Annotated in this window: 55 protein-coding genes, 4 tRNA genes and 1 riboswitch (2 of these 60 running past the window's edge); of the genes, 27 read left to right on the top strand and 32 right to left on the bottom strand. The window is 64.1% G+C overall.

Annotated features, from left to right (window positions below):
• Positions 1-2,453, top strand: the 3' portion of a protein-coding gene (locus L9O85_RS14570) for a cation-translocating P-type ATPase (protein ID WP_301579043.1). Its footprint begins 208 nt before the window's first position; only the last 2,453 of its 2,661 coding nucleotides appear in the window; its start codon lies off the left edge, out of view; its stop codon occupies positions 2,451-2,453.
• Positions 2,454-2,771: 318 nt separating this feature from the next.
• On the opposite strand, the gene L9O85_RS14565 is transcribed toward L9O85_RS14570, so the two are convergent.
• The 8 genes from L9O85_RS14565 to L9O85_RS14530 all read right to left on the bottom strand — a co-directional run bounded on the left by L9O85_RS14565 (position 2,772) and on the right by L9O85_RS14530 (position 10,611).
• Positions 2,772-3,065, bottom strand: a complete 294-nt coding sequence (locus tag L9O85_RS14565) for a hypothetical protein (protein ID WP_050623145.1) — start codon at positions 3,063-3,065, stop codon at positions 2,772-2,774.
• Positions 3,055-3,267: a hypothetical protein gene (locus L9O85_RS14560; protein WP_050623146.1), complete on the bottom strand. Its 213-nt coding sequence runs from the start codon at positions 3,265-3,267 to the stop codon at positions 3,055-3,057. Before L9O85_RS14560 ends, L9O85_RS14565 begins: the two co-directional genes overlap by 11 nt.
• A gap of 740 nt (positions 3,268-4,007) precedes the next feature.
• On the bottom strand, positions 4,008-5,003 hold the full coding sequence (locus L9O85_RS14555; protein WP_050623147.1) for an ABC transporter permease: 996 nt from the start codon (positions 5,001-5,003) through the stop codon (positions 4,008-4,010).
• Positions 5,000-6,127 (bottom strand): ABC transporter permease, encoded by a 1,128-nt coding sequence (locus L9O85_RS14550; RefSeq protein ID WP_277102973.1) that lies wholly within the window; start codon positions 6,125-6,127, stop codon positions 5,000-5,002. Before L9O85_RS14550 ends, L9O85_RS14555 begins: the two co-directional genes overlap by 4 nt.
• Positions 6,124-7,698, bottom strand: a complete 1,575-nt coding sequence (locus L9O85_RS14545; protein WP_301579041.1) for an ABC transporter ATP-binding protein — start codon at positions 7,696-7,698, stop codon at positions 6,124-6,126. Before L9O85_RS14545 ends, L9O85_RS14550 begins: the two co-directional genes overlap by 4 nt.
• Positions 7,699-7,891: 193 nt before the next feature.
• Positions 7,892-9,196: a BMP family ABC transporter substrate-binding protein gene (locus tag L9O85_RS14540; RefSeq protein ID WP_050623149.1), complete on the bottom strand. Its 1,305-nt coding sequence runs from the start codon at positions 9,194-9,196 to the stop codon at positions 7,892-7,894.
• 119 nt (positions 9,197-9,315) lie between these two features.
• Positions 9,316-9,891: a xanthine phosphoribosyltransferase gene (locus L9O85_RS14535; protein ID WP_050623150.1), complete on the bottom strand. Its 576-nt coding sequence runs from the start codon at positions 9,889-9,891 to the stop codon at positions 9,316-9,318.
• Positions 9,892-10,023: 132 nt separating this feature from the next.
• On the bottom strand, positions 10,024-10,611 hold the full coding sequence (locus L9O85_RS14530; protein ID WP_256183375.1) for a TetR/AcrR family transcriptional regulator: 588 nt from the start codon (positions 10,609-10,611) through the stop codon (positions 10,024-10,026).
• Positions 10,612-10,772: 161 nt separating this feature from the next.
• On the opposite strand from L9O85_RS14530, the gene L9O85_RS14525 reads away from it, so the two are divergent.
• Both L9O85_RS14525 and L9O85_RS14520 read left to right on the top strand, forming a co-directional pair.
• The gene (locus L9O85_RS14525; protein WP_050623152.1) at positions 10,773-11,474 is read left to right on the top strand and encodes an ABC transporter ATP-binding protein; all 702 of its coding nucleotides are present in this window, start codon (positions 10,773-10,775) and stop codon (positions 11,472-11,474) included.
• A 62-nt stretch (positions 11,475-11,536) separates the two neighbouring features.
• Complete coding sequence (locus tag L9O85_RS14520; protein ID WP_301579037.1) at positions 11,537-15,172, top strand: ABC transporter permease; 3,636 nt, start codon at positions 11,537-11,539, stop codon at positions 15,170-15,172.
• A 289-nt stretch (positions 15,173-15,461) separates the two neighbouring features.
• Here the strand turns inward: L9O85_RS14520 and L9O85_RS14515 are convergent, their stop codons facing one another.
• The 4 genes from L9O85_RS14515 to L9O85_RS14500 form a co-directional block, all read right to left on the bottom strand.
• A complete protein-coding gene (locus L9O85_RS14515; protein WP_301579034.1) occupies positions 15,462-16,643 on the bottom strand; it encodes a winged helix DNA-binding domain-containing protein in 1,182 nt (393 codons plus the stop codon).
• Positions 16,644-16,749: 106 nt separating this feature from the next.
• On the bottom strand, positions 16,750-17,268 hold the full coding sequence (gene thiW / locus L9O85_RS14510; protein WP_301579032.1) for an energy coupling factor transporter S component ThiW: 519 nt from the start codon (positions 17,266-17,268) through the stop codon (positions 16,750-16,752).
• A 305-nt stretch (positions 17,269-17,573) separates the two neighbouring features.
• Positions 17,574-17,680, bottom strand: a riboswitch (TPP riboswitch).
• A gap of 90 nt (positions 17,681-17,770) precedes the next feature.
• The gene (gene ftsH, locus L9O85_RS14505) at positions 17,771-19,594 is read right to left on the bottom strand and encodes an ATP-dependent zinc metalloprotease FtsH (RefSeq protein ID WP_301579031.1); all 1,824 of its coding nucleotides are present in this window, start codon (positions 19,592-19,594) and stop codon (positions 17,771-17,773) included.
• Positions 19,591-20,076 carry a MarR family winged helix-turn-helix transcriptional regulator gene (locus L9O85_RS14500; RefSeq protein ID WP_050623157.1) on the bottom strand — a complete coding sequence of 162 codons (486 nt, stop codon included), beginning with the start codon at positions 20,074-20,076 and terminating at the stop codon, positions 19,591-19,593. Before L9O85_RS14500 ends, ftsH begins: the two co-directional genes overlap by 4 nt.
• Before the next feature lie 203 nt (positions 20,077-20,279).
• Here L9O85_RS14500 and feoB point away from each other — a divergent pair, with 203 nt between their 5' ends.
• From feoB to pepV, 3 genes are read left to right on the top strand one after another with little or no spacing between them, the layout of a single operon-like run.
• Positions 20,280-22,700 (top strand): ferrous iron transport protein B, encoded by a 2,421-nt coding sequence (gene feoB, locus L9O85_RS14495; protein WP_050623158.1) that lies wholly within the window; start codon positions 20,280-20,282, stop codon positions 22,698-22,700.
• Between the two features lie 21 nt (positions 22,701-22,721).
• Positions 22,722-23,549 carry a Cof-type HAD-IIB family hydrolase gene (locus L9O85_RS14490; RefSeq protein ID WP_301579028.1) on the top strand — a complete coding sequence of 276 codons (828 nt, stop codon included), beginning with the start codon at positions 22,722-22,724 and terminating at the stop codon, positions 23,547-23,549.
• Positions 23,546-24,913, top strand: a complete 1,368-nt coding sequence (gene pepV, locus L9O85_RS14485; protein WP_108980297.1) for a dipeptidase PepV — start codon at positions 23,546-23,548, stop codon at positions 24,911-24,913. Before L9O85_RS14490 ends, pepV begins: the two co-directional genes overlap by 4 nt.
• Before the next feature lie 68 nt (positions 24,914-24,981).
• Here pepV and L9O85_RS14480 read toward each other — a convergent pair whose 3' ends face one another.
• A complete protein-coding gene (locus L9O85_RS14480; RefSeq protein ID WP_301579027.1) occupies positions 24,982-25,317 on the bottom strand; it encodes a helix-turn-helix domain-containing protein in 336 nt (111 codons plus the stop codon).
• A gap of 465 nt (positions 25,318-25,782) precedes the next feature.
• Between L9O85_RS14480 and L9O85_RS14475 the strand changes: the two genes are divergently transcribed.
• Genes L9O85_RS14475 through L9O85_RS14455 form a run of 5 tightly spaced genes read left to right on the top strand, consistent with a single transcriptional unit; the run spans position 25,783 to position 31,964 of the window.
• Positions 25,783-26,391, top strand: coding sequence for a TetR/AcrR family transcriptional regulator (locus tag L9O85_RS14475; RefSeq protein WP_050623162.1), 609 nt, complete (start codon positions 25,783-25,785; stop codon positions 26,389-26,391).
• A 14-nt stretch (positions 26,392-26,405) separates the two neighbouring features.
• Positions 26,406-28,046, top strand: a complete 1,641-nt coding sequence (locus L9O85_RS14470; RefSeq protein ID WP_050623163.1) for an efflux RND transporter periplasmic adaptor subunit — start codon at positions 26,406-26,408, stop codon at positions 28,044-28,046.
• A gap of 4 nt (positions 28,047-28,050) precedes the next feature.
• Entirely contained in the window at positions 28,051-28,836 is a 786-nt protein-coding gene (locus tag L9O85_RS14465) for an ABC transporter ATP-binding protein (protein ID WP_276758376.1), read from the top strand.
• Positions 28,833-30,062, top strand: a complete 1,230-nt coding sequence (locus tag L9O85_RS14460) for an ABC transporter permease (RefSeq protein ID WP_050623165.1) — start codon at positions 28,833-28,835, stop codon at positions 30,060-30,062. Before L9O85_RS14465 ends, L9O85_RS14460 begins: the two co-directional genes overlap by 4 nt.
• 15 nt (positions 30,063-30,077) lie before the next feature.
• A complete protein-coding gene (locus tag L9O85_RS14455; RefSeq protein WP_050623166.1) occupies positions 30,078-31,964 on the top strand; it encodes an S-layer homology domain-containing protein in 1,887 nt (628 codons plus the stop codon).
• Between the two features lie 185 nt (positions 31,965-32,149).
• Here the strand turns inward: L9O85_RS14455 and L9O85_RS14450 are convergent, their stop codons facing one another.
• The 4 genes from L9O85_RS14450 to L9O85_RS14435 all read right to left on the bottom strand — a co-directional run bounded on the left by L9O85_RS14450 (position 32,150) and on the right by L9O85_RS14435 (position 35,384).
• Positions 32,150-32,662 (bottom strand): pyridoxamine 5'-phosphate oxidase family protein, encoded by a 513-nt coding sequence (locus L9O85_RS14450; protein ID WP_301579026.1) that lies wholly within the window; start codon positions 32,660-32,662, stop codon positions 32,150-32,152.
• A gap of 83 nt (positions 32,663-32,745) precedes the next feature.
• The gene (locus tag L9O85_RS14445; RefSeq protein WP_301579024.1) at positions 32,746-34,008 is read right to left on the bottom strand and encodes a M15 family metallopeptidase; all 1,263 of its coding nucleotides are present in this window, start codon (positions 34,006-34,008) and stop codon (positions 32,746-32,748) included.
• Positions 34,005-34,718, bottom strand: a complete 714-nt coding sequence (locus L9O85_RS14440; protein WP_301579023.1) for a gamma-glutamyl-gamma-aminobutyrate hydrolase family protein — start codon at positions 34,716-34,718, stop codon at positions 34,005-34,007. Before L9O85_RS14440 ends, L9O85_RS14445 begins: the two co-directional genes overlap by 4 nt.
• Before the next feature lie 21 nt (positions 34,719-34,739).
• Positions 34,740-35,384, bottom strand: a complete 645-nt coding sequence (locus tag L9O85_RS14435; protein ID WP_050623170.1) for an AAA family ATPase — start codon at positions 35,382-35,384, stop codon at positions 34,740-34,742.
• A 175-nt stretch (positions 35,385-35,559) separates the two neighbouring features.
• Between L9O85_RS14435 and mtnA the strand changes: the two genes are divergently transcribed.
• Genes mtnA through L9O85_RS14420 form a run of 3 tightly spaced genes read left to right on the top strand, consistent with a single transcriptional unit; the run spans position 35,560 to position 38,136 of the window.
• Positions 35,560-36,651 carry an S-methyl-5-thioribose-1-phosphate isomerase gene (gene mtnA, locus L9O85_RS14430; RefSeq protein ID WP_301579021.1) on the top strand — a complete coding sequence of 364 codons (1,092 nt, stop codon included), beginning with the start codon at positions 35,560-35,562 and terminating at the stop codon, positions 36,649-36,651.
• Positions 36,648-37,310 (top strand): class II aldolase/adducin family protein, encoded by a 663-nt coding sequence (locus tag L9O85_RS14425; protein ID WP_256183065.1) that lies wholly within the window; start codon positions 36,648-36,650, stop codon positions 37,308-37,310. Before mtnA ends, L9O85_RS14425 begins: the two co-directional genes overlap by 4 nt.
• A 1-nt stretch (position 37,311) precedes the next feature.
• The gene (locus L9O85_RS14420; protein WP_108980305.1) at positions 37,312-38,136 is read left to right on the top strand and encodes an aldo/keto reductase; all 825 of its coding nucleotides are present in this window, start codon (positions 37,312-37,314) and stop codon (positions 38,134-38,136) included.
• A gap of 64 nt (positions 38,137-38,200) precedes the next feature.
• Here the strand turns inward: L9O85_RS14420 and L9O85_RS14415 are convergent, their stop codons facing one another.
• The 6 genes from L9O85_RS14415 to L9O85_RS14390 form a co-directional block, all read right to left on the bottom strand.
• On the bottom strand, positions 38,201-39,097 hold the full coding sequence (locus L9O85_RS14415; RefSeq protein ID WP_050623174.1) for a LysR family transcriptional regulator: 897 nt from the start codon (positions 39,095-39,097) through the stop codon (positions 38,201-38,203).
• A 50-nt stretch (positions 39,098-39,147) separates the two neighbouring features.
• Entirely contained in the window at positions 39,148-39,426 is a 279-nt protein-coding gene (locus L9O85_RS14410; protein ID WP_050623175.1) for a hypothetical protein, read from the bottom strand.
• A 134-nt stretch (positions 39,427-39,560) separates the two neighbouring features.
• Entirely contained in the window at positions 39,561-40,433 is an 873-nt protein-coding gene (locus L9O85_RS14405) for a YitT family protein (protein WP_050623176.1), read from the bottom strand.
• Positions 40,434-40,537: 104 nt separating this feature from the next.
• Positions 40,538-41,422 carry an RsiV family protein gene (locus tag L9O85_RS14400; RefSeq protein WP_108980307.1) on the bottom strand — a complete coding sequence of 295 codons (885 nt, stop codon included), beginning with the start codon at positions 41,420-41,422 and terminating at the stop codon, positions 40,538-40,540.
• A complete protein-coding gene (locus tag L9O85_RS14395) occupies positions 41,382-41,906 on the bottom strand; it encodes an RNA polymerase sigma factor (protein WP_050623178.1) in 525 nt (174 codons plus the stop codon). Before L9O85_RS14395 ends, L9O85_RS14400 begins: the two co-directional genes overlap by 41 nt.
• Positions 41,907-41,997: 91 nt before the next feature.
• Positions 41,998-42,813, bottom strand: coding sequence for a sugar phosphate isomerase/epimerase family protein (locus L9O85_RS14390; RefSeq protein ID WP_301579020.1), 816 nt, complete (start codon positions 42,811-42,813; stop codon positions 41,998-42,000).
• 128 nt (positions 42,814-42,941) lie between these two features.
• On the opposite strand from L9O85_RS14390, the gene L9O85_RS14385 reads away from it, so the two are divergent.
• The gene (locus L9O85_RS14385; protein ID WP_108980309.1) at positions 42,942-44,360 is read left to right on the top strand and encodes a spore germination protein; all 1,419 of its coding nucleotides are present in this window, start codon (positions 42,942-42,944) and stop codon (positions 44,358-44,360) included.
• A gap of 116 nt (positions 44,361-44,476) precedes the next feature.
• Here L9O85_RS14385 and ptsP read toward each other — a convergent pair whose 3' ends face one another.
• The 7 genes from ptsP to L9O85_RS14350 all read right to left on the bottom strand — a co-directional run bounded on the left by ptsP (position 44,477) and on the right by L9O85_RS14350 (position 48,261).
• Positions 44,477-46,129: a phosphoenolpyruvate--protein phosphotransferase gene (gene ptsP / locus L9O85_RS14380; RefSeq protein WP_301579019.1), complete on the bottom strand. Its 1,653-nt coding sequence runs from the start codon at positions 46,127-46,129 to the stop codon at positions 44,477-44,479.
• A gap of 57 nt (positions 46,130-46,186) precedes the next feature.
• Entirely contained in the window at positions 46,187-46,447 is a 261-nt protein-coding gene (locus tag L9O85_RS14375) for an HPr family phosphocarrier protein (RefSeq protein WP_050623182.1), read from the bottom strand.
• Positions 46,444-46,725, bottom strand: coding sequence for a hypothetical protein (locus L9O85_RS14370; RefSeq protein WP_277102886.1), 282 nt, complete (start codon positions 46,723-46,725; stop codon positions 46,444-46,446). Before L9O85_RS14370 ends, L9O85_RS14375 begins: the two co-directional genes overlap by 4 nt.
• 27 nt (positions 46,726-46,752) lie before the next feature.
• The gene (locus L9O85_RS14365; RefSeq protein WP_108980312.1) at positions 46,753-47,307 is read right to left on the bottom strand and encodes a hypothetical protein; all 555 of its coding nucleotides are present in this window, start codon (positions 47,305-47,307) and stop codon (positions 46,753-46,755) included.
• A gap of 28 nt (positions 47,308-47,335) precedes the next feature.
• A complete protein-coding gene (locus tag L9O85_RS14360; protein ID WP_050623184.1) occupies positions 47,336-47,872 on the bottom strand; it encodes a hypothetical protein in 537 nt (178 codons plus the stop codon).
• A 214-nt stretch (positions 47,873-48,086) separates the two neighbouring features.
• Positions 48,087-48,162: transfer RNA gene (locus tag L9O85_RS14355), tRNA-Ala, on the bottom strand.
• Positions 48,163-48,185: 23 nt separating this feature from the next.
• Positions 48,186-48,261: transfer RNA gene (locus tag L9O85_RS14350), tRNA-Val, on the bottom strand.
• 174 nt (positions 48,262-48,435) lie between these two features.
• Here L9O85_RS14350 and L9O85_RS14345 point away from each other — a divergent pair.
• A complete protein-coding gene (locus L9O85_RS14345; protein ID WP_108980313.1) occupies positions 48,436-49,761 on the top strand; it encodes a glucose-6-phosphate isomerase in 1,326 nt (441 codons plus the stop codon).
• 125 nt (positions 49,762-49,886) lie between these two features.
• Complete coding sequence (locus L9O85_RS14340) at positions 49,887-50,297, top strand: hypothetical protein (RefSeq protein ID WP_050623187.1); 411 nt, start codon at positions 49,887-49,889, stop codon at positions 50,295-50,297.
• Positions 50,298-50,849: 552 nt separating this feature from the next.
• Here the strand turns inward: L9O85_RS14340 and L9O85_RS14335 are convergent.
• Positions 50,850-50,934, bottom strand: a tRNA-Tyr gene (locus L9O85_RS14335).
• A gap of 11 nt (positions 50,935-50,945) precedes the next feature.
• Positions 50,946-51,021: transfer RNA gene (locus L9O85_RS14330), tRNA-Thr, on the bottom strand.
• Positions 51,022-51,197: 176 nt separating this feature from the next.
• Between L9O85_RS14330 and L9O85_RS14325 the strand changes: the two genes are divergently transcribed.
• The 10 genes from L9O85_RS14325 to L9O85_RS14280 form a co-directional block, all read left to right on the top strand.
• Entirely contained in the window at positions 51,198-51,320 is a 123-nt protein-coding gene (locus L9O85_RS14325; RefSeq protein ID WP_256183304.1) for a hypothetical protein, read from the top strand.
• The gene (locus L9O85_RS14320) at positions 51,317-51,550 is read left to right on the top strand and encodes a hypothetical protein (RefSeq protein ID WP_050623188.1); all 234 of its coding nucleotides are present in this window, start codon (positions 51,317-51,319) and stop codon (positions 51,548-51,550) included. Before L9O85_RS14325 ends, L9O85_RS14320 begins: the two co-directional genes overlap by 4 nt.
• Positions 51,531-51,851, top strand: coding sequence for a sigma-70 family RNA polymerase sigma factor (locus L9O85_RS14315; protein ID WP_077138691.1), 321 nt, complete (start codon positions 51,531-51,533; stop codon positions 51,849-51,851). The genes L9O85_RS14320 and L9O85_RS14315 overlap by 20 nt, the downstream gene beginning before the upstream one ends.
• A gap of 60 nt (positions 51,852-51,911) precedes the next feature.
• Positions 51,912-52,565, top strand: a complete 654-nt coding sequence (locus L9O85_RS14310; protein ID WP_256183303.1) for an HAD family hydrolase — start codon at positions 51,912-51,914, stop codon at positions 52,563-52,565.
• A gap of 131 nt (positions 52,566-52,696) precedes the next feature.
• Positions 52,697-53,041, top strand: coding sequence for a PadR family transcriptional regulator (locus L9O85_RS14305; RefSeq protein WP_050623191.1), 345 nt, complete (start codon positions 52,697-52,699; stop codon positions 53,039-53,041).
• A 29-nt stretch (positions 53,042-53,070) separates the two neighbouring features.
• Positions 53,071-53,691, top strand: a complete 621-nt coding sequence (locus L9O85_RS14300) for a hypothetical protein (RefSeq protein WP_276853593.1) — start codon at positions 53,071-53,073, stop codon at positions 53,689-53,691.
• Positions 53,692-53,698: 7 nt separating this feature from the next.
• Positions 53,699-54,049, top strand: a complete 351-nt coding sequence (locus tag L9O85_RS14295) for a permease prefix domain 1-containing protein (RefSeq protein WP_256183301.1) — start codon at positions 53,699-53,701, stop codon at positions 54,047-54,049.
• Positions 54,025-54,231, top strand: a complete 207-nt coding sequence (locus L9O85_RS14290) for a hypothetical protein (protein WP_301579010.1) — start codon at positions 54,025-54,027, stop codon at positions 54,229-54,231. The genes L9O85_RS14295 and L9O85_RS14290 overlap by 25 nt, the downstream gene beginning before the upstream one ends.
• A 15-nt stretch (positions 54,232-54,246) precedes the next feature.
• Positions 54,247-54,816: a permease prefix domain 1-containing protein gene (locus L9O85_RS14285; RefSeq protein ID WP_301579008.1), complete on the top strand. Its 570-nt coding sequence runs from the start codon at positions 54,247-54,249 to the stop codon at positions 54,814-54,816.
• A 36-nt stretch (positions 54,817-54,852) separates the two neighbouring features.
• A protein-coding gene (locus L9O85_RS14280) for a hypothetical protein (protein WP_301579006.1) crosses the window boundary here: on the top strand, positions 54,853-54,892 show its 5' portion. Its footprint extends 197 nt past the window's final position; the window shows 40 of its 237 coding nt (coding positions 1-40); its start codon is at positions 54,853-54,855; its stop codon lies beyond the right edge, outside the window.

Genomic DNA, 54,892 nt, shown 5'->3' with positions numbered 1-54,892 from the left:
TGTCCCTGGCGGCCAGCCGGGGGGAGGACTGGCTGGATGCGGCCATCATCCTGGTCATCGTGGTGGTGAACAACATCATCTCCATCTCCCAGGAGGACCACGCCCACCGGGCCCTGGAGGAGCTGCGGAAGATGACCTCCCCCCACGCCACCGCCCTGCGGGGGGGCGCGCCCGTCCGGGTGGAGGCGGCGGAGCTGGTGCCGGGGGACGTGATCCTGCTGGAGGCGGGGGACCTGGTGCCTGCGGACGCCCGCCTGCTGGAGGCGGCGGGACTGCGCTGTGACGAGAGCGCAATGACTGGGGAGTCGGTGCCCGTGGAGAAGGCGGCGGGTGGGCCGCTGCCGGAGGACGCCCCCCTGGGAGACTGGACCAATATGGTGATCTCCGGCACACTGGTCACGGCGGGGCGGGCCACCGCCCTGGTCACCGCCACCGGCATGGACACACAGATGGGCCGCATCGCCGGCCTGCTGCTGGAGGGAGAGACCCAGCCCACCCCCCTCCAGCGGAAGATGGGGGAGATCTCACGCTCCCTCTCCTTCCTGTGCCTCTCCGTATGCGCCGTCATGTTCGGGGTGGGGCTGCTCCAGGGGAAGGACATGCTGGGCATGTTCCTCACCGCCGTCTCCCTGGCGGTGGCCGCCATCCCGGAGGGCCTGCCCGCCATCGTCACCATCGTGCTGGCCCTGGGGGTGGGGCGGATGGCGGACCGGGGGGCCATCGTGAAGAAGCTGCCCGCGGTAGAGACCCTGGGCTGTGCCAGCGTCATCTGCTCGGACAAGACGGGCACCCTGACCCAGAACCGGATGACGGTGCGGGAGCTGTGGGTCCCGGCGGGGGGCCACCGGCGGGACGCCCTGCTGGCGGGGGCCCTGTGCGGCGACGCCCGGCTGGAGTGGAAGGCGGGGGCCCCGGTATCCGCGGGGGACCCCACCGAGGGGGCGCTGGTGGTGGCCGCCGCCCGGGAGGGGCTGGACCGGAACCAGCTGTCCGAGAGCCTGCCCCGCACCGGGGAGATCCCCTTCGACTCCGGGCGCAAGCTGATGACCACCGTCCACGAAAAGGAGGGGGGCGGCCGCCTGGTGCTGGTGAAGGGGGCACCGGACGTGCTGCTGGAGCGGTGCGTGTCCGGCCCAAGAGGCCCACTGTCGCCGGCGGACCGGAGACAGATCCTCGCCGCCAATGAGGACATGGCCCGCCGGGCCCTGCGGGTCATCGGGGTGGCCCGGCGGGAGCTGTCCCTGCAGCCCAGAAAGCTGGAGAGCGGGACGGTGGAGCGGGACCTTACCTTCCTGGGGCTGTTCGGCATGGCCGACCCACCCCGGCGGGAGGTGAAGGGGGCGGTGGAGCGGTGCCACCAGGCGGGCATCCGCCCGGTGATGATCACCGGGGACCACCGTGCCACGGCCATGGCGGTGGCACGGGAGCTGGACATCTGCCGCCCAGGGGACCTGGCCCTCACCGGCCCGGAGCTGGACTTCATGCCCCAGGAGATGCTGGAGGAGGACATTGAAAAATTCGCTGTCTTTGCCCGGGTGTCGCCGGAGCACAAGATGCGCATCGTCCGGGCCTGGCAGAAAAAGGGGCGGGTGGTGGCCATGACGGGGGACGGCGTCAACGACGCCCCAGCCCTCAAGGCGGCGGACATCGGCTGCGCTATGGGGCTGTCCGGCACCGACGTGGCCAAGGGAGCGGCGGAGATGATCCTCACAGACGACAACTTTTCCACCATCGTCCAGGCGGTGGAGGAGGGGCGGGGGATCTACTCCAATATCCGCAAGGCCATCCACTATCTGCTCTCCTGCAACATCGGGGAAATCTTCACCATTTTCGTGGCCACCCTCTTGAACTTCGGGCAGATGCCCCTGGTGCCGGTGCAGCTGCTGTGGCTGAATCTGGTGACTGACTCCCTGCCCGCCCTGGCCCTGGGCGTGGAGCCGGTGGAGGAGGGCGTGATGGACCAGCCGCCCCGGGACCCCTCCGCCGGGCTGTTCTCCCGGGGATTCTCCCTGCGCCTGGCGTGGCAGGGACTGATGGTGGGCGGGCTGACTTTGGGGGCCTATCTGCTGGGGCTGTTCCACCTGGGCGCCCCCGGCATGGAGGGGGCGGCGGCCAACACCATGGCCTTCGCCACCCTGACGCTGAGCCAGCTGTTCCACGCCTTCAACGTCCGCAGCGAGGACCAGTCCCTGCTGGCCCAGGGGGCGATGTCCAACCCGGCCATGAACAAGGCGTTCCTGGCGGGGATGGTCATGCAGCTGTCTGTGCTGCTCCTGCCGCCCCTTCAGGGGGTGTTCTCCGTGTGCCCCATGGACCTGACCCAGTGGGTGACGGTGCTGGCCCTGGCCATGGCCCCCATCCCCATCTGCGAGGCGGAAAAGGCCCTGCGGCGGCGCAGGCCGGAGACGGAGGAGCCCAGACAGGAGAAGGAGCTGTCCGCGGCCCGAAAGTAAACAGACGCGCCCCGGCCTGAGCAGGCCGGGGCGCAAGACTGTCGAAAAAGTGGCAAAGCCACTTTTTCGAGAAAGATGCAGTCTGCTGCGCGCAGGGTTTGTCCGCCAAAGGCGGACAAACCCCACACTTGCAGCCTGAGAGGTGTTTTCCCCGACGCGCATGTCGCCGGGGAAAACGGATCAGAACTGGATTCGCGCCTGCGGGCGCGAACTCTGCGAGGCTTTTTCCGCAAGCTGACGCCCTGGACTAAGCAGGCCGGGGCGCATTTTCGTGCGCGGTGGGATTCATTCCCGCAGAGGGCAGAGGCGCGGGACGATTCAAATTCCGCGGCGGTGGACCTCCGCCCCCAGCTTGAGATAGAAGGCGGAGAGAATGGCATCAATGCGCTGGACACACTCCGGGTCCTCCAGCGTGTCGTCCTCCAGGATGTCCCGGATGGCCCGCAGGGTCTCCAGCGCGGCGCTGTCCATGGCGGCGAGGAGCTGCGCCGGGGTCAGATGGCTCACAAAATCCCACACCACACCGCCCAGGGCGGCACAGCAGATCCCCTGGTCAACATCACCGATGGCGTCCCAAATGCTGGCCGGGTAATCGCGGTAATCACGATTCATTGCGGGTGCCCTCCTCTATCTCACAGTGGTCAAGGGCATATTCCAGGAATATGCCCACAAGCTCGTTTCGGCTCCGCCCGGTTTGGGCGGCAATGAGATCCATGCGGGAGACGATATCCTCACGGATGCGGACAGAGAAGGTGCGGCACCCATCCTCTCCCTTCAAGGGTTTCTGACGGATGCGCAGGATATCTCTCTCCATGGACTCACCTTCTTTCTCACATATTTTATAGCAGGAGAATCTTCCCATCAATGTTAAATGGAGTGTGAGAACGGCGGTATCAAACCAATGACGGCGGATGGTGGCATCAGTATAACAGATTTGTGGTGAAACTATGACATCAGGCAGATGTCATAGTTCGGTGCTGACGGGACAAGGCTGGGTTTTCAGCACAGGGGCGGCCCCGGGAGGCGCACTCAAAGCCTTCCCCCCACAGGGGGGAAGGTGTCACGGCGGATGCCGTGACGGATGAGGGGGCTTCCCTCCGCCCCACCGTCTCCGCCTCCAAGGGATTCCGCCCTGCGGGGCGGCTTACTTTGCCCCCGGCGGCAAAGCGCCGCCGGGTGACGCTCCCGGCGGGACCACGGCTCCACATGCGTTCCGCCTGAGTCCCGCAGTCCGCTTTCCTCCGGCCCCCCGATATGGGAGACGCGGGCCCTTGGGCATGGCGCCCGCGTCCGGCGCGGGTGGTGGACCACACCCAATCCCCCCGTTTGTGCTGCCGCCGCGGGTGTGTTGAATTGGCGGGCATACCCCACGAGGGGATCGCGCCTGTCCTGGCAGAATAGGGGCGGCCGGTGGGAGACCGGCGGGCGCACGATGTGCGCCCCTACGCAGGCAATGGGAGAAGATTGCACCCCGTAGGGTCCGATGCCCCCATCGGGACACAGAAAGCGCCCTGTCCCATAGGGGACAGGGCGCTGATGGTGGAAAAAGGCCGTTCACCGCTCCTCGCGGAAGTAGTTCAGGCCCAGGGCGGCGGGCTGTCCGCTGCCCTCCCGCTTGCGGATGGAGGTGACCACCAGCACGATAGCGGTGATCAGGAAGGGGAGGGCCTTGAAGAGGTGGGAGGGGATGCTGTTGAGCCAGCCCAGAGCGTCCGGGAATGCGCCGGCCAAAGAGCCGGAGTAGATCTGAAGGGTGTTGAAGAAGCCAAAGACCAGGGTGCCCAGGATGGCATACAGGGGGTTCCAGTTGGCGAAGATGACCAGGGCGATGGCGATCCAGCCGTAGCCGTTGATCCAGCAGTTGGAGCCCTCGAAGGAGCCGCCCATGTTCAGTGCCATATAGAAGCCGCCCAGCCCCATGATGCCGGAGCCCAGGATCAGGTGGACGTACTTATACAGCAGGATGTTGACGCCCACCGAGTCGGCAGCGCCGGGGTTCTCCCCCACGGAGCGCAGGCGCAGGCCGGTCTTGGTGCAGGTGAGGTACCACCACACCGCCGCCGCCACCAGGATGCCCAGATAGACCAGGATGTTGTGGGAAAACAGGGCCTTGCCCACCACCGGGATGGAGGAGAGCAGGGGGATCTCCCGGGCGGAGAAGCCGCTGACCAGGGCGTCGGCGCTTGTCATGACGGGCCAGCGGTCCCCCAGGCCCTTGCCGATGAAGAAGTAGAGGCCCAGGCCGAAGGTGGTGATGGTCAGGCCGGTGACGTTCTGGTTGGCCTGGAGGGAGACGGTGAGCAGGGCAAACAGGGCCCCGCACAGGCCGGCGGCCAGAAAGGAGACCAGCAGGCCCACCAGCAGGCTGTTGGCCATACAGCCTGCCAGGTAGCCGAAGATGGCGCCGATGGCCATGGTGCCCTCCACGCCCAGATTCAGGCTGCCAGCCTTCTCGGTGACGATCTCGCCCACTGTGCCGTAGAGCAGGGGGATGTTCACCAGCACGATGTTGAACAGGAAGAGGGTCAATACGTCGATGGATGCGTTCATTTGGACACCTCCTTGGGGGCTGCGGCGCGCCGCGCCAGACGGAAGCGGGTGAAGAAGTCCGCGGCCAGGACGGCGAACAGGATGATGCCCTGGATCAGGTCCGCGAAGTTGGCGTCGATGGAGGAATAGGTGGTGCTGGCAGCCTGACAGCCGAACTGGAGCACTGTGATGAGCAGGGCGGTGATGACGATGCCCACCGTGTTCAGCTTGGCCAGCCAGGCCACCACGATGCCGGTCCAGCCCACATCGTTGGTGACGGAGGTGGACAGGGTGCCGGCGGAGGAGACATAGAAGGCGCCGGCCAGGCCGATGAGGGCAGCGGACAGGAAGATGGTGCGCACCACGATCCGCCCCACCTTCATGCCCGCATAGCGGGCGGTGTTGGGGCTGTCCCCCACCACGGCGATCTCATAGCCGTGCTTGGTGTACTTCAGATAGCCGAAGAGGAGCACGCACAGGACGATGGCGATGATCAGGGACAGGTTCAGGTTGAAGGGGCCCAGGGGGAAGGTGATCATGTCCGCGTTGTCGGGGAAGCCGGCGAACTTGGGTCGGGCGGAATCGGGGTCCAGGAAGAAGTTCCAGCCAGCCTTGGTCTCCCCCAGGAACTGGAGGAGATAGAGAGCGATGTAGTTGAGCATCAGGGTGAGCAGGGTCTCGTTGGTGTTGTAGCGCACCTTCAGCAGGGCCACGATCAGGCCGTACAGGCCGCCGCCCAGGATGCCGCACAGGGCCATGACCAGCACCACCAGGGGCTGGGGCAGGACCGGGCCCAGCTTGTGGGCGGCCGCGGCGGCACAGATGGCGCCCATGATGAACTGCCCCTCTCCGCCGATGTTCCAGAAGCGCATCCGGAAGGCCAGCGACAGGGCCAGGGAGGTGATGAGCAGGGGGACAAAGAGCTTGACGAAGTTCTCCACGATGCGCCAGGGGAATTTGTTGCCCGGGATGCCCATGGTCACCATCTTCTGGTAGAAGGTGAGGGGGTCCACATCCATGGAGGAGAGGAGGGCCGCGCCGATGAGCAGGGCGATGACCACCGCCGCCACATAGGCCAGGGCCTGGCGGACGGGGCTGGACGACTCCCGCTTGACCACGCGGAAGAGCGGTTCTTTCCGGTTCATTGGTCCACCTCCTCGATCAGAGTGTCCCGGGCAATGCCCGCGGGCTTGTCCTCATACTTGCGGGTCAGGTCCAGGGCGCCGGTCATCATCAGGCCCAGCTCCTCCTTGGTGACCTTGTGGGCGTGGACTACGCCCATCACTCTGCCGTGGCAGAGGACCATGATCTTGTCGCACAGGGCCATCATCACGTCCAGGTCCTCGCCCACGAACAGGATGCCCACGCCGGACTTCTTCTGCTCGTTGAGAATGTGGTAAATAGCATAGGAAGAGTTGATGTCCAGGCCGCGGACAGGATAGGCGGTGACGATGACGTTGGGGCCGGCCTTGATCTCGCGGCCCAGCAGCACCTTTTGCACGTTGCCGCCGGACAGGCGGCGCACCGGGGTCTCGGTGGAGGGGGTGACCACCTCCAGCTCCTGGATGACGTGTTCCGCCTCCGCCCGGCCCCGCTTCCGGTCCACAAAGATGCCCTTGCCGTCGCTGTATGTTTTCAGCAGCATGTTGTCCGTGATGGACAGGGAGGGGGCCAGGCCCATGCCCAGCCGGTCCTCCGGGATGAAGGACATGGAGATGCCCTTGTCCAGGATCGCCTTGGGGGAGAGGCCCACGATGTTCTCCCCCTTGTGGATCATCTGGCCGCCCTCGATGGGCCGCAGGCCGGCGATGGCCTCACACAGCTCCTTCTGGCCGCAGCCCGCGATGCCGGCCACGCCCAGGATCTCGCCGCCCCGGATATAGAAGTTCACCCGGTCGATGGCCACGGCACCCTCGTCGCTGCGGATGGTCAGGTCCCGGATCTCCAGCAGGGGGCGGGTCTTTTCCACCACGGGGCGCTCGATGTTCAGGTCCACCTTGTGGCCCACCATGAACTCGGTGAGCTGCTGCTCATCGGTCTGGGCGGTGTCTACGGTGGTGATGTACTCCCCCTTGCGGAGGATGGAGACCCGGTCGGAGATCTCCAGCACCTCGTTGAGCTTGTGGGTGATGATGATGATGGCGTGGCCCTCCGCCTTCATGCGGCGGAGCACGTCGAAGAGCTTGGCTGTCTCCTGGACGGTAAGGACGGCGGTGGGCTCGTCTAGGATGATGACCTTGGCCCCGTAGTAGAGCACCTTGATGATCTCCAGGGTCTGCTTCTCCGACACCGCCATATTGTACACCTTTTTCCGGGGGTCGATGTCAAAGCCGAACTTCCGGGCCATCTCCTGGATGACGGCGTACCGGTCCTTCTTCAGAATGGGGCCGGACTTCTCATCCCCCAGCCAGATGTTATCCGCGGCGGAAAAAATGTCCACCAGCTTGAAGTGCTGGTGCACCATGCCGATGCCCAGCCGCTTGGCGTCCTCGGGGGAATTGATGACCGCCTGCCGGCCGTTGACCAGGATGGTGCCGCTGTCCGGCTTGTAGATCCCGGACAGCATGTTCATCAGGGTGGTCTTGCCCGAGCCGTTCTCACCCAGCAGGGCCAGGATCTCCCCCTGTCTGACGTTCAGCTCCACATCCCTGTTGGCCACCACGCTGCCGAAGGTCTTGGTGATGCCCTTCATTTCGATGGCGTATTCTGTTGGCATGGCGTTCTCCCCTTTTCTCATTATCCTTGGGGACCGGCGGTCCCCTGCGGCCCTCCGCCGCCTTTGGCTGCTCCTCCCCGGTCCGGAGGCGGGTCCGGACCGGGGAGCAGGAGCCAAAAGGCCGGGCCGGCCGGCGGGGGATGCCGGCCGGCCCGGTTCAGGGTCTGCGCTGTGTCTGACGGGGGGAGGGGACTCAGCCCTCCACCACGCCGGCCACGTTGTAGTTCATGCCGCTCTTGATGACGTCGTCGGTCACGCTGGCGCCGCCGGCGGGCACGATCTCGGGGTTGGCCATCTCCACGACCTCGCCGTCCTTCAGCTCATAGCCGTCGGACATCAGGGGGGCATCCACCTGCTCCACAGCGGCGGTGCCGGCCTCGGCGTCCACGGTGATGTTCAGCTTCACGCCGGAGAACACGTCCCACTCGCCGCTGTCGATCAGCTCACGCACGGCCTCCATGGCGGCGGCGGTGCCGGGGGCAGCCACCAGCTCGTTCAGGGTGGAGGCGTCCACGAAGCCCTCGGACAGGCCGGCGTAGTAGGCGTTGCCGCCCATCTCGGTGACAAAGTTCTCGGCGCCGCCGCAGGTCATAGCGGTCTCGATGGCGGCCTGATAGTACACATCCCAGTGCCAGATGGCGGCAGTGAGGTGGGCGTTGGGGGCTTGCTCGGTCATGTCGGAGTTGTAGCCGCAGCCGAACACGTTGTTCTCGGCGGCCACCAGCTGGGGCTGGGCGGAATCGCAGTGCTGGCCGATGACGCAGCAGTCATAGGTGTCGATCAGGGCCTGGGCAGCCTGGCGCTCCAGGTTCTCGTCGCCCCAGGTGGAGATCTTGTTCACATGGACCACGGCGTCGGGGTTGACGGCCTGCACGCCCAGGGCGAAGGCGTTGATGCCGGAGCAGGTCTCGGCATACTCCCGGTTGTAGGCAGCCACGTAGCCGATGGAGTTGTTGCCCATCTCCAGGCTCTTCAGGCCGGCGGCCACGCCGGTGAGGTAGCGGGCCTGATAGATGCGGCCGAAGTAGTTGTTGAAGTTGGTGTCATTGCCCATGTAGCCGGTGGCGTGGGAGAAGATGATCTCGGGGTACTCCTCCGCCTTGTCATTCATGGCGTCGATGTAGCCGAAGGAGATGCCGAAGATGATATTGGCGCCCTGGCCGGCCAGGGTGTCGATGGCGTTGGAGACGGCGGTGTAATCCTCCGCCACGTTGTCCACGATGAGCAGCTGGCTGGCGGGGTCCAGGCCCAGGTTCTCCATAGCCTTGGTGATGCCGCTGTGGTGCTGGAAGGTGTAGCCGGCGGTGTCGTTCTGACCGTTGATGTAGATGGCGCCCACCTTGAAGTCGGCGGTGTCAGCGGGGGTGCTGGAGGCGGCCGGAGCAGAGCTGGTGCCGGCGGGGGTGCTGGTGCCGGCGGAGCTGGAGCTGCCGCCGCCGCAGGCGGCCAGGGACAGCGTCATGGCGGCGGCCATGACAAAGGCAAGAAGCTTCTTCATGAATGTGTTTTCCTCCTTAAAAGATCATGTGCAGGAGCCGGACGGGTCCCGCACAAATATATTAAAACCGGGCGAGCCGGTTTTAATCGAAGGGCGATTCAATTCTGGGGACGGCGGGCTCAGTCCACGAACTCCACGCCGGTCTCCTCATTCATGGACTTGACGCGGGCCAGGGACTCCAGCCGGATGCCTCGGGCGCGGATCATGTCGCCGCCGGGCTGGAAGGCTTTCTCGATGACGATGCCGGCCCCTACCAGAGTGGCGCCGGCGTCCTCCACCAGCTTGGACAGGCCCATCAGGGCGGCGCCGTTGGCCAGAAAGTCATCGATGATGAGCACCCGGTCGCCGGGGCCCAGGAACTCCTTGGCCACGATGATGTCATAGACCCGGCCGTGGGTGAAGGACTCCACCTTGGCGGTGTAGACCTCGCCGGCGATGTTCTTGGTCTGGCTTTTCTTGGCGAAGATCACCGGGCAGTCGAAGTATTGGGCCGTGATGCAGGCAATGCCGATGCCGGAAGCCTCGATGGTGAGGATCTTGTTGATCTGGCAGTCCGCGAAGCGGCGCTTAAACTCCCTGCCGATCTCGGCGAAGAGCTTGATGTCCATCTGGTGGTTCAGGAAGCTGTCCACCTTCAGCACGTCGGTCCCCTTTACCTTGCCGTCCCGGCGGATACGCTCTTTCAAAAGCTCCATAGCTTGTCCCATCCCTCTTTTTCAAGTTCCGATACAGATTCATTTTATCGAAAAAAGAAGGGTCCCGCAACGATTTCTTTCATTTTTTCGACCGGCGATTTCCACAAAAAGATGGAGCGAAAAATGAGGAAATCAATCGAAGTGCTGAAGCGTGCCGGCGAGACCAGAGGAGATGAGCCGATCGGCCAGGCGGGCCAGCGCCTCCTCTGCCTGAGGAAAGCCCTGAAGGGCCCAGGAGCGGGCCATGCCCACCGCCCCGGCGATGACGAACTCCAGACAGTAGTTGGGGCCGTCCAGACTGCCCAGGGGGTAGATGCCCTGCCACTCCCGCAGGCAGCGGGCATAGATCATGGCGTCCAGCCGGCGGAAGAAGTCGCCCTCCCCCCATGCGCCCATCAGGGCCAGGCACAGCTGGCTGTTGCTCCGCACGAAGCGGAACACGTCCACCAGGATGGGGGTCAGCTCGTCCCGGAGCAGGTGGGGCGGATAGGCATCCAGCAGCCGCCCCAGCTCGTCGAAGAGCTCGTTTTCCACCTGTTCCAGCATGTGGTAGATGTTTTGATAGTGGCTGTAAAAGGTCCCGCGGTTCACATCGGCCCGCTCAGTCAGCTCCCGGACAGTGATCTCCTCCACCGGCTTTTCCTGGAGCAGCTGGATCAGGGCCTGCCGCAGCTGGGCCTTGGACCTGCGGACCCTCCGGTCCTGGCGCTGTTCCGCCATGGACGCACCTCCCCCGTTTTTCGACACAGAGGACAGAGCCTGTCGGATTTTCCACAGAAGCCGCCCTTTTGCCCATTGCAATCCTCTGTTATCCCCTATTATAATAAAAAATACAAGATATTCAACACCTGTTTTATAACGGACAACAGGAGGGATGACCTATGGCCTATATCTCCCTTCAGCATGTGGGGAAACGGTATCAGATGGGGGAGATCACCATCACCGCAGTGGACGACATCTCCTTTGAGATTGAGAAAGGACAGTTCGCCGTCATCGTGGGGCCCTCCGGTGCGGGCAAGACCACGGTGCTGAACATCCTGGGGGGGATGGACGCCTGTGACAGCGGGGCTATCAGGGTGGACGGCCAGGAGATCAGCGGCTATGGGGCCCGACAGCTCACCACATACCGCCGATATGACATCGGCTTCGTGTTCCAGTTCTACAACCTGGTGCAGAATCTGACGGCCCTGGAAAATGTAGAGCTGGCCGCCCAGATCTGCCGGGACCCCCTGGACGCGGAGGAGGTGCTGCGCCATGTGGGGCTGGGGGAGCGGCTGAACAACTTTCCTGCCCAGCTCTCCGGAGGGGAGCAGCAGCGGGTGGCCATTGCCCGGGCGCTGGCCAAAAACCCCAAGCTGCTGCTGTGCGACGAGCCCACGGGGGCACTGGACTATGTCACCGGCAAGTCTATCCTGAAGCTGCTCCAGGACACCTGCCGCCAGCAGGGCATGACGGTGGTGGTCATCACCCACAACAGCGCCATAGCCCCCATGGCAGACCAGGTGATCCACGTGAAGAACGGGCGGGTGGAGCGCATCGACCACAACGACCGCCCGGTCCCCGTGGAGACCATTGAGTGGTAATGCCTCTACAAAATGCGATTTTCCGAAGAAAAAATACAAAAAGGAGAGGAGGAGAACAGCCCATGTCCCGAAAAAAAGCCCCCAGCCGCCTGCTGACCGACGCGGTCCGGGAGGTTCGGAACACCCGCAGCCGCTTCCTCTCCCTGCTGGTCCTCTCCGCCCTGGCGGTGTGCTTCCTGGCCGGACTGCGGGCCACTGCCCCCGACATGAAGGAGACCGGTGACCTGTATTTTGATCAGCAGCGGCTGATGGACCTGCGGGTGGTCTCCACCCTGGGCCTGACGGAGGAGGATGTGGAGCTGCTGGCCCGGCAGGAGGGGGTGGAGGAAGCCGAGGGGGCCTACACCATCGACGCAGCTGTCCCCCTGAAGGATCAGGAGATGATCGTAAAGGTTCACTCCTTTGCAGAGGAGGGGTCCAACCGCCCCCGGCTGGTAGAGGGGCGGCTGCCCCGGAAAGCGGGGGAGTGCCTGGTGGAGCCCCTGTTTCTGGAGAAGTCGGGCCTGTCCATCGGGGACACCATCCGCCTGGACACCGGGACCGGCGACTTTGAGGACGCCCTGGCCCGGCGGGAATTCACCATCGTGGGAACGGCGGATTCCCCTCTGTATATCTCCGTGGAGCGGGGTTCTTCCTCTCTGGGGACGGGGGCGGTCTCAGCCTTTGTTCTGCTGCCGCAGGCGGCCTTTTCCCTGGACTACTACACCGACGCCTACCTTCAGGCGGAGGGGGCGGAGGAGCTGTTGTGTTACAGTGAGGACTACACCGAGCTGGTGAACAGCCTTTCCGACGCCCTGGAGCCTCTGGCGGAGGAGCGCTCCGCCCTGCGGGGGGAGTCCATCCGGGAAGAGGCCGAGCAGGCCCTGGCGGACGCCCGGCGGGAGCTGTCTGACGGGGAGGCGGAGGTGTCTCAGGAGCTCTCCGAGGGGGAGGCGGAGCTGACGGATGCCCGGCGGGAGCTGGATGACGGCTGGGCGGAGTACTATGACGGGCTGAACACCTTTGAACAGGAAACCGCCGATGCCCAGCGGGAGATCGACGACGGGGAGGCGGAGCTGGCGGACGCTCTGACTGAGCTGCGGGACGGGGAGCAGGAGTACCAGGATGCCCTGCCCGAGCTGGAGGATGCCCGCCGGGAGGTGGCGGACGCCCGGCAGGAGCTGGCGGACGCCCGGGCGGAGCTGGACGAGGGCTGGGCGGAGTACCGCAAGGGGTACGCCAAATATGAATACGGCCTGGCCGCCTACACCGAGGGGATGGCCCAGTATGAGCAGGGGCTGGCGGGCGTGGAGCAGATGCGCGCCGGGGCCCAGCAGGCCCGCCAGGGGGCGGCCCAGGCCCAGCAGGGGGCGGTCCAGGCCCAGCAGGGGGCCGCCCAGGCCGGTGCGGCGGCCCAGCAGTATGCGGCCCAGGCCCAGCAGGCCGCAGCCATGGGAAATCTGCTGCTGGCCCAGCAGCTTCAAGCCCAGGCCCAGCAGTACGAGGCCCAGGCCCAGCAGCTGACGGCTCAGGCTCAGCAGCTCCAGGCCCAGGCGGCCCAGGCCCTGGCCCAGGCGGAGGCACTGGAGGTCCAGGCCGTCCAGGTGGAGGCCCAGCTGTCCGCCGGGCTGCCCCGGCTCCAGTCCAGCGCCCTGGAGCTCAACGCCTCCCTGGGGCTGCTGACCCAGGCCAAGCGGGAGCTGGACGACGGGGAGGCGGAGTACGCCGACGGCGCGGCCCGGCTGGCGGATGGGGAGCAGGAGCTCGCCGACGGGGAGCGGGAGCTGGCGGATGCCAGGCAGGGGCTGGACGAGGGCTGGCAGGAGTACCGGGACGGCCAGGCGGAACTGGCGGACGCCCGGGAGACCCTGGAGCGGGAGTCGGCGGACGGCCGGGCGGAGCTGGCGGATGCCCTGACTGAGCTGCAGAACGGCGAGGCGGAGTATGCCGACGGCCTGGCCGACTATGAGGAGGGGAAGGCGGAGGCGGAGCAGGAGCTGGCGGACGCCCGCAAGGAGCTGGAGCAGGCCCGGCGGGACCTGGATGCCTTGGAGGACTGCTCCTGGTATCTCCTGGGACGGGGCACCAACACCGGCTACGCCAGCTATGAGATGGATGCCGACCGGATGGGCAGTCTGGCGGCGGTGTTCCCCCTGATCTTCTTCCTGGTGGCGGCCCTGGTGTGCCTGACCACCATGACCCGGATGGTGGAGGAGCAGCGGATCACCATCGGCGGGATGAAGGCCCTGGGCTACTCCAAGGGGGCCATCGCGGTGAAATATGTGGGCTACGGCTTCCTGGCCAGCGCGGCGGGGGCGGCCCTGGGGCTGGCAGTGGGGCTGACCCTGCTGCCCTGGATCATCTGCAACGCCTGGGCCATCCTCTACACAGTGGGGGAGATCCAGTACGGCTTTTACCCCGCTACCTCCCTGCTGGCCTGCGGGGCCGCGGTGGGGACGGTGACCCTCTCCGCCCTGGCGGCCTGCTTCTCCACCCTGGCAGCGGTGCCGGCGGAGCTGATGCGGCCCAAGGCACCCCCCATGGGCAAGCGCATCCTGCTGGAGCGGATCGCCCCCCTGTGGCGGCGGCTGTCCTTCAACTACAAGATCACCCTGCGCAACCTGTTCCGCTATCAGCGCCGCTTCTGGATGACGGTGGTGGGCATCGGCGGCTGCGCTGCTCTGATCGTCACCGCCTTCGGCCTGCGGGGCTCCATTTTCGACGTGATGGACAGGCAGTACGACGAGATCTACCGCTATACCGCCCAGATCGGGCTGGTGGACCGAGTGACCCCCGGCGAGCTGGCGGAGGTGACCGGGGCGCTGGAGCGGTCCGAGCTGGTGAGCGGATGGCTGGTGAGCCGCTCGGAGACGGCCTCCGCCGAGACGGAGCGGTACACGGTGGACTGCACGGTGGAGGTGGTGCCCAGCCAGGAGGCGCTGGCCCCCTTCGTCTCCCTGCGCCACCGGACGGACAGCGTGCCGGTGCTCCTGCCTGACGACGGAGTGGTCCTGACGGAGAAGCTGGCCTCTCTGCTGGGGGTGTCGGCGGGGGACACCTTCACTCTGGACGGGGACAGCCGGGTCCAGGTACGGGTGGCGGATGTCACGGAGCACTATATCATGCACTATGTCTACATGACCGACGCCTACTACCAGACCCTGTATGGCCAGCCGCCGGAGGAGAACCAGGTGCTGGCGGCCTACCCCGCTGAAGGGGCGGAGGCCCTGGACGCGGAGCTGGTGGGGCTGGACGGCGTCACCACCCTGTCCCAGGTGGCGGCCACCCGGGAGGTATTCACCTCCAGTCTGGAGAGCGTGGACTACGCCGTGGTCCTCATCATCGTGTGCGCCGCGGCCCTGGCCTTCGTGGTGCTCTACAACCTGACCAACATCAACATCACCGAGCGGATGCGGGAGCTGGCCACCCTGAAGGTGCTGGGCTTCTACGACGGCGAGCTGTCCGCCTATATCTACCGGGAGAACGTGATCCTCACGGTGTTCGGCGTGGCCCTGGGGATGGGGATGGGGAAGCTGCTCCACCAGTGGCTGGTGCTGACAGTGGAGATCGACCTGCTCATGTTCGGGCGGACACTGGCCCTGTCCAGCTATCTCTACGCCGGGGTACTCACCGCCGTCTTCTCCCTGGTGGTCAATCTGGCGGCCCACCGGAAGCTGAAAAAGCTGGATATGGTGGAGTCGCTGAAGACAGTGGAATGAACAGCAGCAGCGCCGCCCGATGGGCGGCGCTGAGAGGGTCGAAAAAGTGGCAAGGCCACTTTTTCGAGAAAGATGTAGTCTGCCGCGCGCAGGGTTTGTCCGCCGCAGGCGGACAAACCCCGCACTTGCAGCCTGAGAGGTGTTTTCCCCGACGCACATGTCGCCGGGGAAAACAGATCAGAACTGGATTCGCGCCTGCGGGCGCGAACTTTGCGAGGCTTGTTCGTAAACTGATTAGCACCGCCCGTAGGGCACAGCTGCTCAGCTTGCGGATCAGGCGGCCCCGCGATTAGGGCAGGAAACTCAGCTCCAGGCCCCGGAAGGCGGCGTAGGCCCCCGCCTCACGCTCCAGGGCCCGACGCGCTCCAGGAGAGAGGGGCTCCCACAGGGACAGGGAGAACTCTAGTCGTCCCTGTACCGCTTTTCCGGTCCAGATGCCGGCCACGCGCCCATCCTTCAGAACGGCGCCGGGGTTGGAGACTGTCCGCCAGACCTGGCGCTGGCGGGCGGGGTCCTCCAGGGCCAGGGCTCGGTCCCGCAGGTCCAGATAGGGGTCGTGGGGCCCCAGCAGGATCAGGCGGCCGGGCTGCTCCGGCGGAGCGGTGAGGCTGTCCCGGTCCCGGATCAGGGCCCAGCGGGTCCGGCCCAGCACCCGGACCGGTTCCATCTCCTCTGCGGCGGCGGACCAGAGCCGCTTCGCCTGTTGGGGAGAGCTGCCCAGCCAGGCCTGGAGATCGGCGGGGGCGGCGGGGCCGTAGCAGTGGAGAAATCTCCGCACCAGCTCCGCCTCCCCCTGAGGGCAGGGGGAGGGCTCCCGGCCCAGCCAGCGGCGGAAGGAGGTAAAGGTGGGACTGTTCTCCTCCCGGCGGCCGAACACCACCAGAGAGGCAAAGGAGCAGGGGCGGAGGAGAAAGGAGACAGCGGCGCCTCCCACGGTCTGCCTGTCAGGGCGGCCGTACATGGAGGGGGAGTCCCACAGGGCCCGCTGTTCCGGCGGGAGCTGCTCCCCGACCCGGTCAGCCAGCAGCTGGTCCAGGGCCTCCTTGCTGCGGACGGTGGTCCCGTCCAGGCAGCGGGCGGCCTCCCGCACCCGGGCGTGGGCCTCGTCGAAGGACATGCCGACAAAGTCCAGGGCCGCGGTGATCCCCCGGGTGTAGATCCAGGGACACTCCCCCTCCCGGGCCAGAAGGGGGGAGAGAAAGACGCCGCTCTCCCCGGCGGGAAAGACCAGGGGCACGCCCCGGATGCTCCAGGCCTGGAGCAGGGCCCGGTCCCGGTACAGGGCGTCTCGGAGGAGGGGGAGGGAACAGCCCTCCAGGCGCTGGAAGAGGGCAGTCTCCCACCCGCCGGGCGGGGAGTTCTGGAGCCCGCAGGCCCCCGCAACCTCCAGTATCCGGCTGGCGGGATACCGGCGGTCCAGATGGTGGGCCCGCAGCCGGTGGGCGCGGACCTGTTCCGGGGTGATGTCCATGGGAAAAGACCTCCCTTGTCTCGTCGTTGGTCCCATTATACCCCGGAGGAGGCAAAAAAGCAAAAAAAACCGGCCCGCTCTGCGGGCCGGGAAAAGAAGTGGGGATTCAGCGCTCCAGGGCGGTCCGCATGGAGGACAGGGCCCCGGTCCGCCCCAGGGCGGCAACCAGGATGCCGGCCAGAATGGCACCGGCCACAGTGGAGATGAGGAAGGGGACGATGTAGGCGTAGAAAGCCACCGTGGCGGCGTCTGCGCTGGTAAACAGAATGGCCACGGGATAGGCGGCCAGGCCGCCGATGATGCCGGTGCCGAAGACCTCCCCCACCAGGGTGGCGGGGAGGTTCCGAGTCTTCCAGAACACCAGTCCGCACAGCAGGGCGCCGCACATGCTGCCTGGGAAGGCCATGATCGTGCCAAGCCCCAGCAGGTTTCGGATCAGGCTGGCGCCGAAAGCCACCCCGACTCCGTACCAGGGGCCCAGCAGGACAGCGCACAGGACGTTGACCATATGCTGGATGGGGGCGCACTTGCTGGCCAGGACGGGGAAAGTGAACAGGCTGCCCACCACCGCCACGGCGCACAGAATGCCGGCAATGGCCAGCTTTTTGGTGTTGCTCTGATTCATGGGAAAGTGCTCCTTTCAAAATGGATGGGGAAACACACAAAAGCAGACAGCGTCTCCCCTTTTTCCGGCCCCGAGGGGCCACAAATCGGGTCCCGGAAGGACAGACAGGGTCCTCCCTGGGTTCGGTCGGGGCTTACTGGCCCCCTCTCACGCCGGAACACGGCTTCCCATCGCTGCTGTATGCGGCCCGGGCACAGGGCGCTCCCCCTCTGCCCGCTCCCGGCCAGGCCGGGGCGCCGATGTGTCTCCTCACGCTCCCTTCGGAAAGGATCAAAAGACGGGGTGCCCGGTGGGCACCCCGTCTGGTCACGGCCAGCATGACTCCCTACGGTGGCATGACCCACATCAGGTGAAGGGTCGAAGCGCTCAGCTTCCTCTCAGCCCGCTGCCGCAGGCTCCCCTGTCTTTTGCAACTGTATTATGGGCCCGGAGGCCCGGTTTGTCAAGAAAAATTTTCGGACCCTGGCGCGGCGGACCCTGGAGGGAAGGAGAAGGCCGTCTGTCAGACCTCCCGCTGTCCCTCTAGGATCTCCATGAACTCCCGCCCGGTGATGGTCTCGTGCTCATAGAGGTACTGGGCCAGCTGGTGGAGCTTTTCCTCGTTGGTTTTCAGCAGGTCCATGGCCTTCTGGTACTGGGTGTCCACCATCTCCGTCACCTTCCGGTCGATGCGGGCCTGGGTCCCCGGGGAGCAGGCCAGGGCAGCATCCCCGCCCAGGTACTGGTTGCTCACCGTCTCAAAGGCCACGAAGCCGAACTCGTCGCTCATACCGAAGCGGGAGATCATGGACCGGGCCAGCTTGGTGGCCTGCTCGATGTCGTTGGAGGCCCCGGTGGTGATGGAGTGGAAGACCAGCTCTTCGGCGGCCCGGCCGCCGGTATAGGTGGCGATCTTGTTCAGCAGCTCATCCTTAGACATGAGGAAATGGTCGCCGTCGTCCACCTGGAGAGTATAGCCCAGCGCGCCGGAGGTGCGGGGAATGATGGTGATCTTCTGCACCGGGGCGGAGTGGGTCTGGAGGGCGGCTACCAGGGCGTGGCCCGTCTCGTGGTAGGCCACGATCTTCTTCTCCTGGTCGGAGAGCACCCGGCTCTTCTTCTGGTATCCTGCGATGACCACCTCCACGCTCTCCTGCAAGTCCTCCTGAGTGGCGTAGGGGCGGCCTGCCCGCACCGCCCTCAGAGCGGCCTCGTTGACGATGTTGGCCAGCTCTGCGCCGGAGGCCCCGGCAGCGGTCTTGGCAATGGGTTCGAAGTCCACGTCCTCCGCCAGACGGATCTGCTTGGCGTGGACCTTCAGGATATCGATGCGGCCCTGAAGGTCGGGCAGCTCCACCGGGATGCGCCGGTCGAACCGGCCGGGGCGCAGCAGGGCGGGGTCCAGGCTGTCTGGGCGGTTGGTGGCGGCCAGCACCACCACGCCCTTGGAGCCGTCAAAGCCGTCCATCTCGGTGAGCAGCTGGTTCAGGGTCTGCTCCCGCTCGTCATTGCCGCCGATCTGGCCGTCCCGCTTCTTGCCGATGGTGTCGATCTCGTCGATGAACACGATGCAGGGGGCCTTGTCATTGGCCTGCTTGAACAGGTCCCGCACCTTGGCGGCACCCCGGCCCACGAACATCTCCACGAACTCGCTGCCGGCAATGGAGAAGAAGGGCACGTTGGCCTCGCCGGCTACCGCCTTGGCCAGCAGGGTCTTGCCGGTGCCCGGAGGGCCTACCAGCAGGGCGCCTTTGGGCAGCTTGGCGCCGATCTGGCGGTACTTCTCCGGGTCGTGGAGGAAGTCCACGATCTCGCTGAGCAGTTCCTTGGCCTCGTCCTCGCCGGCCACGTCGGCAAAGCGGATTCCAGTGGATGAGGGGACATACATCTTGGCATTAGAGCCGCCGCCCATGCCGAACATCATGCCGTCGCCGCCCATGGATTTTTTCATCCGTCTGTTGATGAACCAGCCGATGAGCAGGAAGGGGAGCAGGGGCAGGACCCAGCCCACCAGGATGGAGGTGAGCAGGCCGGGCTGGGTGTCGATCTCCTGGAACTGGGCCCCATTCTCATAGAGGCGCTGGGTCCGGTCAGGGTCGTTGGTGGCGGTGGTGCGGTAGACCTTTTCGTTGGTCTTGTCGGTAAAGGTGATCTCATCCCCCTCGATTTGGACCTGGCCCACATTCTGCTCATAGGTCATGGACATGAACTGATCGTAAGTCACATCCTGGACCGGGGTCTCCAGCATGGCGGGGAACAGGGTCAAGTTCAGCACCATCAGAATGAGCAGAGCCACCAGGTAGTAATAGACCAGAGGCTTTTTAGAGGGCTGCTTCACTTCTTTCATAGCGGTTTCCCATCCTTTTTCATCAAAATGTGTGGAATCGAATCGGACTGGCTGAGTACGGTGCGCACATTGTGCTCTATCTTCTGAGCGATCTTCTCCATCTGCTGCTGTTCCTCCAGGGTGACATCCTGGAGCAGCAGACAGAAGAACGCCTCTCCTGCCCGACGGACCTCTTCGCTGAAAGGCCGGGCAGGGGACAGGAGTCGGAGATGCTGGATCCGCCGGTCCCGGGGGTCGGGCAGCGCCTCCAGCCATCCCCGACGCACCAGACCCTCCGCCGCCCGGGAGACGGCGGATTTTTTCAGCAGCTGAGTCTCGCAGATGTCCCGGGCGGTGTCCAGGGTTTTATCACAGGAGAGCAGGAACATCACCTCTGCCTCGGTGCGGGAGAGGGACCACTCCTGAGCCAGCTCGTCCAGCATCCGGCAGTAGAGGCGGCGGAAGGGCTGGCCGGTCAGGGCGGTCTCCAAGGGGGAGAGCATAGGCACACCTCCGATAGTTCAAAAAGAAACTGTTCTGATGGGAACAGTATAGACCGGGGCGGGGGCGGCAGGGTGAATGGAGTGTAAAAAATATTTGTATAAATTATGAATTCTCCAGGCGGGACTTGCCCTTGAAAAGAGGGGAAAAGTCGGCTACAATTAGGTCCAGTGTGAGAGATCATTATCGTGAGGAAGTGAGACCTGTGTCAGAACACAGTGGATCGGGGGAGCGGACCCTGTATGACCTGACCCCCGGAGAGAGCGGGATGATCCTGTCGGTGGGCAACCAGTCCGGGGCGGTGAAGCGCCGCCTGGTGGACATGGGGCTGACTCCCGGGACTGTGGTGAAGGTGACCAAGATCGCCCCTCTGGGCGACCCCCTGGAAGTGAGCCTGCGGGGGTATGAGATGTCCCTGCGCCGGGCGGACGCGGCCCAGATCCGGATGGGACAGCCCAGGAGGACGGAGCGGGGCGGGACCGCCCGGGGTGCCATGACCCGGCACGTGACCGACCCGGAGACCGCCCGCCGCCAATTGCGGGACCACGAGCACGAGCTCCAGGAGCACGGGGGGAGCTATGACCCCACTGCCCACGACACCCGGCCCATGCGGGTGGCTTTGGCGGGCAACCCCAACTGCGGCAAGACCACCCTCTTCAACGCCTTGACCGGCTCGAACCAGTATGTGGGCAACTGGCCCGGAGTGACGGTGGAGAAGAAGGAGGGCACCGCCCGTCTGGGCGACAAGACCCTGACCATCGTGGACCTGCCGGGCATCTACTCCCTGTCTCCCTACTCCATGGAGGAGATCGTCGCCCGGGATTTCATCATCGGGGAGGCCCCTGACTGCATCATCGACATCGTGGATGCCACCAACCTGGAGCGCAACCTGTACCTTACCGTCCAGCTGCTGGAGCTGGAGCGGCCCACGGTGCTGGCCCTGAACTTTATGGACGAGGTGGCCAAACGGGGGGACCAGATTGATGTGGAGCGGCTGTCCAAGGAGCTGGGCATCCCAGTGGTCCCCATCACCGCCCGCACCGGGGAGGGGCTGGAGGAACTGCTCCACACCGCCCACCGGCAGATGCACCTGGGCTGCACCGTAGAGCCCGACGACCTGTATGACGCCTTTACCCACGACATCCACCACCGGATGGGGGAGCTGCTCCACGACTACGCCTATGCCGCCGGCCTGCCCGCCCACTGGGCCTCCATCAAGCTGCTGGAGGGGGACGAGCTGGTGGAGCGGGCACTGGCCCTGCCTGAGCCGGTGCAGGAGCAGCTGGACCGGGTGGTGGCGGAATACGAAAGCGCCAGTGACCTGGGTGACCGGGAGACCCTGGTGGCGGACAGCCGCTACCAGTACATCGAGCGGGTGGTAGCCGCCTCAGTGACCAAGGGGCAGAAGCCGGGGGAGCTGACCCTCAGCGAGAAGGTGGACAAGGTGGTGACGGGGAAATATCTGGCCCTGCCCCTGTTCCTGTGCGCCATGCTGGTGATGTTCGTCATCACCTTTGGCCCCTTCGGCTCCTGGCTGTCCAATCTGGTGGCGGCGGGCATCGACACATGCTCCGCCGCGCTGGAGGAGACTCTGCTGGGGGCGGGGGTGTCCCAGGTACTGGTGAGCCTGATCTGTGAGGGCATCATTGCCGGCGTGGGGGGCGTGCTCTCCTTCCTGCCCCAGATCGCTCTGCTGTTCTTCTTCCTGTCCTTTCTGGAGGACATCGGCTATATGTCCCGAGCGGCCTTCATCATGGACCGCCTGCTGCGGCGCTTCGGCCTGAGCGGGAAGGCGTTCATTCCCATGCTCATGGGCTTCGGCTGCTCGGTGCCCGCCATCATGGGTGCCCGGACCATGGAGAACGAGAAGGACCGGCGGATGACCATCCTGCTGGTGCCCTTTATGAGCTGCTCCGCCAAGCTGCCGGTGTACGGGCTGCTCTCCTCAGCTTTCTTTGGACCCTGGGCCGGGCTGGTGGTCTTCGGCCTGTATGTCATCGGCATGGCGGCGGGCATCCTGTCCGGCCTGCTGTTCAAGCATACCCTCTTCGCCGGGGAGCCCGCCCCCTTTGTGCTGGAGCTGCCCCCTTACCGCCTGCCCTCCCTGCACAACATGCTCACCCATGTGTGGCAGAAGGTGAAGGGCTTCCTCATCAAGGCGGGCACCCTGATCCTGCTGATGAGCATCCTGCTCTGGCTGCTCCAGTCCTTTGACTTCTCCCTGCATATGGTGGAGAACGAGGCGGACAGCATGCTGGGTGCCCTGGGCAGCGTCATCGCCCCCATTTTCAAGCCCCTGGGCTTCGGCTTCTGGCAGGCGGCGGTGGCTCTGCTCACCGGCCTGATCGCCAAGGAGATGGTGGTCAGCTCCCTGTCCATGTTCTACGCTTTCCCGCTCACTGCCACCGGCGCCCAGGTGGCGGCGGCCATGACGGGGTTCACCCCCCTGTCTGCCTTCTCTATGCTGGTGTTCATCCTGCTGTACGTCCCCTGCGTGGCGGCGGTGTCTACGCTGGCCAAGGAGATGAACAGCACGAAGTGGACCCTGTTTTCCATCGGGTGGCAGCTGGGGGTGGCATATGTGGCCTCTCTGCTGGTCTACCAGGTGGGGAGCCTGTTCCTATAATTGCTCAAGGAGAAGATGCCCATGATACGACTGATCGCGCTGGACCTGGACGGGACCCTGCTGGACCCGGCGGGCCGGATCACCCAGGCGTCCAAGGATGCCATCGCCCGGGCCCGGGCGGCGGGGGTGCGGGTGGTGCTGAATACGGGACGCCCGATCCAGGAGGCGGTTTGGTTCGCCGGGGAGGCGGGCTGCGATGCGCTGCTCTCCTGCCTGGGGGGCGCCGCCGTGGTGGACGGTGTCCGGGGGGAGACCCTGCGCCGCTGGGACATGCCGGAGGAGTCGGGCCGCCGGGCGCTGGAGCTGTGCCTGGGCCGGGAGATCGAGCTGATGATCTTTGCCGGGGAGGAGATCGTGGTGGACCCCTTTTCCAAGGAATCCCTTTCCCGGACCTACCCCTTCCCCATCTTCCACTCCGCCGCCGTGGTGGCGGAGGACCCGCGGGCCTATCTGGAGGAGAGGGGGCTGCCGCTGACCAAGGTGCACGGGGACTGGAACCAGGCCCGCTACCCCCTGGAGGAGCTGGGCGCGCTGCCCGGGGTGCAGCTGACTGCCTCCAATGACCACGACTTTGAGCTGGTGCCCGACCGGGTGGACAAGGGGCGGGCCATGGCCCTGATCGCACTGCTGTACGGCGTCCCCCTGGGGGAGACCGCCGCCGTGGGGGACAGCGACAACGACCTGTCTATGCTCCGGGCGGCGGGGCTGCCCATCGCCATGGGCAATGCCCCGGCAGCGGTGCGGGAGGCGGCCCGGCGGACCGCCCCCTCCAACCAGGAGGAGGGAGTAGCCTGGGCCATCTCCCGCTGTCTGGAGAAAAATGAGTGGGAAAGGGGAGAAAAGGGATGAATTTTGATGAATTGATCCAAAAAGAAGAGGAGGCCCTGCTCCGGGATCTGAGAGAGCTGGTCCGCATCCCCAGCGTCTCGGTCCCCGGGACGGGGCGGGCCCCCTATGGGGCGGAGTGCCGGCGGGCGCTGGACTGGTTCCTGTCCAGGGCGTCGGAGATGGGCTTCCAGACCCGGGACGTGGACGGCCACTGCGGCTGGTGTGAGTACGGGGAGGGGGAGGAGATGGTGGCTGTCCTGTGCCATCTGGATGTGGTCCCCGCCGGAGACGGGTGGCACTACCCCCCCTATGACTGTACCTGGGCGGGGGGGCGGATCTACGGCCGGGGGGTCATCGACGACAAAGGGCCCGCGGCGGCGGCCCTGTACGCCCTGAAAGCGGTGCGGGACAGCGGCGCCCCCCTGCACCGCCGGGTGCGCCTGCTGGTGGGGTGCAACGAGGAGAAGGGCTCCTCCTGTATCCGCCACTATGTGGAGGCCGGCGGAGAGATCCCAGTGATGGGCTTCACCCCGGACGGCATGTACCCCATTATCAACGGGGAGAAGGGGATCGCCGTAGTGGACTTCCGTCGGGCACTGGCCCCGTCCCCCCGGTCCATCCGCTGCATTTCCGGGGGGACCGCTCACAATGTGGTGCCTGACCGGGCCCGGGCGGAGCTGAATTGGCCGGAGGAGGAGCGGTCCGCCGCCTGCGCCCTGACGCTGGACGGCGTCCGGGTGACAGAGACAGCGGAGGGACTGCTGGTGGAGGCGGAGGGCCAGAGCGCCCACGGCTCCACCCCGGAGAAGGGGGTCAACGCCATCGGCCGCCTGCTGCTGGCCCTGAAGGAGCTGGGGCTGGATGGGGACTCGGGCCAGGCTGCCGCCTTCCTGGCGGATGTCCTGGGAGAGGAGACCCGGGGCGAGGGGCTGGGCATTGCCATGTCTGACCAGATCTCCGGGGCGCTGACGGTGAACCTGGGCATCATCCGGGGCGGCGGGGAGGAGCTGTCCCTCACCCTGGACCTGCGCTGGCCCGTCACCGCCCGGTATGAGGACTTTGCCGACAGGCTCATGGGGGCCATGGAGCGGGGCGGTTTTGCCGGGGAGCGCACCGAGGGGCAGGACAGCATCTACATGCCCCCGGAGAGCCCGCTGGTCCAGGCGCTGTCCAAGGTGTACCGGGAGCAGACCGGGCAGGAGGCGGAGCTGCTCTCCATCGGGGGCGGCACCTACGCCAAGGCATGTCCCAACCTGGTGGCCTTCGGGCCCCTGTTCCCCGGACAGGAGATGACGGAGCACCAGCCGGACGAATATATGGAAGCGGACACCCTGCTGAAAAACGCCCAGATGATGGCGGCCGCTATTTGGGAACTGGCCAGATAGTACAGAGCACCCCCCGGAGCCAAGGCTCCGGGGGGTGCTCTGCTTCCAGGGAAAAGCCTAGATTCCGGTCACGGCTGCCTGGGCTTAGGGGCGGATCTGGACAGGGTCTCCAGCACCAGCATCAGCTGCTGCCGCTGCTCCTCTGGAAAGGCACGGTACAGGGTGAGGAGCCTGACCTCATCGGCGGGGAGCTCCTGAGCGGAGACGGGCAGGTGGAGCAGCCGGTCCGCCGACACCCGGTAGAGCCGCAGCAGGGTGGTCAGGGTCTGAAGGTCCGGCTCCGCGATGTTGTTCTCATAGCCGGAGAGCGTTTTGTTGTTGATGCCGGTGAGGTTCATCACCTGGGTCTGGGTCAAGCCCCTGCGCTCCCGCGCCAGCCGCAGGGCGTATCCGAGTTCTTCCATAGCTCTGACGCTCCTTTTGCCCCTATTTTAATACAGAACAGGACGATCCCTCTGGTTATTCTTAGTAAAAAAGAAAATATTATTGACTTCTTAAAAAATAGGAATTAAAATGAAAAGGCTTATCCAGTGGACAAAATGTGGGCCAGCCACAGATTTTGCTTGACCTTCCCCCTGGGGGAAGGTGTAGAGTCAGGACTCAGGCAGATGCAGCGGAGGAGCCGGTTTAAGAAAATTTTAATTTTTCTTATGTACTGTACTTAAAGATTCTCTGATATGGTAAAAAAGAAAAGCATATGGGGCCTCTGACAGAGACTGGGGCGGGGGGACGGAATATCCGTCCGCTGCAGCCCGTACGGCGGAGAAGGATTGTGAACATTTTTTGAAACCTGGAGGGGGGCGATTGACAGAAAAATGAAGGGGGACTATACTGTGTGACAACTTGTCATGTGAGGAGGCGGGACGGGAATGCCCAGCAAGACCTTCTTCCACCTGCCCGCGGAGAAGCGGGAGCGGCTGCTGTTGGCCGCTGAGGAGGAGTTTGCCCGTGTGCCCTATGCTGAGGCGTCTATCAATCGGATGATCCGGGCAGCGGGGATTCCCCGAGGCAGCTTTTACATGTACTTTCGTGACAAGGAGGAGCTGTTCCACTACCTCCTGAAGCGGTATCAGGACGGGCTGCTCCAGCGGCTGGAGCGGGTGCTGGAGGAGCAGGGAGGCGATCTGCTCGGGGCGCTGCCCGCCCTGTTCGATGATCTGCGGGCCCAGCGGAAGCACTGGGCCGGGCTGGCCAGGATGCTCAGCCGGAACTCGGACATGCGCCTGGGCCTGCGGCTGAGCCCGCTGGATCGGCCGGACCTGGGGGAGTGGCTGGAGCGGCGGGTGGACCGGGCCAGGCTGGACCTGCGGGGGGAAGAGGACTTGATGGACATCTTCCGGATCCTGATATACATCTCGGCCACTGCCATGACACAGGCGATCTTTGAAGAGGACAGCGGTCCGGCCCGGGCGCGGCTGTGCGCCCAGCTGGACATTTTGAGACGGGGGACAGCAGCCCCGTCCGCGACCAAGACATAAAGGAGATTCAAGGTATGGAAGCAACACAGGTAAAAACGGAAGAGGCGGTCCAGGCACCGGGCAAAAAGGAACCGCCCAAGCTTAAGGTGCCCAAAAAGAAGAAAAAATGGCTCAAGCGACTGATTATCGCGGTGGTAGTGCTGGCGGCCATTTTCCTGATTTTTATCCGGCCCATGATGAGCGCCGGCCAGCAGTTCGTGGCGGGCACCTATCTGCCTGAGACAGCCCAGCGGCAGGACCTGAGAATCTCCGTGTCCAGCACCGGGACCATCACGCCCATCGACTCCTACAAGGTCTCCGCCCTGGTCAACGGGGAGATCGTGGAGGCTCCCTTTGAGGAGGGCGACTGGGTAGAGAAGGGCGCTCTGCTCTACCGTTTTGACGCAGAGGATGCCCAGAACGCGGTGCAGCAGGCCCAGCTGAGCGTAGCGCAGGCGGAGCTGGGTTACCGCACCGCTCAGGAGAGCGTGAACCCCTACTCCACTGCCAGCGGCATCGTGCAGAAGCTCTATGTCAGCGTGGGCGACCCGGTGGCGGTGGGCGACCCCATCGCGGACGTGGGGGACAACACCACCATGACGGTGGAGATCCCCTTCCACAGCGCAGACGCCGCGGGGCTGTACGTGGGCCAGACGGGCACACTGACCATTGAAGGGACGATGGAGACAGTGACCGGCACCATCGAGAGCATCTCCGGCGCCGACGAGGTGGGTGCCGGAGGCGCCTTGATCCGTCAGGTAAAGTTCCGGGTGAGCAATCCCGGCGGACTGACCGGCACCACCGCCGCCACCGCTGTGGTGGGTAGCGTGGCCTGTGCCGGAAGCGGCACCTTCAGCCAAAGCACCGGCCAGACCGTGGTGGCACAGACAGCGGGGGAGATCACCGCCCTCCATGTCACCTCCGGAAGTCCGGTGTCCTACGGCACTGTGCTGGCCACCATCGGCGGTACTGCCGCGGAGACCACCCTGGAGAACGCCCGCATCGGCGTGGAGAACGCCAAGCTGGCCCTGGACAGCCGGCTCCAGGCCCTGGAGAACTATGAGATCACCGCCCCCATCTCCGGCACCGTTATCGAGAAAAACTTCAAGGCCGGCGACAACGTGGACAGCTCCGCGGTGACCTCCGCGGGAGGGAACCTGGCAGTGCTGTATGACATGTCCACCCTGACCTTTGAAATGAAGGTGAATGAGCTGGACATCAACAACATCCAGGTGGGCCAGGAGGTAGAGATCACCGCCGACGCTCTGGAGGGTATGACCTTCAAGGGCTATGTGGACAAGATCAACATCAACGGCACCACGGCCAATGGCCGCACCACCTACCCGGTCACCGTGGTGGTGGAGGGCACACCAGAGGAGCTGAAGCCGGGCATGAACGTGTCTGCCGAGGTGCTGGTGGAGGACGCGGGCAACGTGCTGTGCGTGCCGGTAGAGGCGGTCCAGCGGGGCAACACCGTGCTGGTGGCCGGTCAGGGCGCCCTGGATGAGAGCGGCAATCTGGTGGACCCCACCAAGCTGGAGGAGCGCCCTGTCACCCTGGGCCGGAGCAGCAGCGAGTACATCGAGATCCTGGACGGCCTGGAGGAGGGCGAGACGGTCTATGTTCAGAATATCGCCTCCAACGCTATGGCCATGATGATGGGCGTGGGTGGCTGAGCGTATGGAACACCTGATTGAATTAAAGGACGTCTACAAGATCTACCAGATGGGAGAGGAGACCGTCCATGCCCTGGACGGCGTCAGCCTGACCATCGACCAGGGGGAGTTTGTGGCCATCGTGGGCTCCTCCGGCTCGGGAAAGTCCACGGCCATGAATATCATCGGCTGTCTGGACGTGCCTACCTCAGGGACCTATCATCTGGGCGGGATCGACGTGTCTACCATGGACGACGACCAGCAGGCCGAGATCCGCAACAAAATGCTGGGCTTCATCTTCCAGCAGTATAACCTGATCCCCAAGCTGAACGTGCTGGAAAACGTGGAGCTCCCCCTGCTCTATGCCGGGGTGGACGCCTCGGAGCGGAAGGAGCGAGCCATGGCCTCCCTCCAGCGGGTAGGGCTGGCGGACAAGTGCAGGAACCTGCCCTCCCAGCTCTCCGGCGGCCAGCAGCAGCGGGTGTCCATCGCCCGGGCCCTGGCGGGCAGCCCGTCGGTCATCCTGGCTGACGAGCCCACCGGCGCACTGGACTCCCGCACCGGTCGGGAGGTGCTGGGCTTTCTGAAAAAGCTGAACCGGGAGGGGGACACTGTGGTCCTCATCACCCATGACAACTCCATCGCGGTGAAGGCGGACCGCATCGTCCGCCTCCAGGACGGAAAGATCATCTACGACGGCGATGCCCATGACCCCAGGGCCGTGGTGCGGCCCGAAGAGATGGAGCAGGACGAGCCGGCGGCAGGCGGATTTTCGGACGCCTCCCCGGCGGAACAGGAGGCGGGCGCATGAACTTTGGACAGTCCTTCCGCCTGGCCCTGAAGTCCCTGATGACCAGCAAGATGCGGGCTCTGCTCACCATGCTGGGCATCATCATCGGCGTGGGTGCCGTCATCGTTATCACCAGCCTGGGCAACGGCATGCAGAATATGATGAACGAGCAGTTTGAGAAGCTGGGCGCCAATCTGGTCCAGGTCCAATTGTTTATGTACGGGGGGGACTCCCGTTCGGTGGACCCAGACGATATGTATGAACTGGTGGATAAATATCCCCAGTACATCTCCGGCGTGACCCCCTATGTCTCCGCTCAGCTGGCGGTGCGGCAGGGGAGCGAGGATTTTGAGCGCACCAGCATTTATGGTGTGGGTGAGACCTTCCTCAACGAGAGGGGGGCCACCATGAGCGGCCAGAACCTGGGCAAAGGCCGATTTATCTCCTACATCGACGCTGCCCGCTACCAGAACGTATGCGTCATCGGCGCTTATCTGGAGGAAGAGGCCTTCCAGGGCGACGCCCTGGGCAAGCAGCTGTCCATCGGCGGGGAGCACTTTACCGTTATCGGTGTGCTGGAGAAGAACAGCGACATGAGCGAGGGGAGCGGGGACGACATCATATACCTCCCCTACACCACCGCCCTGCGCCTGAGCGGGAGCGCGGACGCCAGCATGTACATGTTCACCAGCACCAGCAAGGACACAGCTGCAACGGCCAAGGGCATCATCGAGAACCGGCTGTACAAGACCTTCCAGAGCAGCGACTACTACTTTGTCATGACCTCCGCCGAGATGATGGACGCCATGAACGCCATGATGGGCACCATGATGGCGGTGCTGGTGGCCATCGCCGCCATCTCTCTGCTGGTGGGCGGCATCGGCATTATGAATATCATGCTGGTCTCCGTTACCGAGCGCACCCGGGAGATCGGCATCCGCAAGTCCCTGGGCGCCAAGCGGAAGGATATCCGCGGGCAGTTCATCATTGAGGCTGGCACCACCTCAGCCATCGGCGGGGTGCTGGGCATCCTGGTGGGGATCGGTCTGGCCAGTTTGGCCGGTTCCCTCATTGGAGGCATGATGACCAGCAGTATGGGCGGCGGGAGCACCTTCAGTGCGGTGCCTAACCTGAGCTCGGTGGCCGTGGCTTTCGGCGTGTCCGTGGGCATCGGCATCCTGTTCGGCTATCTGCCGGCAAAAAAGGCGGCCGCCCTGAACCCCATCGACGCCCTGCGCTATGAATAAGGAGGAGAAACACAGATGAAAATCAGACGATTTTGCTCCGGCCTGCTGGCGGCAGTGCTGCTGCTGGGCCTGATGGTCCTGCCGGCAGGAGCGGCTGCCGCGTCCACAGTCTCCACAGAGGAGGCCATCCAGGTCATCAACGCCCTGGGCATCATGGTGGGCGATGAGAGCGGTGAGTTCCACCTGAACCGCCGGGTCACCCGGGCCGAGTTTATCACCATGGCGGTCAACGCCACCGGCACCGGGGATCAGGTGGGGGAGGCATCCACCTCGCCCTACCCCGACGTGCCCCGGACCCACTGGGCCGCCGGCTATGTCCAGGCGGGGGTGCAGGCCGGGCTGATCTCCGGCTATCTGGATGGGACCTTCCGCCCCTCCAACCAGATCACCCTGGCGGAGGGCGCTACCATCGTCCTCAAGCTGCTGGGCTACACCGCAGAGGACTTCTCTGGGGCCTATCCCACCGGCCAGCTGGCCATGTACCGCAACCTAAAGCTGGACCGGGGTGTCACCGCCCAGAAGTCCACCGACGTGCTGACCCGGCAGGATACCCTGTATCTGTTTTATAACCTGCTCTCCACCAACACCAAGGAGGGCACCCCCTATATTAACAAGCTGGGCTACTCACTCAACGCCGCCGGTGAGGTGGACCGGGTGGCCCTGGTCAACGGCGTGATGGAGGGCCCGGTGGTGGCGGCCGGCAGCTGGCAGCAGTCCGTCCCCTTCGATGTGGACAGCGCCCGGGTGTACCGGGACGGCGCCGCCTCCTCCGCCAAGTCCATCCAGAACAACGACATCGTCTACTGGAGTGAGTCCATGCAGACCCTGTGGGTGTACACCGACCGGGTGGCCGGCACGATCCAGGAACTGAGCCCCACCCCCTCCAACCCCACTTCCGTGAAGGTGGCAGGCCAGACCTATGAGATCGAGACAGCCTCCGCCGCCTACGAGCTGTCCGACCTGGGCAGCTATCAGGTGGGGGACACCGTCACCCTGCTGCTGGGCCGGAACGGCGGCGTGGCCGCTGTGGCCGCCGCCTCCGCCTCTCAGGACGGCAGCAAGATCGGCATCGTCACTAACCTGAGCCGCGGCACCTACTCCGGCTCCGGGGCCAACTCCTCCTACACCGCTGACACTGTGACCATCCTGGCCACCGACGGCCGCACATACAGCTATCAGTGGACCACCGACTACTTCAAGCTGGGCAACCTGGTCCAGGTGGTCATCAGCAGTGAGGACGGCTCCGTGTCCCTCAAGCGGCTGAGCGAGACCGGCAAGCTCTCCGGCAAGGTGTCCTCCGACGCCTCCAAACTGGGCAGTTATCCCTTCGCAGACGGCGTGGAGATCCTGGACACCTATGAGGGCACCGGCGTAAGGATCTATCCCGAGCGTCTGGCGGGGCTGAACGTGACCACCGATATGGTGCGCTACTACACCCTGAACGGTGCGGGTGAGATCACAAAGCTGATCCTGAAGGACGCCACCGGCGATATGCACAGCTACGGCATCATGACTGATGTGGTGGACAGCAGCCCGGAGGGCGGCGTCAGCGTCATCGTGAGTTACACCATGGATCTGGCGGGCGAGACCGTATCCCTGCCCGGAATGAGCGTCAAGTACGGCGTGAAGAAGGGCCCTGTGGTGGTGATGGGCAATGTCCAGGCCCCCGATAAGATCCGGCAGCTGACCGAGGTGGAGGCTGCCCGCGTCAGCGGCAACACTGTCACGGCCGGCAACCGGACCTACCTCATGTCCGACAACGTGCTGGTCTATGAGTACAGGGGCGGCGACTACTACCTGTCCTCCCTGGACCGGGTGAAGGACGGCGGTTACGAGCTGTCCGCCTGGTATGACCGCTCCGAGAAGGACGGCGGCCGTATCCGAGTCATCGTGGCAAAATAAGCTCCCATAAGATAAGGAGGGCGCCCCGCTGTGCGGGGCGCCCTCTTCGGGACCGAAACAAGCGGATGCCCCAGCGGGGCATCCGCTTGTTTCTGCTCAAGAGCCTTTTGTGTGTTACCGCCCCCGCAGGGGACAGGGTGGAAAAAAGGAAAATTCAGCCCCAGAACACAAAAGGGGATCGGGGGTCACAAAGGGAGATCAGCCTGCCGGCGGTCTTCCTGAACCAGCTCGATGGCCTGCTTGCCGGTCATGTGCTCGATGGAGAGCGACACAAGGCACAGTCCGCCGGCCTCCCGGCGAATGGCCTCCTGGCGATGCTCCGGGCTGTCGCCGGGGCAGTATTTCTCCGCCAGGAGCCAAATGGCAGCTTGTTTCTCCGCCTCGTCCTCCAAAATACGGGTCCGGCCGAAGGCGATGACGCTGCGAAAGTAGGTGGTGTACTCCGGGGGGACCACCTGATCCTGATCGATAACGCAGAAGGACGCCTTGCTGCACCGACGCAGGGCGTCCAGCTTGTGCCCTGCCTTGGCACAGTGGAAGAACAGCGTTCCCTCCTGATACACATAGCTGAGGGGGACCGCATAGGGGTAGCCGCCGTCGCCGGCCACGGCCAGGACGCCGGAGGTCCCCCGGGACAGGATGGCGGCGCAGTCCCACTGAGAGAGCTGCTGGCGGTGCCGCCGCATGGGTCGAAACATGGATCTGCCTCCTTTTTTGTAAGATCTGCAACCACATCATACTATATAAGAGGACCCGGCGCCGTGAGAAGCGCCGGGCAGGGTCAGCAGGGGAGTGGCTGGATGGGCGGCAGCTCCTCCGGCAGGAGAGCAGATGGGGCGGAGCGGGGAATGAGAGAGATCAACCCCTCCTCTCGCCGGGCCGTCAGTTCCAGCAGAGCGCACAGGTCCTCCAGGGAGAGGTAGAACTCCCCCTCCCACTGGAAGGGCAGGCTGCTGAGCGCGAAGGGGCGGTCGTCCCGCTCCCCGGTGAGAGAGCCGGCGGTAAGGACCACGGAGCCCTCCTCGGCGGGGAGGACCAGCTGGTCCCCTGAGATGGCGGCGGTACGGCCGAAGGCGGCGGCCACCGCCTGGGCGGGCAGCCAGCAGATGCCGTCCAGAAGGATGGGGACGGCCTCCAGAGGCATGTCCCCGGCGCAGAGCGCTGTATGGGGCCTGTCCACTGCCCTGCGGGCCAGGAACTCATCGTAGGTCAGGCCGCTCTCCCGGACCTGGAGAGCCAGCGTACGCCCCACAAAGCGGTAGTGCCAGGGTTCAAAGCAGAAGCCGGTAATGTCCTCCCTGCCTTCCGGATAGCGGAGGATGAAGCCGTAGCGCCAGCAGTTCTCTATGAGCCAGCGGTAGGTCGCGGTGGTCTCGAAATGGGCACTGCGGCTGGCGGTATTGATGTCCAGGGCCAGGCCGGTCTGGTGCTCAGAGAAGCCCGGTCGGGCGGAGTAGGTGTCGGCCTCCACGCCGTCCTGAGCGGTGTACCGGCGGTACAGGGAATCCTGATAGGAGTAGGAGCGGTAGGCGGAGACGCTGTAAAGGGTGATGCCGTCCTCCCGGGCCGCGTCGGCCATCCGCATGAAGGCCGCGGCTGCGGCAGGGGCCAGGGAGCCCCCGGAGGGGGCGTACCGGGCGGGCAGGCTGTGCAGCCGGGGGACATAGCCGTCCGGCAGCGGGTGGTATTTGTTGACCAGGACGGAGAGGATCTCCGGCTCCTCCGCCTGGGATACATCGCCGTAAAAGGTCCCGTCCAGGCCGATGTTCACCCGGGTGACCACGTCCTCCGGGGAGAGCTCCGGCCAAAGGGCGCCGTAGGCCAGATAGCGGTCCAGCAGCTCCGGGCGGTAGTAGGAGAGGGCCTGACAGGCCACCGCCCGGGCGAGGGTGTCCGGGTCCTGAAGGGAGGGGCCGGAGAGGGCTGTCTCCTCCCCGGAGGCGGCGGGGAGAGACGGAACAGGGACGGCAGCGCCGGTGAGCAGGGAGACGGAGAGGACCAGGGCCGCCGCTCCGGTCAGGATGCGCAGGGGAGCATGGTTCATAACTGGGAGACCTCCTGAGTAGAAGAAGAGACGGGGCCGGTCCGGCCGCAGAGGGCCAGGAACCAGCGGAAGATGGGAGCGCCGTCCACCGTGTCGGGGCGGAGAAGGGGGCCGCTCATCCGCTCCGGGTGGAACTGGACCCCCAGAATGGGGAGGGAGGGGTGCTCTATGGCCTCGGGAACGCCGTCCACTGCCCGGAGGGTAAGGACCAGCCCTGGGGCGGGGCAGTCCACTGCCTGGTGGTGAGAGCTGTTGACGGAGAAGCGGGGGCCGTAGAGGGTGTGGAGCAGGCTGCCCGGCTGGGCGCGGACCGGGTGGACCTGGTCCGCCTGGGGGTGGGTATGGGAGGGACGCCGGACGTCCCCCAGGTCCTGAAGCAGGGTGCCCCCCAGAGCCACATTGATGATCTGCATGCCTCGGCAGACCCCCAGGATAGGGCGGCCCGCCTGATAAAAGGTGCGGAACAGCTCCAGCTCCGCCTGGTCCCGGGCGGGGTCCGGGGGCTGGGAGCCCTGGTCGGGCTGTCCGTACAGGCCGGGGTCCAGGTCGCCGCCGCCGCACAGCAGCAGTCCGGCGCAGGACAGGTCCGGTGGGGGGCAGTAACCAGAAACAGGCGTGCCGCCCGCGGCGCGGACGGCACGGACATAGTTGGACATCTTTCCATCCGCACCTGAGATCAGGATGCGGGGAGAGAGGACTGCGTCACACATGGGAACTCCTTTCAGGGCGCCTCAGGGCGCCTGGGTAGGGGCCTGGTCCAACTGAGCAGAGCGCAGGCGCACCAGCTGAGCGATCATCTCCACGGCGCCATTGATGCCGGTGATGGAGGAGTTGAGGGTCAGGTCATACCGGCGCATCTCCCCCCAGGTGTGGCCGGTGTAATAGTTATAGTAGTTGGCGCGGCCCCGGTCCATCTGGATGATCCGGCTCTCCATGTTGTCGGAGGGGATGTGATACTCCGCCACACAGCGGTCGATCCGGCTGGCCATGTCGGCATGGATAAAGACTTTGATGCAAGCGGGGTCTTCCCCCAGAATGTAGTCGCTGCACCGGCCCACGATGACGCAGGGCCCCTCCGCCGCCAGCTCCCGGATCACGTCGGCCTGGGCAAAAAATGCCTGATGGCTGACCGGGATGCCCTGGTGGGTGAAGGTGGGGACGCCGATGCCGATGGGGGCGATGTTCAGGTGGAACCGGCTGCGGGCCCGCTCCTCTGCCCGGGCGATAAAGTCGGGGGAAAGGCCGCTCTTCTCCGCAGTCTTTTGGATCAGTGTGCGGTCATAACAGGGGATGCCCAGGCTTGCGGCCAGCTTCTTGCCGATCAGGCGGCCGCCGCTTCCAAACTCGCGGCTGATGGACACGACATAGTTGCTCATGAGACACGCCTCCTTATAGTGTGGCTTCAGGTACGGGCGAGGCTGTTCATCCGTACCTCCTGTTTCTTTATATTATAGCGCAATTTGAAGAAAATGACAACGAAAATCTCAGGCCCCTCCAGGTTGACAGGAAAAGAAAATCTAGGCATAATCAAAACAGAGAGGAGGCGGTCTGATGGAGGAGACCCGCTGGAAGGAGAAAAACCAATATCTTGGGCTGACGGAGGACGGCCGCCGGGTGAGGCTGCTGGACCAGAGCCAGCTTCCCAACCGGGAGGTCTGGCTGGAACTGGAAGAGCCGGAAGAGCTGGCGGAGGCTATCCGCACCCTGCGGGTGCGGGGCGCCCCAGCCATCGGCGTCTTTGCGGCGTATGCCCTGTATGTGCTGGCCCGAAGACTGGCGGACCGGGCGCCGGTGGAGACGGCGTTCCGCACCCGGCTGCGGGAGTGGGCTGCCGGCCTGGCGGCCACCCGGCCCACGGCGGTGAACCTGCGCTGGGCGCTGGAGCGGATGCTGGCCCGGGCGGACCGGACGGCAGGGCCGCCGGAGCAGATCGTCCAGGTGCTGGAGCGGGAGTGCCGGGCCATCCACCGGGAGGATGGGGAGATGTGCCGCCGGATCGCGGAGCACGGTCTGACCCTGGTAGGGGAGGGGGACGGCATCCTGACCCACTGCAACGCCGGGGCGCTGGCCGCCTCCCGGTACGGCACCGCCCTGGGTCCCATCCTGCTGGGGCAGGAGAGGGGAAAAAAGCTGAGGGTCTTTGCCGACGAGACCCGGCCCCTGCTCCAGGGGGCCCGGCTCACCGCCTGGGAGCTGGCCCGGGCCGGGGTGGAGGTCACCCTGATCTGTGACAACATGGCCTCCATGGTGATGAAGAACGGCTGGGTCCAGGCCTGCTTCGTAGGCTGCGACCGGGTGGCGGCCAACGGGGACACTGCCAACAAGATCGGTACCAGCGGCCTGGCGGTCCTGGCCCGGTACTACAATGTCCCCTTCTATGTGCTGGGCCCTACCTCCACTATCGACTTGGACTGTCCCACCGGAGCGGACATCCCCATCGAGGAGCGGGACGGGGAAGAGATCCGCTCCCTCTGGTACCGGGAGCCCATGGCGCCAGCGGAGGTGAGGTGCTGGGACCCCGCCTTCGACGTCACCGACCACAGCCTGATCTCTGCCATCGTCACGGAGGGAGGCATCTGCCGTCCCCCCTTCGGGGAGAGCCTGCGGGAGCTGGTTTCCCGGGAAAAGGGGGATGCGCCGTGAGCTGGAGCCGAGAGAAGCAGGAGCTGCGGCGGAAGATCTGCCAGGCCGCCCGCCAGATAGCCCAGGCGGGCTATGTGGCGGCCAACGACGGGAACCTGTCTGCCCGGTGCTCCGATGGCGGGGTGCTCATTACTCCCTCGGGGGTCTATAAGGGAGACCTGGAGGAGGACATGCTGCTGGAAGTGGATCTGGAGGGGCGGGTGCTGTCCGGAACAGGGAGGCCCTCGTCCGAGAGCCCGATGCATCTGGCTCTCTACCGTACCCGGCCTGAGGTGGGAGGCGTAGTCCACACCCACGCTCCATATTCCGTGTTTTCGGCCAACCTGGGGGAGGACCTGACCGAGCCCATCACTGCGGACTGGGCCCTGCTGCTGGGGCCGGTCCCCGCCCTGCCCTGGCTGCCCCTGGGGACAGAGGAACTGGCGGGGGCGGTGGCCCGGGCGGCGGAGGGGCACAGCGCAGCCCTGCTGGCCCACCACGGGGCGGTGACCTGGGGACGGGACGTGGTCCAGGCATGGCACCGGACCCAGGCCCTGGAGCAGTACTGCAAGCAGCGGTATCTGGGCCTGCTGCTGGGACGGCCTATCCCGGTCCTGGAGCCGGAGGAAGTCAGGGAACTGACGGTCCGCCGTCTGGCGGGAGAAGAAAGGAGAAATTGATATGAAAAACAAGCTGCTGCGCAATGGTGTGGAGATGCCCGAGGTGGGCTTCGGGACCTGGAAGGCAGGGGAGACCGACGGCTTCGCGGTGCTCTCTGAGGCCATCCGGGCTGGCTACCGGCATATCGACACCGCCTCCGCCTACCACACAGAGGAGGCGGTGGGCAGGGCGGTGGCCGCCTCCGGGGTGGACCGGTCGGAGTTCTTCATCACCACTAAGGCGTGGAAGGACCAGCTGGGCTACGACAGGACCCTGGCCGCCTTTGACGCCTCATGCCAGGCGCTGGGGATGGACTATTTGGACCTGTACCTGATTCATTGGCCCAGGCCGGATGCCGCCTGCGAGGAGTGGAAGGAGCTGGACCGGGGGAGCTGGCGGGCCATGGAGGAGCTGTACCGGGCCGGCCGGGTCCGGGCCATCGGGGTGAGCAACTTCCTGCCTCACCACCTGGAGAACCTGCTGGAGGTGTGCACAGTGCCCCCCATGGTGGACCAGATCGAGTTTCATCCCGGCTATGTCCAGTGGGAGACGGTGGAGTTCTGCCGGGCCAGCCAGATCCTGGTGGAGGCATGGAGCCCCCTGGGCCGCCAGAGGCTGGCGGATGATCCCCTGCTGGCGGAGCTGGCCGGGAAATACGGGGTCTCCCAGGCCCAGATCTGCCTGCGCTTCGCCCTGGACTGCGGCGTGGTTCCCCTGCCCAAGTCGGCCGACGCTGGACGGATGCGCCAGAACCTGGCGCTGGACTTTGCCCTGGAGGCGGAGGACTTGGAGCGGCTGCGGACCATGCCCCAGACAGGCTGGTCCGGCCTGCACCCGGACAAGTGAGCCGGCGGGACAGAAGAGAGCCCGTCCTCCCCCGCGCATGCGGGGAGGACGGGCCTTTCCGTATCTATTCGTCAGACTGGTACTGGGCGCAGACCTCCAGCACAAAGTCCCAGAACCGCTGGACCGCGGGCAGGACCCTGCGGTCCTTGGGGCGGAACATATAGAGCATGCGGTGGGTCTCAGTGTCCGCGATGTAGAGGGGACGGACAGAGTAGAGCCGGAGGCCGAACATGCGGGGCATGATGCCCACCCCTAGTCCCTGGGAGACAAAGCTGGCTAACATGTGGTCGGTGGCCACCTCGAAAGCGACATCTGGCTGGAGATTCTGCTGACGAAACATGGACAGCACCAGATTGCGGGTGGGGCTGGCCTGGTTGTAGATCACCAGCCGCTCCCGGCTCAACTGCTCCAGCGTCACCTGCTCCTGCTGGGCCAGGGGATGTCCGGCGGGGACCACGGCCACCAGCTCCTCGGGCACCACGGGGCAGAACTCAAATGAGCTGTCGTCGAACCGGGTGCCGAAGCCGATGTCCAGGGCGTGGTGGGTGAAATCGGCGGCGATGCGCCGGGTGGGTTTCTCGTCAAAGGTAAAAGTAATACCCTGGTTGTCCGGGTTCTGGTAGAAGTGGCTGACGCACCAGGGGATCAGAGTGGCGCTGACAGCGCTGATGAAGCCCAGCCGTACCTGGCCCCGGGTGGGGCTGCACCGGGACTGGGCCACCCGCTTCCCCTCCTCGATCTCCTGGATGGCCCGCTCGGCGTAGGCGAGGAACTCCTGCCCGTACGGAGTGAGCAGGGTATCCCGCCCGTTTTTGTAGAGAAGGGGGATGCCCAGCTCCTCCTCCAGTGCGGCCATGGAGTGGCTCAGGTTGGACTGAGTGACATAGAGGGCGTCGGCGGCCCGGGTGAGGCCCCTGGCCTGGGCGATGGCCTGGAGATAGTAGAGTTGATTCAGATTCATGGGGCCGCGGCCTCCTGTTTCATCGGAATGGAAAAGAGCGGCGCCGGGGGCTACCACGCATAGCGGAAGGACTCCGGGTTGGCGGCGTTGACAGCAGCGGCGTGCTCCAGCAGCCAGGTGCGGAGCTGCTCCAGCCCCTCGTCGCTGATGGGGAACTGGGCGGTGTACAGGATCTCCGCGTTTTCCCGGATGGCCGGTCCGGTCCACAGCTGGGCGGTGAGCTGTTCATCTTTAGGGGTGATCCAGAAGCTGGCCCGCTTCAGGCTGCCGCACCAGTTGTTGCCGTACTGCCAGTGCATCAGGGTGGGCAAAAAAAGTTCCTGTTCCATGGTCTCTCTCCGGAAAGTCAAAAGTCCTGCCCCAGAGGGGCGCAGGAGCATTGTACCACAGAACAGGGAAAATGAAAACCGCCTCTTGGGCAATGGGGAGAAAAAAGCGGGACACATATGTGTCCCGCTTTTTGTCACAGATTCTGGTCGCTGAGGCGGTGGAAATCCTTGCTGCGGCCGAAGACGTGGGTGAGGGGGAAGACCTTGATGAAGCAGTCGATCCCGCTGTCCCGGATGAACTCCCGCAATTGGACATACTCCCGTGAGTTGCAGACACAGTCCAGCTGGATCTTGTCCGCCTGGGAGTAGCCCCCGATGACCTTGGAGATGGTGGCGCTCTTGCCGATCTCCTCGATGATAAAACGCTCGATGGCCCGGGGGTCCTCACAGACGATCTGGATCTCATAGAGGCGGGGACCCATGTTGAAGATGACGTAGTTCATGCTGTTCACGTAGATGATTTGTCCTACAAAGGCGTAGGCCACCGTATCCAGGCTGAAGGCTGAGAGCATGATCAGCATAATGACGGCGTCCAGGCAGAGCAGCAGGTTTTTCAGCTCCGCGGCCTTAAAGACCTTCTGCTTGAGGATCTTGCTCAGGGTGTCCGTTCCGCCGTAGGAGTACCCCATGCGGTAGGTCAGGCCTGCGCCCGCCCCGTAGACCACGCCGAAGAACATGACCGCGATCAGCTTCTCCTTCAGAATGATCTCCACCTGCACATGGTTGAGCACCCACAGGACCAGGGGGTAGAGGATGGACAGGAACAGGATGCTGGACACCTCCTTGTACCCCAAGGTCACGGCGGTGAAGAGCAGGATGGCCAGGGTCAGCCCATAGTAGATCAGGGCGTAGTTGATCCCGGTGAAGGTCTCCGCAGTCATGGCCAGCCCGGTGATGCCCGTGACCACAAAGCCGTTGGGGAGGGCGATCCAGTTGACGGCTATGCTGCATATGACACAGCTCAGGACCATATTGAGCAGGGCGGCGGTACGGTGGTGACTTCTCATAAAAAGATGCCCTCCTGTCAGGGAACTGCTGTCCCGATTTCCCGCGTCCCGGGGGAAAAGGAAAGGGAATCCCGAAAGTGCTCTGGTCCGGACCGCCGGACGGCTCAGGACAGATACTGGGGCAGGGCGATGTCCTCCACGACTTGGGCGGGAATCGTGAATTCTGTTATGCCCATATACATGGGGGCGACGGTACCCTCGTCAAAGACCAGGACCAGCCGCCCCTCCCCATCGATGTAGAAGGAGGTGTCCGGGTCCAGGGCAGTGAAGTTCAGGTCCCCCACGTCCTCGTCATGGAGCCAGTAGTGGATTTGGTCATCGGAGGCCATCTGTTCCGCCATCTGGCGCTGGACCTCTTCGGTGAGGACGGAGAGGCAGTCGCTGTCCGGGCGGAAGAGATCGGACAGGGTGAGGAGCTCCCCTGTAGCCTTGTCCACGGCGTAGATCTTGACCGACTCATTCCCGCTGGCCATCACCAGGGTCTGGTCGAAGCGCAGGGCAAAAACGGTCTCATTGTCGGTGGCCACGGTGTAGGTCAGGTCCAGGTCATAGTGGCCCAGCTCCCCCTGAAGGGCGGCTTCATACTGATACTGTTGGATGATGGTGTCGGTGTACGCCTGGATGGCGGCGCTCAGCGCGTCCCCGCCCCCCTCCACCGAGGGAATGTCGATGTGGGCGGAGGTGTTGCCCCGGTCTTCCTCATAGGTGCGGAAGGTGAACACACGGGTGATGGCCCCCAGGACGGGCACCTGCTCCATAGCGTGGGCGATGCCGGGGCCGGAATTGGCCAGCAGCACGACGGCCAGCATGGCCGCGGCGGCGGACAGGCCGGTACGCCGCAGGAACCGGTCCAGCCGGAGGACCCGGGGCGGCTTCTCCCCGGCCGGCCTGGCCTGCCGGATGGCGGCGCGGACCCGCTCCTCCAGCTCCGGGGGGACGGGGATGGCGTCATATTCCTGTTTCAGATGATCGAGACGGTCTTGATTCACGGATAGGGCCTCCTTCAGAGAGCTCAAGCTTCAGTTTCTTCAGGCTGCGGTACAAAATGGTCTTGACAGTGTTTACGTTCTCTCCGGTGACCTGGGCGATCTCCTGGAGCTTCAGCTCCTGAAAAAAACGCAGGACTATCACCGTCCGCTCCCGCTCGTCCAGCAGGTCCAGCGCCTGCATCAGATCCGTGTCCTGATAGACATCCTCCTGACCGGTCTCGGGGATGTGTTCCGCGTCAGCCTGACGGGACCGGGCGCGGAGCACGTCCATGGCCGTATTGACCACGATGCGGCACAGCCAGCCCCGGATGGCAGCGGGCGAACGCACGTCGGCGGAGCGGGAGATGGCTTTGAAGGCGCTTTCCTGGACCACATCCATGGCATCATCCGGATTTTTAACATAGGTATAGGCCAAGCGATACAGAGATTCGTAGGACGCCAAAAGCTGGGATTCCACCTGCTGCTGCATCGAGGAAGGGCTCATGGTGCCTCCTTTCCTCTCCCATCCTAATAGACGGCTGGATGGAAGAAAAAGTTTCATGAGAGAAAAATATTGAAGGAAGGCGGGGGGACGGTCAGCCCAGCACCTGCCTGAGATTCGCCAGGGCCAGCGCCGCCTGCTCCTCCCAATGCTCCGGGGCATCCACCTTGGACTCGACGCTCACCCCGCCGGCATATCCGATCTGCCGAAGGACCCCGGCGTATTCAGGCAGCATGGGCTCCAGGGATAGGTCAGTGGGGTAGCGGCGGCCTTCCAGCTGGGAGATGTGGGTGTGGACCAACAGCTCTCTCCCTCCGTCCAGCAGGACAGAGGGGGAGTCCCCCTCGAACCGTAGGTGGTAGTAGTCGCACAGGACCCGGACATTGGGGTGGTCCACCGTGCGGGCCATCCGTACCCCGTCGGAGAAGTGGTTGAGCATGTTGGTCTCGCCCCGGTTGTTGTGCTCGATGGCAATGACCACCTGATATGGGGCGGCCTCCTCCCCCGCAAGGGACAGAAATTCGGCGATCTGGCCAAAGGCCGCCTCCCGGGAGTAGCCCTCAGGACAGCTGCGGGACCAGGGACTGCCGAAGACCGTATAGGGAGCACCCAGCCAAGCTGCCCGCTCCAGGGCCCGCCGGAGGTAGTCGGTCAGCTCCGCTCTGGAGGTGACGTCGGGGCCGGTGATCTGAAAGCGGGCGGGCATAAAGTCGTTGCAGGCGCGGCAGGGGAGGTCCAGCTCCTCCAGCACCGTTCGGGCATCCCGGAACTCCTGCTCGCTGAGCTGGGCCAGCTCGTTCAGGGGCAGCTCAATGTAGTCGTAGCCCAGCCGCTTCAGGCGTCCGGCGTATTCCAGACCGATCCGGTCCAGTGTTTTGGGGAGCAGATTGACACAGCAGCCGTAGAGCATAGGGGGGCCTCCTTTGAGTTCTTTTGTTCATCCTAGCATGGGGAAAAGGGCGTGTCAAGCATGCGGCGGAGGGTATATCCCGGCCCGTTCCGCGGATACTAATCAAAAAATGGATGGAGGAGAGGGATATGGCGGTGGAGCGGGACATCACCTGGAACATCAGGCATTTCCAAGGGGCTTTGCGGTGCGACCGGAATTTCGATGTGGTCTACCGGGTGTTTCGGATCTGCGGGCGGGAGGCCTGCATGTTTTTTGTAGACGGCTTTGCCAAGGACGAGATCATGGAGAAGCTGCTGGAATTTTTCTATGGGATACAGGACGAGGACCTGCTCCGGGATGCCCATACTTTCTCAAAGTCGTGTGTCCCCTACTGCGAGGTGGCCATCAGCGGGGAGGAGGACACCATCGTGGGGCAGATCTTGTCTGGAGTATGGGCGGTGTTCGTGGATGGAATGGACCAGTGCGTGCTGATCGACCAGCGCACCTATCCCCAGCGGACCACCTCGGAGCCGGACCAGGACAAGTCCTTTCGGGGGAGCCGGGACGGCTTTGTGGAGACTATGGTCTTCAACGCGGCGCTGATCCGCCGCCGCATCCGCTCGCCCCGGCTGTGCGTGGAGCACCTGGAGGTGGGGGAGACCTCCAGGACCGACGTGGCGGTGTGTTATTTTGAGGGCCGGGCGGACCCGGAGCTGGTCAACACGGTGCGGGAGCGCATCGCCCAGGCCAGGGTGGACGCTTTGACCATGAATCAGGAGAGCCTGGCAGAGCTGCTGGTCCGGAAGCGGTGGTACAATCCCTTCCCCAAGTTCAAGTTCACGGAACGGCCGGACGCGGCGGCGGCCCAGATCCTGGAAGGGGATGTGGTGGTGCTGGTGGACAATTCCCCCGCCGCCATCATCCTGCCTACCACCCTCTTCGACGTGATGGAGGAGGCGAATGACTACTACTTCCCGCCCATCACCGGCTCCTACCTGCGGCTGGTCCGGTTTTTTACCACCTTTCTCACTACCTTCCTTACCCCGGTGTGGCTCCTGCTGATCCAGGAGCCGGAACGGGTCCCCGGGTGGCTGGAGTTTATTCTGATGGAGGAGCCGGCGCAGGTGCCCCCTCTCCTCCAGCTGCTGATCCTGGAGCTGGCCATCGACGGGCTGAAGCTGGCCGCCCTCAATACGCCCAACATCCTGACCACCTCCTTCTCCATGATCGGAGCCATCATCCTGGGGGACTTCGCGGTCCAGTCCGGCTGGTTTTCCGCCGAAGTGATGCTGTATATGGCGGTGGTGGCCATCGCCAACTATAACCAGCCCAATCTGGAACTGGGCTATGCGCTGAAGTTCATGCGCCTGATCCTGCTGGTGGCTACCGGACTTCTGGGCCTGTGGGGCTTTGTGGGAGGTGCGGCGTTGCTGTTTTTGGTGCTGGTGTCCAACCGGACCATCTCAGGGCAGTGCTACCTCTATCCTCTGGTCCCCTTCAACGGCGGGGAATTGAAGAAAAAGCTGCTGCGGATAGGGAGCGGCCCTCCCGAAAGAAAGGGCGCCTGACAGCCGGGAGGAGCCGCATGCCTCCCTGCTGGAAGAGAAAGCGGGACCGGTCGGGCCCCTGTGTCACAGGGGCCCGACCGGTCCTTTTGTTCGGATGGGAGAGGGCCTGGCTCGGCTCAGGACATCAGCAGGTCGAGGGTGCAGCGGTTTGCGATGCTCTTGTGCAGGGCGGCGCGCAGGGGGAGCACGGCGGAGGGGGCGACGCTGAGCTCGTCGATGCCGATGGCCAGGAAGGTGGGCAGCAGATCCGGGTCGGCCCCCAGCTCCCCGCAGATCCCGATCCAGATGCCCGCCTCGTGGGCGGCGTCGGCGGCCATTTTCAGAGCCCGGAGCACTGCGGGGTGGTGAGGATCGAAAAACTTGCCCAGGTCGCTGCGTTGTCGGTCACAGGCCAGCGTGTACTGAGTCAGGTCGTTGGTGCCCACGGAAAAGAAGTCCACCAGCCGGGCCAGCTCAGGCGCCATGAACACGGCGGCGGGAGTCTCGATCATGATGCCGATCTCGGTGTCCGGGTTGAAGGGGATCCCTTCGGCGGTGAGCTCATCCATCACCCGCTGGCAGGCCCGGCGGCACTCCTTCACCTCCCACACGCTGGCGATCATGGGGAACATGATGGCGATCTTACCGCAGGCGCTGGCCCGGTACAGCGCCCGCAGCTGGGTGCGGAACACCTCGGGATGGTTGAGACAGATGCGGATGGCCCGCAGGCCCAGGGCTGGGTTCTCCTCCCTGTTCAGATGGAAACGGCCCGCCTGCTTATCCGCCCCGATGTCCAAGGTGCGCACGATGACCCGCTTGCCCTTCATGGCCAAGGCCACTCGCTTGTAGGCCTGAAACTGGTCCTCCTCGGAGGGGCAGCCGCCGGCGGCCAGATAGAGGAACTCCGAGCGAAACAGGCCGATGCCCTGGCCGTCATTGGCCAGCACCGCATCCACGTCCTCCAGAGAGCCGATGTTGCAGCAGAGCTTGATCTTCCGGCCATCCAGAGTCACATCCTCTCTGCCCGCCATGCTGCGCATCAGCGCCCGGCGCTGGGCCTGCTGCGCCTGGCGGGCCTTCAGGATCTGGAGGGTCTCCTGGTCCGGGTCGAAGATCACCTGGCCGGTCTCCCCCACGATGTAGGCCTGTTTGCCGTGGTAGCTCTCATTAAAGCTGGCCCCCAGGCCGCAGACCGCGGGGATGCCCATAGTGCGGGCCAGGATGGCGGTGTGGCTGTTCCCGGAGCCGCCCTGGGTGGCGATGGCCAGGATCTTGCTCTTGTCCAGCTGGATGGTCTCGGAGGGGGCCAGGTCGGCGGCGGCCAGGATCACCGGCACCTGGGAGTCGATGCCCCCCTCCACCACGCCCGTCAGGTTGTTCAAAATGCGCCCGGTGACGTCCTTGACGTCGCAGGCGCGGGCCTGCATATAGGGGTCGTCCATGGCCGCCAGCATGGCGGAAAACTGCTCCCCGGCCTGGTCCACGGCGTACTCGGCGCAGTACCCCTCGGCCAGCAGCTCCTCCATGGCGCCGGTATAGTCCTCGTCCTCTAAAAACATGGCGTGGGTCTCAAACAGCTGAGCGGCACTGTCCCCCGCCTGCGCCCGGGCCAGTTCGGCCATCTGTCCCAGCTGCTGGGCCGTCTGCTCCATGGCACGGTCCAGCCGCTCCCCCTGGAACCGGGGGTCGTCGGCTTTGTCGGGCTGAATGAGCGTCTGGCTGCGGCGGCAAAAATAGATGGGGCCGTGCTCTACACCTTTGGAAACCCCTTGCCCCTGCAAAATCTTCATGTCGTTTCCTCTTTTCAAAAAGCCCCATGTCAAACGGACCGTGGGCACGGGGCTCGCTTATAGATTCTCCTTAAAAAGCTGTTCCATGGCGGAGATGGCGCTGTCCTCGTCCGGCCCCTCGGCGGTGACGGTGACGGTGTCGCCTCCCTTGACCCCCAGGCCCATCAGCTTCATCAGCTGGGTGCTCTTGACGGTCTTGTCACCCTTGGTGACGGAGATCTCGGTACCGGAGAAGGCCTTGGCTGTCTTGACCAGCAGGCCGGCGGGACGGGCGTGGATGCCTACAGGATCGACGATGGTATAGGTAAAAGATTTCATGACAGAGACTCCTTTTTATGATTCAGACCCTTGACCGGCAAAGCGGATCCATAGGGGCGCAGCGCCCGGCTCCAGATGGAACGGCGGTTGGCGCAGATGGAAAGCTGCACTCGTCCCCCCTCCAGGGAGACCTGCTCCTTGACATATATCTCCTCATAGACGCGCTGCTGACGGTGATACACATTGAGCACGTCAGATCCGCTTTCGGGGTGATTCTGCCGGATGGACCAGAGCCTTCCCGCTGCGGTGGCGTCGGTCACAAATATGAGCCGCAGCATGCTGTTCTGACTCTCTTCTGCAGGACATTACGTTTTCAGGAACTCCCTTTCGATGTGTGAGATGGCACCATCCGCGGTCTCTTTGCCCAGCAGCACGCAGTAGATCGGGAGAGCCAGCCGATCCAGCAGTTCCGGGCAGCATATCGTGATATAGTCCAATGTCTCCAGCGGAGCAAGGCCGAAGAAGTCATAGGGGATGATGGTGGTGATCGTAATGTCAAAGCAGCCGTCAGCTGTCAGATAGATCCGCGGTGTGTAGAGGATGTGCGGGCTGTACAGCATATATCCGCTGCCGCGGCAGGATGGAAAGACCCGGGCATTGATAAAATTCAGAAGGCGGAGAAGAGCGTCGATATGTCTGCTTTTCCGGCATAGTTCTGCACCCAGGGAGGAGTAGTAGCACCTTGCCTCCATTGTGTCCTCGTAGAACCAGATACAGGACTCGATGCGGTGATCCGGGGCATACACCGCGTTGAATCCCATGGTGATCTGCATCTGACCGCTGTCAAAGCCTGCGCTGTGCCTAACACGGGAAGATCTGAGGCGGCCAGTCAGGACCCGGATGGCTTCCTGTCTTTTCAAACCAGTGTACCTCCTTGCACCAAAGGCATTACTGTTCACTCTGTTTCGGCGGCGGGCAGATCATGGCGGCGTCTATGGCCAGCCGCTTCATCGCCTCCACCGCGGCCTTTTTCTTTCTGCTGGCGGCCGACCCGTCTTTCCGTTCCAGCAGATAGTCCACCAGTGCCTTCACCAGCTCCGCGTCTGATATCGCCGCTGCCTCCGGGGCACCGCCGCGGTCATCGGGGCGCTCCGCGTGGAGTACGCGGAAGAGCTGGCCTCCTGGTGTGACGCGGCCTTCGAAGGAGGGGGTTTTGACCAGGATGGCAGTCAGCGCCCGCAGGCCGCGGCCCGGGGTGGTCAGCATCTGGGTGGAGGAGAGCCTGATCTTGATGTGGTTCTTTCCCATTTCCAGCAGACTGATATGTTTGGGGTTGTTCATGTAGATGGATCTTTCATTATAGGAATTGATCCCGTTCTCCAGAGTGCGCCGGTCCTCAGCGGAAAATTCCGGACCCGGGAGAGCCAGGCTCAAAGTCAGGTCATAATGGTACGCAAAGCGGGTGGAAAGTGTCTCGCCGTTCATTATCCAGCTGCCCCCTCGTTCAAAAAATTTGGGCCTTAAATGCTTTGACCATATGATAGCACAGCCAGTCGAGAAAATCAACTGTTAGCTTAAAACAGTTATTTACAAAGTTGCGGCGTTGCGGAGAAAATCTTGTTTTGCGGCGTGTTGCAGACAACAGAAAAACCGTTGAAACCTTGTGGTTTCAACGGTTTTCTGCACCCTCTTGGGTGTTTGGTGGAGATAAGCGGGATCGAACCGCTGACCTCTTGAATGCCATTCAAGCGCTCTCCCAGCTGAGCTATACCCCCACGACACAATATCAAGTTTTAAATGGTGGACGATACAGGACTTGAACCTGTGACCTCCCGCACGTCAAGCGGATGCTCTACCAGCTGAGCTAATCGTCCGAACAGCATGGACTATTATATATGCCGCTGGGTGGAATGTCAAGTGCTTTTTCTCGATTTCCGGAGAAAAATATGAAAAAGGGAAATGCGAAAATTTCCAAATTTTTCGTGAAAAAAGCAAAAAGATGTGTTACACTGAAAGCATAGATCTTGATACCTGTGAGGAGGATTTCTATGTTAAAGCTTGATCTGTCTCAGCTGGCCGGATTTCTGCCCCAGGGCTACGCGGTCTCCCGTCAGACCGGCCTGAAGAAAGCAGCCGACATGCTGGCCGCCGGCAACGGCCCCGGGGGCGATTTCACCGGCTGGGTGGCCCTGCCGGAGCAGTACGACCGGGAGGAGTTCGCCCGCATCCAGGCGGCGGCGGAGCGCATCAAAAGGCAGTCCCAGGTCCTGGTGGTGGTGGGCATCGGCGGCTCCTACCTGGGTGCCCGGGCGGTCATCGAGCTGCTGTCCTCCCCCAACTATAACCTGAAGGTGAAGGACACCCCCGACATCTACTTTGCGGGCAACGGACTGTCCACCGACGCGCTGCTGGAGCTGATCGCCCTCATCGGAGACCGGGACTTCTCGGTGAACGTGATCTCTAAATCAGGGACCACTACCGAGCCTGCGGTGGCTTTCCGGATCTTCAAGGGGATGCTGGAGCAGAAGTACGGCAAGGAGGGAGCCAGAGAGCGGATCTACGCCACCACCGACCGGGCCAGAGGGGCACTGAAGGGCCTGGCGGACCAGGAGGGGTACGAGACCTTCGTGGTGCCTGACGCCGTGGGCGGCCGCTACTCCGTGCTCACCGCAGTAGGGCTGCTGCCCATCGCCGCGGCGGGGATCGATATCGCCGCCCTGATGGAGGGCGCGGCCCGGGCCATGAAGGAGCTGTCCATCCCAGGAATGGACAACCCTGCCTGGCAGTATGCCGCCGCCCGGCACGCCCTGTATGAGAGCGGCAAGTCGGTGGAGCTGCTGGCCTGCTATGAGCCCAGCTTCCGCTTCTTCGCGGAGTGGTGGAAGCAGCTCTACGGCGAGAGCGAGGGCAAGGAGGGCAAGGGCCTGTTTCCGGCCAGCGTGGAGTTCACCGCTGACCTGCACTCCATGGGCCAGTACATCCAGCAGGGCCAGCGCCTGATGTTCGAGACTGTGGTCCGCTTCGAGCCCAAGGGCACCTTCCTTATCCCGGACGACCCGGAGAATGTGGACGGGCTGAACTTCCTGTCCGGCAAGCCCCTGTCCTTTGTGGCGGAGCAGGCCCTGCGGGGGACCATCCTGGCCCATGTGGACGGCGGCGTGCCCAACATCCTGATCCGGATGCCCCAGATCAGCGAGAGCTCGGTGGGTTACCTGATCTATTTCTTCGAGTATGTGTGCGGCCTGTCCGGCTACCTGCTGGGGGTCAATCCCTTTGACCAGCCCGGCGTGGAGGCATATAAGAAGAACATGTTCGCTCTGCTGGGCAAGCCAGGCTATGAGGAGATGAAGCAGAAGCTGGAGTCCCGGCTTTGAGCCCTCCCTGGACAGATCCCAAAAAATTCACAAAGAATCCGGTTGAAAAAAACGGTTCGATATGGTAAAGTGATAGCAAGGAAGGGACCAGCTTCCCACGTTTAACATCGTAAGGAGTGAGTAACATGATTAGAGTAATCATGGGTAAGAAGGGCTCCGGCAAGACCAAGCAGATGATCGACATGATCAACAACGCCGTCCAGACCGAGCACGGCAATGTCGTCTGCATCGAGCGGGGCTCCAAGCTGACTTATGACATCCACTATCAGATCCGTCTGGTGGAGGCCAGCAGCTACGATATCGACAGCTATGCCACCCTGAAGGGCTTTGTCAGCGGTCTGTACGCTGGCAATTATGACATCACCCATATCTTCATCGACAGCCTGTGCAAGATCGTTCCCGGCCCCTGCGACAACGAGACCGAGAAGTTCCTGGATTGGCTGAACGCCTTTGGCGAGAAACATGGCATCAAGTTCACCATCACCATCAGTGACGACGCCTCCCTGGCCCCCGAGGGAATCAAGAAGTATTTCTAAAGACCTCCCCCGTCTGAATGAGATAAAAAGAAGCCCGGGCACTCCTGTTTTGGATGTGCCCGGGCTTTTTGCGCCTGCCGAGAGGCGGGAGCGCCCCCCTTCTGCCGGCGCGGTCCCTTATTTCGGGACCAGGGAGAAAACTCCGACAGGAAGAGATGTCCAACAGGGTTGACAGGGGAAGGAAAAGGGAGTATTCTATGACTAAAATTAGAACATATGTTCTATACAGAAGGGAGTAAAAAAGCATCCGAAGACAGGCGGCCTTGCGGTCCCGGACCGGCAGGGCCGCCGTTCCGCCCGTAAAGGGGGCTGCTGGACCGAAAGGAGTGTGGGGGACGGCTTGCTCATATCATTTGACATCCATTTCCGGCCGCTTCGGGCTGGTGGAAACAGAAAACCCTAAAAGGCTTGAAAATAAGCACTTTTAGGGTCAAAAAAAGAGCAGGATCGATGGGAGGTGAGGGTCAAATAGAATCACAGAGAGGCGGCGGACGGCATGTTTTTTGTCCTGAGGATAAAAAACATGGCCGCAAAGCGAACTTTGCGGCCACGTGGTGGAGGAGGGTGGATTCGAACCACCGAAGCGAAACGCAACAGATTTACAGTCTGCCCCCTTTGGCCACTCGGGAACTCCTCCATATGAAATTGTGGAGCTGGTGGACGGATTCGAACCCCCGACCTGCTGATTACAAATCAGCTGCTCTACCGGCTGAGCTACACCAGCACTTGTCAAGACGGCTGTCCAACAGCAAGGGATACTATAACAGACGTCTCGGCTTTTGTCAAGTATTATTTTGAGAGGAGAGAGAAAAAATTTACCAAACAGAGGAGAAGATCCAAATAGTCCGGCGGAGCCGGGGGCCGTACCCGCCGTTGCGGGACATCCAGCAGGCGCGGCCTGTGCTGGTATGCCCGAGGTGCGGCGGGGAGCAGTACCGCTGTGACCAGCTGGTCTGGGCGGACGGAGGACTGCTGTGCGCCGCCTGCGCCGCAAAGAGGGAAGAGGAGGAGTGCGTGAGATGACCTTGTTGGAGCTTTCGGTGGAGTACCGGGACCATGCCCGGGCGCTGGACTTCCGCATCGTCCAACTGCGGGATGCCTGGGAGCACACCATGGACGAGGGGGAGCGATGCATGCTGGCCGAGCGGATCAGGGTGCTGTCCACCATGCTGCGGGAGGCCCGGGAACTGGCAGTGCTCTGTGAGCGCTACTACGACAGGGGGTACCGGAGAAATGTCAAATACACGATATAGGCGGGGCAAGCTGTACGCCGCGGATATGGCGGTGTACACCCGGCAGATGGCTGCGGACAACAGCGCCGAGCTCAGCCGGCTCAAGCGCAACCTGATCCGGGCCCTGAAGGAGGACGTCACGCCCAGGCAGCGGGAGGTGCTCACCCTGTATTATGCCCAGGGGCTGAACATGCGGGAGATCGGGGAGCGGCTGGGGGTGGACAAGTCCACGGTGTCCCGGAACATCAAGCGGGGGGAGCGGAGGCTCCAGCGCTGCCTGCGCTATGGGGCGGAAGCATTTCTGCGCAACCTGTATGACTGAGGATTGCGGCCCCTGGAGGGCTGTGGTAAGATAGAAAAAACGGCTGAGGGGAGCATGTGCATGAAATATCGGGCCATCTGTTTCGATTTTGACTATACCCTGGGGGACTCCACCGACTCCATCGTGGCGGGATTCCAGTATGGATTCACCCGCCTGGGGTGGCCGGTCCCCGACCGGGAGACAGTGAGAAGGACGGTGGGCTATCTGCTGGAGGATGCCTACACCCTGCTTACAGGGGATCGGGACCCGGAGCACCGGGCGGCCTTCCGTCCCCTGTTCCTGGAGGCGTCCATGGAGCGCCAGCGCCGGGAGACCACTCTGTTTCCAGGTGCCCCGGAGCTGCTCCGGGAGCTGAAGGCCCGGGGGATCAGGCTGGGGATCGTGAGCACCAAGCGCAGTGATACCCTGGAGGCCATCCTGGAGAACCGGGGGGTGCTGGGGGAGCTGGACCTGATCATCGGCAGCGACCGGGTGAAGCGGCATAAGCCGGACCCGGAGGGGCTGCTGGCTGCCATGTCCCGACTGGGGGCGGGGCCGGAGGAGACTTTGTTCTGTGGAGACACGGTGCTGGATGCGGGGGCGGCCCAAAATGCAGGGACAGAGTTCGCCGCGGTGCTCAATGGCACCACGCCGGCCTCTGCCTTCCGGGAGTGGCCCCATGTCCACATCGCCCCGGACCTTTGGGACCTGAAGCGGTGGCTGGAAGAACAATAAAAAGGCGGCAGGCCATGCCTGCCGCCTTTTTTCTGCCCCGTCCCTCTTGACATACCTGGAATATCTTGGTATATTGAGCCTAGAGATACTAGGTATATCGTCCGGCAGGGGCCGGAGAAAGGACGGCGAACATGAAATTCGATAAAGGGCTGATCGCGGGCAGCTCTACGCTGCTGGTGCTGACTCTGCTGGAGAGCGGGGACATGTATGGCTATCAGATGATCGAGGAGCTCTCCCGCCGCTCCAACGACGCCTTTCAGTTTCAGGAGGGGACCCTGTACCCCATCCTCCACGGGCTGGAGAAGGGGAAGTATCTGAGCGGCTATCAGCAGCAGGCCCCCTCCGGCCGGATGCGGAAGTACTACCGGCTCACCCGGAAGGGGCGGGAGCTGCTGGCGGAGAAGAAGGCGGAGTGGGCCAGCTTCCACCGTGGCGTGGCCGACGTGCTCTCCGGCGGAGCCAACGCTCTGGCGTGAAGGGGATGAGAGGCCGGAGGCGCGCCGGTATGACCGGCGAAAAGCGGCTGGCGCTGGAGCTGCTGATCCTGGCGGCGCTGGCTGCCCTGTGTGTGCTGGCGGCTCAGTATCCTGTGTTGCGCCTGGAGTGGGAGGCCCGCTGCGCTGTGGAGGAAGAGCACCCCGGCAGGGCGGAGCGGGTCTGGCGCGGCAGGGTGTCCGGGAGCGGAGCGGGGGATCAGGCCGTCATGGTGCGTAGCGGCGCAGCCGCGGGACTGAGCGTGCTGACCTGGTATGAGGGCTCCCCTAGTTTTTTCATCTGGCGGGGGCCGATTCCGGAGGGGCTTACGGTGACAGCGGTCCCCGGGGGTAGCGGGCCGCCTTTGGAGTATATGGCCCTGGAGCTGCCGGAGGGGGCTGTATCCGGGCGGCTGACCGCAGAGCTCCTTGGGGGGGATGTGAGAACAGCGGACAGCGTCCGGGAGGGGGAAGTCATGGTGTTCCGCTTCCGGGAGGCGGAGCTGAACTGGCGGCAGGAGCTGGCCTACCAGCGGGCCGAGACCTCCTGGAAGGCGGCCCTGGCGAGTGCGCCTTATACGCTGACTCTTTGGGACCGGAACGGGGTCCTGATTTCTGAGACCAAAGGGACCATGGGGAGCATCTGGAGGTGAGGGCGGCGTGAAACGATCGTGGGGAACGGAGTGCGCACCGGCTTGGCGTGCATGGCTGGACCGGGCTACGGAGCAGATCTTTCGTCACCCGGACTGCGGCGCGGTGGAACGGGAGCTGCTGGACCATCTGGAGGATAAGGCCACCGACCTGATGCGTATTTTTCCCGGCCTGACTCGGGAGGAGGCAGAGCAGCGGGCCCTGGAGGAGATGGGGGCGGCGGAAGAGCTGGGGGAGGAGCTGGCCCGCGTCCACAGCCCGCTGGTGGGAGAGCTGTGGCAGCTGACCCGCTTCCTGATCCGGGCGGTGCTGGTGGTGCTGGCAGTGGAGTGCCTGTGGCTGCTCTGGAAATTTGCCTGACAGAGCGGGCCAGGGAGACGGAAAAGGCGGTGAAGAGATGCAGGGGCGGAAAAAGCAGAAGAACGAGCTGGGGCGTCCCCTGCACCCTGCGGGTGTACGGCCCTGGGCTGGACCTGCTGGAGGTGGAGGAGATCCAGGTCAGCACGGCGCTGGGTGAAGAGGAACTGGCGCGGAGACAGTGAGCGGGGAGGAACGAGATGGTACAGACATCAGAGGGAAGGCGCTGGCTGGACCGGGCGGCGGCAGGTATCCGCTCCCGGCCTGACCGGGAGGCGGTGCGGGCTGAGCTGGAGGCCCACCTGGAGGACAAGACGGCGGACCCGGTCCGCATCTTCCCGGACCTGGGGCGGCAGGAGGCGGAGCGGCAGGCGGTGGAGCAGATGGGGGACGCGGAGGAGATCGGAAAGGAGCTGGCCCAGCTCCACCGGCCCTGGCCGAGGTACTTGTGGCAGGCCAGCCGGGTACTGCTCACGGCGGGCCTCCTGTGGCTGCTGGCCATCGGTATGTTCCGGGGGGATGACGCCTATCTGGGGGACGACCACCGCTCCGAGTGGTGGGACATGGACGGCCTGCCTGGGACGTCGGTCATGGGGGACTGCGACGATATCCGCTATCTGCCCGGTGGGGACCCGGACCAGATCCTCACCCTGGAGCCCTGCCTGACAGCATCAGTGAATGGACAGAAGATCTCACTGCTCCGGGCCGCCCTGTGGCAGCGGGAGGACGGGCGGCAGGGGCTGTACTGCTATCTCCGGGTGGACACCTAGCGCTTCTGGGAGCGGGGCCGGCTGCGGGAGGAATGGATGACTGTGACCGACAGCACCGGCGCAGTCTGCGGCCTGG

It is taken from the genome of Lawsonibacter asaccharolyticus, from assembly GCF_022453915.1.
GTDB classification, from domain to species: Bacteria; Bacillota; Clostridia; order Oscillospirales; family Oscillospiraceae; genus Lawsonibacter; species Lawsonibacter asaccharolyticus.
The sequence above is the reverse complement of the archived record's forward strand: the minus strand, read 5'-3'. Positions and strand labels throughout refer to the sequence as shown.

Excerpts from the sequence above, each read along its gene's own strand:
- L9O85_RS14565 (WP_050623145.1), bottom strand. The coding sequence starts at position 3,065 with ATGAATCGTGATTACCGCGATTACCCGGCCAGCATTTGGGACGCCATC.
- L9O85_RS14560 (WP_050623146.1), bottom strand. The coding sequence starts at position 3,267 with ATGGAGAGAGATATCCTGCGCATCCGTCAGAAACCCTTGAAGGGAGAG.
- L9O85_RS14555 (WP_050623147.1), bottom strand. The coding sequence starts at position 5,003 with ATGAACGCATCCATCGACGTATTGACCCTCTTCCTGTTCAACATCGTG.
- L9O85_RS14550 (WP_277102973.1), bottom strand. The coding sequence starts at position 6,127 with ATGAACCGGAAAGAACCGCTCTTCCGCGTGGTCAAGCGGGAGTCGTCC.
- L9O85_RS14545 (WP_301579041.1), bottom strand. The coding sequence starts at position 7,698 with ATGCCAACAGAATACGCCATCGAAATGAAGGGCATCACCAAGACCTTC.
- L9O85_RS14540 (WP_050623149.1), bottom strand. The coding sequence starts at position 9,196 with ATGAAGAAGCTTCTTGCCTTTGTCATGGCCGCCGCCATGACGCTGTCC.
- L9O85_RS14535 (WP_050623150.1), bottom strand. The coding sequence starts at position 9,891 with ATGGAGCTTTTGAAAGAGCGTATCCGCCGGGACGGCAAGGTAAAGGGG.
- L9O85_RS14530 (WP_256183375.1), bottom strand. The coding sequence starts at position 10,611 with ATGGCGGAACAGCGCCAGGACCGGAGGGTCCGCAGGTCCAAGGCCCAG.
- L9O85_RS14525 (WP_050623152.1), top strand. The coding sequence starts at position 10,773 with ATGGCCTATATCTCCCTTCAGCATGTGGGGAAACGGTATCAGATGGGG.
- L9O85_RS14520 (WP_301579037.1), top strand. The coding sequence starts at position 11,537 with ATGTCCCGAAAAAAAGCCCCCAGCCGCCTGCTGACCGACGCGGTCCGG.
- L9O85_RS14515 (WP_301579034.1), bottom strand. The coding sequence starts at position 16,643 with ATGGACATCACCCCGGAACAGGTCCGCGCCCACCGGCTGCGGGCCCAC.
- thiW (WP_301579032.1), bottom strand. The coding sequence starts at position 17,268 with ATGAATCAGAGCAACACCAAAAAGCTGGCCATTGCCGGCATTCTGTGC.
- ftsH (WP_301579031.1), bottom strand. The coding sequence starts at position 19,594 with ATGAAAGAAGTGAAGCAGCCCTCTAAAAAGCCTCTGGTCTATTACTAC.
- L9O85_RS14500 (WP_050623157.1), bottom strand. The coding sequence starts at position 20,076 with ATGCTCTCCCCCTTGGAGACCGCCCTGACCGGCCAGCCCTTCCGCCGC.
- L9O85_RS14490 (WP_301579028.1), top strand. The coding sequence starts at position 22,722 with ATGATACGACTGATCGCGCTGGACCTGGACGGGACCCTGCTGGACCCG.
- pepV (WP_108980297.1), top strand. The coding sequence starts at position 23,546 with ATGAATTTTGATGAATTGATCCAAAAAGAAGAGGAGGCCCTGCTCCGG.
- L9O85_RS14480 (WP_301579027.1), bottom strand. The coding sequence starts at position 25,317 with ATGGAAGAACTCGGATACGCCCTGCGGCTGGCGCGGGAGCGCAGGGGC.
- L9O85_RS14475 (WP_050623162.1), top strand. The coding sequence starts at position 25,783 with ATGCCCAGCAAGACCTTCTTCCACCTGCCCGCGGAGAAGCGGGAGCGG.
- L9O85_RS14470 (WP_050623163.1), top strand. The coding sequence starts at position 26,406 with ATGGAAGCAACACAGGTAAAAACGGAAGAGGCGGTCCAGGCACCGGGC.
- L9O85_RS14465 (WP_276758376.1), top strand. The coding sequence starts at position 28,051 with ATGGAACACCTGATTGAATTAAAGGACGTCTACAAGATCTACCAGATG.
- L9O85_RS14460 (WP_050623165.1), top strand. The coding sequence starts at position 28,833 with ATGAACTTTGGACAGTCCTTCCGCCTGGCCCTGAAGTCCCTGATGACC.
- L9O85_RS14455 (WP_050623166.1), top strand. The coding sequence starts at position 30,078 with ATGAAAATCAGACGATTTTGCTCCGGCCTGCTGGCGGCAGTGCTGCTG.
- L9O85_RS14450 (WP_301579026.1), bottom strand. The coding sequence starts at position 32,662 with ATGTTTCGACCCATGCGGCGGCACCGCCAGCAGCTCTCTCAGTGGGAC.
- L9O85_RS14445 (WP_301579024.1), bottom strand. The coding sequence starts at position 34,008 with ATGAACCATGCTCCCCTGCGCATCCTGACCGGAGCGGCGGCCCTGGTC.
- L9O85_RS14440 (WP_301579023.1), bottom strand. The coding sequence starts at position 34,718 with ATGTGTGACGCAGTCCTCTCTCCCCGCATCCTGATCTCAGGTGCGGAT.
- L9O85_RS14435 (WP_050623170.1), bottom strand. The coding sequence starts at position 35,384 with ATGAGCAACTATGTCGTGTCCATCAGCCGCGAGTTTGGAAGCGGCGGC.
- mtnA (WP_301579021.1), top strand. The coding sequence starts at position 35,560 with ATGGAGGAGACCCGCTGGAAGGAGAAAAACCAATATCTTGGGCTGACG.
- L9O85_RS14420 (WP_108980305.1), top strand. The coding sequence starts at position 37,312 with ATGAAAAACAAGCTGCTGCGCAATGGTGTGGAGATGCCCGAGGTGGGC.
- L9O85_RS14415 (WP_050623174.1), bottom strand. The coding sequence starts at position 39,097 with ATGAATCTGAATCAACTCTACTATCTCCAGGCCATCGCCCAGGCCAGG.
- L9O85_RS14410 (WP_050623175.1), bottom strand. The coding sequence starts at position 39,426 with ATGGAACAGGAACTTTTTTTGCCCACCCTGATGCACTGGCAGTACGGC.
- L9O85_RS14405 (WP_050623176.1), bottom strand. The coding sequence starts at position 40,433 with ATGAGAAGTCACCACCGTACCGCCGCCCTGCTCAATATGGTCCTGAGC.
- L9O85_RS14395 (WP_050623178.1), bottom strand. The coding sequence starts at position 41,906 with ATGAGCCCTTCCTCGATGCAGCAGCAGGTGGAATCCCAGCTTTTGGCG.
- L9O85_RS14390 (WP_301579020.1), bottom strand. The coding sequence starts at position 42,813 with ATGCTCTACGGCTGCTGTGTCAATCTGCTCCCCAAAACACTGGACCGG.
- L9O85_RS14385 (WP_108980309.1), top strand. The coding sequence starts at position 42,942 with ATGGCGGTGGAGCGGGACATCACCTGGAACATCAGGCATTTCCAAGGG.
- ptsP (WP_301579019.1), bottom strand. The coding sequence starts at position 46,129 with ATGAAGATTTTGCAGGGGCAAGGGGTTTCCAAAGGTGTAGAGCACGGC.
- L9O85_RS14375 (WP_050623182.1), bottom strand. The coding sequence starts at position 46,447 with ATGAAATCTTTTACCTATACCATCGTCGATCCTGTAGGCATCCACGCC.
- L9O85_RS14370 (WP_277102886.1), bottom strand. The coding sequence starts at position 46,725 with ATGCTGCGGCTCATATTTGTGACCGACGCCACCGCAGCGGGAAGGCTC.
- L9O85_RS14360 (WP_050623184.1), bottom strand. The coding sequence starts at position 47,872 with ATGAACGGCGAGACACTTTCCACCCGCTTTGCGTACCATTATGACCTG.
- L9O85_RS14345 (WP_108980313.1), top strand. The coding sequence starts at position 48,436 with ATGTTAAAGCTTGATCTGTCTCAGCTGGCCGGATTTCTGCCCCAGGGC.
- L9O85_RS14340 (WP_050623187.1), top strand. The coding sequence starts at position 49,887 with ATGATTAGAGTAATCATGGGTAAGAAGGGCTCCGGCAAGACCAAGCAG.
- L9O85_RS14320 (WP_050623188.1), top strand. The coding sequence starts at position 51,317 with ATGACCTTGTTGGAGCTTTCGGTGGAGTACCGGGACCATGCCCGGGCG.
- L9O85_RS14315 (WP_077138691.1), top strand. The coding sequence starts at position 51,531 with ATGTCAAATACACGATATAGGCGGGGCAAGCTGTACGCCGCGGATATG.
- L9O85_RS14310 (WP_256183303.1), top strand. The coding sequence starts at position 51,912 with ATGAAATATCGGGCCATCTGTTTCGATTTTGACTATACCCTGGGGGAC.
- L9O85_RS14305 (WP_050623191.1), top strand. The coding sequence starts at position 52,697 with ATGAAATTCGATAAAGGGCTGATCGCGGGCAGCTCTACGCTGCTGGTG.
- L9O85_RS14300 (WP_276853593.1), top strand. The coding sequence starts at position 53,071 with ATGACCGGCGAAAAGCGGCTGGCGCTGGAGCTGCTGATCCTGGCGGCG.
- L9O85_RS14285 (WP_301579008.1), top strand. The coding sequence starts at position 54,247 with ATGGTACAGACATCAGAGGGAAGGCGCTGGCTGGACCGGGCGGCGGCA.